The sequence below is a fragment of the Gordonia sp. UBA7599 genome, from assembly GCA_002477755.1.
GTDB lineage: Bacteria > Actinomycetota > Actinomycetes > Mycobacteriales > Mycobacteriaceae > Gordonia.
In genome coordinates this window covers 15,302-62,163 of sequence record DLKD01000121.1, presented here as the reverse complement: position 1 = coordinate 62,163, position 46,862 = coordinate 15,302, and the positions used below count along the sequence as shown (strand labels likewise).

The 46,862-nt window shown below is 67.4% G+C and carries 39 protein-coding genes, 1 tRNA gene and 1 pseudogene; 19 read left to right on the top strand and 22 right to left on the bottom strand.

Translation table 11 applies throughout. The annotated features are described in order from the left end of the window. Positions 1–441: hypothetical protein (locus B4L26_RS13890; protein WP_290719590.1), on the top strand; the 441-nt coding region annotated here is incomplete at its 5' end. A 72-nt stretch (positions 442–513) separates the two neighbouring features. Here the strand turns inward: B4L26_RS13890 and B4L26_RS13885 are convergent. Then, the gene (locus tag B4L26_RS13885) at positions 514–1,341 is read right to left on the bottom strand and encodes an MT-A70 family methyltransferase (protein WP_290719588.1); all 828 of its coding nucleotides are present in this window, start codon (positions 1,339–1,341) and stop codon (positions 514–516) included. Positions 1,342–1,468: 127 nt separating this feature from the next. Between B4L26_RS13885 and B4L26_RS13880 the strand changes: the two genes are divergently transcribed. Together B4L26_RS13880 and B4L26_RS13875 are read left to right on the top strand one after the other, a co-directional pair. Beyond that, a complete protein-coding gene (locus B4L26_RS13880) occupies positions 1,469–2,263 on the top strand; it encodes a BglII/BstYI family type II restriction endonuclease (protein ID WP_290719585.1) in 795 nt (264 codons plus the stop codon). Positions 2,264–2,458: 195 nt separating this feature from the next. Continuing rightward, positions 2,459–3,037 (top strand): recombinase family protein, encoded by a 579-nt coding sequence (locus tag B4L26_RS13875; protein WP_290719583.1) that lies wholly within the window; start codon positions 2,459–2,461, stop codon positions 3,035–3,037. Positions 3,038–3,280: 243 nt separating this feature from the next. Here B4L26_RS13875 and B4L26_RS13870 read toward each other — a convergent pair whose 3' ends face one another. From B4L26_RS13870 to B4L26_RS13840, 7 genes are all read right to left on the bottom strand, one after another. After that, entirely contained in the window at positions 3,281–4,156 is an 876-nt protein-coding gene (locus B4L26_RS13870; RefSeq protein WP_290719582.1) for a DUF2637 domain-containing protein, read from the bottom strand. Between the two features lie 111 nt (positions 4,157–4,267). Further along, positions 4,268–4,432, bottom strand: coding sequence for a hypothetical protein (locus tag B4L26_RS13865; protein ID WP_290719578.1), 165 nt, complete (start codon positions 4,430–4,432; stop codon positions 4,268–4,270). A gap of 55 nt (positions 4,433–4,487) precedes the next feature. Then, complete coding sequence (locus tag B4L26_RS13860; RefSeq protein WP_290719576.1) at positions 4,488–4,676, bottom strand: helix-turn-helix domain-containing protein; 189 nt, start codon at positions 4,674–4,676, stop codon at positions 4,488–4,490. Continuing rightward, entirely contained in the window at positions 4,673–5,164 is a 492-nt protein-coding gene (locus B4L26_RS13855) for a hypothetical protein (RefSeq protein ID WP_290719574.1), read from the bottom strand. The genes B4L26_RS13860 and B4L26_RS13855 overlap by 4 nt, the downstream gene beginning before the upstream one ends. A gap of 222 nt (positions 5,165–5,386) precedes the next feature. Continuing rightward, positions 5,387–5,803 carry a hypothetical protein gene (locus B4L26_RS13850; RefSeq protein ID WP_290719572.1) on the bottom strand — a complete coding sequence of 139 codons (417 nt, stop codon included), beginning with the start codon at positions 5,801–5,803 and terminating at the stop codon, positions 5,387–5,389. 449 nt (positions 5,804–6,252) lie between these two features. Then, positions 6,253–7,677, bottom strand: a complete 1,425-nt coding sequence (locus B4L26_RS13845; RefSeq protein WP_290719570.1) for a hypothetical protein — start codon at positions 7,675–7,677, stop codon at positions 6,253–6,255. Positions 7,678–7,923: 246 nt separating this feature from the next. Beyond that, positions 7,924–8,100, bottom strand: coding sequence for a helix-turn-helix domain-containing protein (locus tag B4L26_RS13840; protein ID WP_290719568.1), 177 nt, complete (start codon positions 8,098–8,100; stop codon positions 7,924–7,926). A 612-nt stretch (positions 8,101–8,712) separates the two neighbouring features. Between B4L26_RS13840 and B4L26_RS13835 the strand changes: the two genes are divergently transcribed. Further along, a complete protein-coding gene (locus B4L26_RS13835; protein WP_290719565.1) occupies positions 8,713–9,987 on the top strand; it encodes a site-specific integrase in 1,275 nt (424 codons plus the stop codon). A gap of 71 nt (positions 9,988–10,058) precedes the next feature. Here the strand turns inward: B4L26_RS13835 and B4L26_RS13830 are convergent. Beyond that, positions 10,059–10,143, bottom strand: a tRNA-Ser gene (locus B4L26_RS13830). Positions 10,144–10,242: 99 nt separating this feature from the next. Between B4L26_RS13830 and B4L26_RS13825 the strand changes: the two genes are divergently transcribed. Next, positions 10,243–11,217, top strand: a complete 975-nt coding sequence (locus B4L26_RS13825) for an NAD(P)H-quinone oxidoreductase (protein WP_290719563.1) — start codon at positions 10,243–10,245, stop codon at positions 11,215–11,217. Between the two features lies 1 nt (position 11,218). Here B4L26_RS13825 and B4L26_RS13820 read toward each other — a convergent pair whose 3' ends face one another. The 3 genes from B4L26_RS13820 to B4L26_RS13810 form a co-directional block, all read right to left on the bottom strand. Continuing rightward, positions 11,219–11,878 carry a hypothetical protein gene (locus B4L26_RS13820; protein ID WP_290719561.1) on the bottom strand — a complete coding sequence of 220 codons (660 nt, stop codon included), beginning with the start codon at positions 11,876–11,878 and terminating at the stop codon, positions 11,219–11,221. Positions 11,879–11,925: 47 nt separating this feature from the next. Then, positions 11,926–12,411 carry a MarR family winged helix-turn-helix transcriptional regulator gene (locus B4L26_RS13815; protein WP_290719559.1) on the bottom strand — a complete coding sequence of 162 codons (486 nt, stop codon included), beginning with the start codon at positions 12,409–12,411 and terminating at the stop codon, positions 11,926–11,928. 107 nt (positions 12,412–12,518) lie between these two features. Next, positions 12,519–13,715 (bottom strand): aminotransferase class V-fold PLP-dependent enzyme, encoded by a 1,197-nt coding sequence (locus B4L26_RS13810; protein ID WP_290719556.1) that lies wholly within the window; start codon positions 13,713–13,715, stop codon positions 12,519–12,521. A gap of 108 nt (positions 13,716–13,823) precedes the next feature. Here B4L26_RS13810 and B4L26_RS13805 point away from each other — a divergent pair, with 108 nt between their 5' ends. Genes B4L26_RS13805 through B4L26_RS13795 form a run of 3 tightly spaced genes read left to right on the top strand, consistent with a single transcriptional unit; the run spans position 13,824 to position 16,517 of the window. Continuing rightward, positions 13,824–14,681, top strand: a complete 858-nt coding sequence (locus tag B4L26_RS13805) for an ABC transporter permease (protein WP_290719553.1) — start codon at positions 13,824–13,826, stop codon at positions 14,679–14,681. Between the two features lie 7 nt (positions 14,682–14,688). Beyond that, on the top strand, positions 14,689–15,558 hold the full coding sequence (locus B4L26_RS13800) for an ABC transporter ATP-binding protein (protein WP_290719551.1): 870 nt from the start codon (positions 14,689–14,691) through the stop codon (positions 15,556–15,558). Between the two features lie 17 nt (positions 15,559–15,575). After that, positions 15,576–16,517, top strand: a complete 942-nt coding sequence (locus B4L26_RS13795) for a glycosyltransferase (protein WP_290719593.1) — start codon at positions 15,576–15,578, stop codon at positions 16,515–16,517. A gap of 43 nt (positions 16,518–16,560) precedes the next feature. On the opposite strand, the gene B4L26_RS13790 is transcribed toward B4L26_RS13795, so the two are convergent. Both B4L26_RS13790 and B4L26_RS13785 read right to left on the bottom strand, forming a co-directional pair. Continuing rightward, positions 16,561–17,469 (bottom strand): hypothetical protein, encoded by a 909-nt coding sequence (locus B4L26_RS13790; protein WP_290719549.1) that lies wholly within the window; start codon positions 17,467–17,469, stop codon positions 16,561–16,563. Between the two features lie 27 nt (positions 17,470–17,496). Beyond that, positions 17,497–17,787 (bottom strand): hypothetical protein, encoded by a 291-nt coding sequence (locus B4L26_RS13785; RefSeq protein ID WP_290719546.1) that lies wholly within the window; start codon positions 17,785–17,787, stop codon positions 17,497–17,499. Positions 17,788–18,037: 250 nt separating this feature from the next. Between B4L26_RS13785 and B4L26_RS13780 the strand changes: the two genes are divergently transcribed. Beyond that, positions 18,038–21,001: a BTAD domain-containing putative transcriptional regulator gene (locus tag B4L26_RS13780; protein WP_290719544.1), complete on the top strand. Its 2,964-nt coding sequence runs from the start codon at positions 18,038–18,040 to the stop codon at positions 20,999–21,001. On the opposite strand, the gene B4L26_RS13775 is transcribed toward B4L26_RS13780, so the two are convergent. Further along, positions 20,991–21,656, bottom strand: coding sequence for an LpqN/LpqT family lipoprotein (locus B4L26_RS13775; RefSeq protein ID WP_290719542.1), 666 nt, complete (start codon positions 21,654–21,656; stop codon positions 20,991–20,993). The genes B4L26_RS13780 and B4L26_RS13775 overlap by 11 nt on opposite strands. Before the next feature lie 193 nt (positions 21,657–21,849). Between B4L26_RS13775 and B4L26_RS13770 the strand changes: the two genes are divergently transcribed. Together B4L26_RS13770 and B4L26_RS13765 are read left to right on the top strand one after the other, a co-directional pair. Continuing rightward, on the top strand, positions 21,850–22,728 hold the full coding sequence (locus B4L26_RS13770) for a TIGR03619 family F420-dependent LLM class oxidoreductase (RefSeq protein ID WP_290719539.1): 879 nt from the start codon (positions 21,850–21,852) through the stop codon (positions 22,726–22,728). Next, complete coding sequence (locus tag B4L26_RS13765; RefSeq protein ID WP_290719538.1) at positions 22,728–23,477, top strand: glucose 1-dehydrogenase; 750 nt, start codon at positions 22,728–22,730, stop codon at positions 23,475–23,477. The genes B4L26_RS13770 and B4L26_RS13765 overlap by 1 nt, the downstream gene beginning before the upstream one ends. 26 nt (positions 23,478–23,503) lie before the next feature. Here the strand turns inward: B4L26_RS13765 and B4L26_RS13760 are convergent, their stop codons facing one another. Further along, entirely contained in the window at positions 23,504–24,040 is a 537-nt protein-coding gene (locus B4L26_RS13760; RefSeq protein ID WP_409563349.1) for a GtrA family protein, read from the bottom strand. Between B4L26_RS13760 and B4L26_RS13755 the strand changes: the two genes are divergently transcribed. The 5 genes from B4L26_RS13755 to B4L26_RS13735 all read left to right on the top strand — a co-directional run bounded on the left by B4L26_RS13755 (position 24,039) and on the right by B4L26_RS13735 (position 30,280). Then, entirely contained in the window at positions 24,039–24,728 is a 690-nt protein-coding gene (locus B4L26_RS13755; RefSeq protein WP_290719534.1) for a lysophospholipid acyltransferase family protein, read from the top strand. The two genes, B4L26_RS13760 and B4L26_RS13755, sit on opposite strands and share 2 nt — an antisense overlap. 133 nt (positions 24,729–24,861) lie before the next feature. After that, a complete protein-coding gene (locus B4L26_RS13750; protein WP_349680483.1) occupies positions 24,862–25,935 on the top strand; it encodes an alpha/beta hydrolase family protein in 1,074 nt (357 codons plus the stop codon). Positions 25,936–26,001: 66 nt separating this feature from the next. Next, complete coding sequence (locus B4L26_RS13745) at positions 26,002–27,423, top strand: FAD-binding oxidoreductase (RefSeq protein ID WP_290719531.1); 1,422 nt, start codon at positions 26,002–26,004, stop codon at positions 27,421–27,423. 30 nt (positions 27,424–27,453) lie between these two features. Continuing rightward, complete coding sequence (locus B4L26_RS13740; protein WP_290719529.1) at positions 27,454–28,215, top strand: decaprenylphospho-beta-D-erythro-pentofuranosid-2-ulose 2-reductase; 762 nt, start codon at positions 27,454–27,456, stop codon at positions 28,213–28,215. Positions 28,216–28,315: 100 nt separating this feature from the next. After that, positions 28,316–30,280 carry an arabinofuranosyltransferase gene (locus tag B4L26_RS13735; protein ID WP_290719528.1) on the top strand — a complete coding sequence of 655 codons (1,965 nt, stop codon included), beginning with the start codon at positions 28,316–28,318 and terminating at the stop codon, positions 30,278–30,280. 77 nt (positions 30,281–30,357) lie between these two features. On the opposite strand, the gene aroQ is transcribed toward B4L26_RS13735, so the two are convergent. Continuing rightward, on the bottom strand, positions 30,358–30,822 hold the full coding sequence (gene aroQ / locus B4L26_RS13730) for a type II 3-dehydroquinate dehydratase (RefSeq protein ID WP_290719527.1): 465 nt from the start codon (positions 30,820–30,822) through the stop codon (positions 30,358–30,360). An 88-nt stretch (positions 30,823–30,910) separates the two neighbouring features. Between aroQ and B4L26_RS13725 the strand changes: the two genes are divergently transcribed. From B4L26_RS13725 to B4L26_RS13715, 3 genes are all read left to right on the top strand, one after another. Continuing rightward, positions 30,911–34,303 carry an arabinosyltransferase domain-containing protein gene (locus B4L26_RS13725; protein ID WP_290719524.1) on the top strand — a complete coding sequence of 1,131 codons (3,393 nt, stop codon included), beginning with the start codon at positions 30,911–30,913 and terminating at the stop codon, positions 34,301–34,303. A 72-nt stretch (positions 34,304–34,375) separates the two neighbouring features. Then, positions 34,376–37,759 (top strand): arabinosyltransferase domain-containing protein, encoded by a 3,384-nt coding sequence (locus B4L26_RS13720; protein ID WP_409563350.1) that lies wholly within the window; start codon positions 34,376–34,378, stop codon positions 37,757–37,759. After that, a complete protein-coding gene (locus B4L26_RS13715; protein WP_409563351.1) occupies positions 37,756–41,028 on the top strand; it encodes an arabinosyltransferase domain-containing protein in 3,273 nt (1,090 codons plus the stop codon). The genes B4L26_RS13720 and B4L26_RS13715 overlap by 4 nt, the downstream gene beginning before the upstream one ends. A gap of 20 nt (positions 41,029–41,048) precedes the next feature. Here B4L26_RS13715 and B4L26_RS13710 read toward each other — a convergent pair whose 3' ends face one another. The 5 genes and pseudogenes from B4L26_RS13710 to B4L26_RS13690 all read right to left on the bottom strand — a co-directional run. After that, positions 41,049–42,368 (bottom strand): MFS transporter, encoded by a 1,320-nt coding sequence (locus B4L26_RS13710; RefSeq protein WP_290719592.1) that lies wholly within the window; start codon positions 42,366–42,368, stop codon positions 41,049–41,051. 100 nt (positions 42,369–42,468) lie between these two features. Beyond that, positions 42,469–43,302: a Mesocentin gene (locus B4L26_RS13705; protein WP_290719517.1), complete on the bottom strand. Its 834-nt coding sequence runs from the start codon at positions 43,300–43,302 to the stop codon at positions 42,469–42,471. A gap of 213 nt (positions 43,303–43,515) precedes the next feature. After that, a pseudogene (locus B4L26_RS19105) lies at positions 43,516–43,809 on the bottom strand (hypothetical protein); the annotation flags it as partial. Positions 43,810–44,056: 247 nt separating this feature from the next. After that, positions 44,057–45,607, bottom strand: a complete 1,551-nt coding sequence (locus B4L26_RS13695; protein ID WP_290719515.1) for an acyl-CoA carboxylase subunit beta — start codon at positions 45,605–45,607, stop codon at positions 44,057–44,059. A 13-nt stretch (positions 45,608–45,620) separates the two neighbouring features. After that, the coding region (locus B4L26_RS13690) for a thioesterase domain-containing protein (protein ID WP_290719513.1) at positions 45,621–46,862 on the bottom strand (1,242 nt) is incomplete at its 5' end.

The following is a 46,862-nucleotide window of genomic DNA, read 5'->3' as shown; positions in this document are numbered from 1 at the left end:
GATGAGAATGTGAGCGTCGGCTGCCTCAAACCGTTGGAGGCGCTTTACGGTGAGCACGAGTTTCGGCACGCCTACAAGGAGGGGCTTGGAGGCACAAAGGATGTGCCGTTGCTCGGGATGCTCAGCCAGCAAGGCTATGACGCGATCATCACAAAAGACCGGACCCAACTGCGAGACGACGAAGAACGCCGCGCGATCTTCGACGCGGGGTTGCATTGGATTGGATACGCCGCCAAAGGCGTCAAAGGATTGCGCGGCCTCGCCACTGAGACGGCTACGTTGACCGTCGGACTGGTCTACGTTCTAGCCGATCTGCGACCCGAGCCGCACGTCTACAAACTGAAAGGTGTCGGCATCCAGCCTGCCCAACACGTCGCGGTCAGCCCAGTGGGGCTACCTGGTTGGGGAAGGCCCCGCAGGCACGGCCTAGGACTCGCTTGAGCCGGAGCTGATCCCCAGTGACGGCGGTGACAATGTGCCGGGACGTTCTCGGCGAACTCCGGCGCGGTCAAGTCAGTGCCGACCAGCCGGACGCAGGTCGCCTGTCAGCTTCAACAGGGTTCGGACCCGCTGAATCGAATACCCGGACTGCACCGAGATTTCACGGATGCTCGACCCGCCGTCGTACTGCTCCCGCAGCATCTTCGCGACAAGCTGACGTTCTTCACCGGTAAGCCGTGCGTGTGGGGCAACACGCGGCACATCGAACGCACCGCCGCCGTACCCACGGTGCACCTGACCGCGCGGTGCCACTTCGTCGTCGGACTCGTCTCCCCAGCCGGTCCAGCCCTTGCGTGGGTGCCGGGCAAACATCTCCAAGTAGGGGCCGGGAGAGCACGACTCAATCAGGGGGTACTGCTCATCGGGCTTACGGCTGTGCTCACGCTTACGGGTTTCGAGCATGTTCACCTGGCTGCGGGCCGGGGCTAGCGTTCGCATCGAGCCGCGCACACCGAACAGGATCAGCTCTGACACGTTGCGGAAGTAGAAGCCGACGCCGCGACCGTCCGGCCCACCGTCTTTGCGCCGCTTGGCCCAGACGATATTGGACACGTAGCGGAAGCCCCACGCCTCCATCACGGCCAGCCCTTCCGGTAGTAGCGCGTTGGGAACCCAGAGGTACAGGTGTGCGTCCTTTGCTGCGGCGTCGGCCACCGGGAGCGCCTTGATCGCTTCGAGGTCCATCGTGGAGTAGCGGTCTAGTCGCCGGTGCTCCGGTGCGACCTTCCCGGTGCGGTTGGAGAAGCGCCACGGCGGGTCCGCGAGGATCGTCTTGAAACCGCCGTCGATCTCGGGCAACTCGGGCGCAGGATTCTCGGGGCGAAGCGGGGTTGTGGTCATGGCGGCAACCGTACCAAGTAGATCTGACAAGAGATCTACTTCGAGCGCGGACACGCCGACAAGTGTGATTGACGACTCGCGGCCAGTCTTGCCGCACAGCACGTCCCCTTCGTGATGGCATTAGCGGGTGCAACAACTGACTGAATCCTGGAAGACCGTGTTTCCCTCCTCCATCACGGAGCGCTACCTGGTTGCTGAGACACGCAATGCGGCGGCTGTCATGCAGATGTCGACGCCGGATGGTTTCGCCGATCTCGTCAACGTGCTTGAAAACTTCTCGCTCGACTTCGACATGCTCGTCCGACCCGGCGGCAACAAGTCGAAGGTTGCAAAAGACCTCGATGAGTCATTCCGAGTGCTCGGCTGGCGCGAGACGAAGTTTCAACAAGAGGTGACCAATCACCTCACGATCTACCCGTGGAAACTCGCCACTCCCAAGGAGAAGGTTCGCAGCGTGTCGACTGCACCGGTCATGACCGGTGGGCACAAGGTCGACAACGTAAAAGACGGTGCCGTCGTCGATGTGGAATGGAACCCCAAGGACGGCAACCTGGACCGAGACTTCGGGAACTACACCACCCTCCATGACACCGGCTTGATCGACGTAGGGGTATTCGTAACCCGCAGCCAGACGTTGCGACCCCTCGCAGTCAATCTGATCGCACAAGCCAAGGCGGTCGCCGTTCCTCCCACCTACGACGAATGGGCGAGACGAATCAGGAAAACTCCGAACGATCCGTTCAGCACTTCGACCACATCGAACTTCGAGAAGCTGCTTCCACGCATGGAACGCGGCGACGGTCGCGGGTGTCCGATCCTGGCCATCGCATTCTCCGCGAAGTGTTACGTCCCGCCGACGCTCTCTATCCCCGATGAGGTTCTTCGAGTCGCCGCACTACGCGAGAACGTGGTGAAGAGGTAACCAGGGGACGTGCCACCCGCCCCCTGGCCCATGACACTCACTCCGGAGCACCATCGAGGCCATGACCCATGTTCACATCTACAGAAGTGACACTCCGGCTGTGGCCGGGGTTCAACGCCGCGCTTTGCCTGGTCGCTTGGTGTCACTTCTTGGTGTCACCGCAGCCGTGTCAGTTCTCAGTCCCGAGGTGACACCATGAGCGGCCAGATAGCGGCCTACTGCCGCGTGTCCACTGCCGCACAGTCAACGGACCAACAGCAGGATCAGATCGCGGCGACCGGGATCAGCCCCGACCGCTGGTTCATTGAGACGGCCTCGGGGTCGGTCGGCACGGTCCGCCCCGAATGGGAGGAGTGCGTCGGCTGGCTGCGAAACGGCGACACCCTCATTGTCGCGGCACTCGACCGGCTGGGCCGAAGCGTGCGAGAAGTCTCCGCCGCCGTGTCCACGCTTCACGAGCGCGGCGTGACGATCCGGGCGCTGCGGGAGGGCGTGGACACCAGCACCTCGGCGGGGCGGATGCTCACCTCGGTCATGGCAGCGGTGGCCGAGTTGGAGCTGGAACTCGGCAAGGAGCGACGCGCGGCCAGTCGCGCCGCGCGCGTCGCACGTGGACTGCCCGCGACGCGACCTCGGCGTCTCGACGCAGCCGCCGAGTCGCGGTTGGTGCGTCTTTACGAGTCCGGTGAACCGGTCAGCGAACTCGTCGCGATGTTTGGTGTCTCGCGCTCAACCGTGATGAGAACCCTCCGCCGCCACCGCCAGGCGGCGTGATCTGCCTGTTTCTTGTCCCCCGGCTGCGGACCAGCGTGCGGACGTGCATGAGGAGGGGCAAGAGGAACCATCAGAGGGGAGGCTAGAGGGAGGGTTAGAGGATTGGGCTGGATGGAACCCGACCTCGGACACACTCTGTAAAGCCCGAGGTTAAGGGGCCATTAGGCGGATATGCCTCGGTGCCGTGGACGGGAAAAGTCAAGCACAGCCAGAGGATCACGCTGAGGGCATGTGCAGAGGGGTTCATGCGGACACCAATTGAGGCTCATCGGCCACCTCTGCCGCAGCCGTCTTGATCCTCCGAACCGCCGCTTCACTGATCCCTGTTGCTGCACCAACAGCGCGGCCAGACTCACCGCCGCTGAGCCGTGCAAGCACCTGAGCCACCACATCTGCGTCGGCGGCGGTGCGACCCGACGCGACGACCTGCTGGGCCAGACGGCGCACCGCTGCGTCGTCCACCGGGAGCGGGGTCAGGTGCGACGACGCACCGGGGGCGCGGCGCGGCGCGGGTTGGGCGCGACGTGGTTGGGGCTTCGGCTTCGGGTGCGCCGGGGGTGCCATGTCGCGGGGTGCCATGTCGCGGGTGGCTTCGGGTTCCACCGCGACCTCGGTGCTCGGTGCAGGGTCCGGCGCGACTGTTGGTGCGGTGTCGACCTCGACCTCGCCGCCGTGCGCCGAGGCGGGGTCAGGAACGGTGACTGACTGGCGCATTGCGGCCCTGTCGACCGCGACTACCGCAGCAGTCCCCACGACCACTGGCACATCGACAATGACTGGTGCCAGCCACGCCAGCGCCGGTGCCCATCCCGCCGCGAGGGCCAGCTCGCGAAGGGCAACAAACGAGACGGCACCAGCGGCCACGGCCAGCGCGGCGACGGCGGTGGTCGCCACCCGGTACAGCCGCCCGCTGAGACCAGCCTCGACCAGGTGCCCCATCCCATGAATCAGGAGGGCGAGCAGGATCGGCGGCAAGACCCCGAGCACGATCTTCACACCGACTTGCCCCGCGACGCCGGGCAGCGCGTGGACCGCATTACCGGCCACCGACAGCGCGAGGCTCATCCAGATGAGCCGGATGAAGTACCGGCGGGCCGCTGCGGATTGTGGGGTGTTCATCTTGGTTCCTTGGTTCATGGTCGGGAGGGGGACGTGCCGGGGGCCGGCTCGGGTGGTGGAGGGGTCAATGGGGAACCCCGGCCCCGTGTTGCTTGGGCCGGGGTTCGGGGGTCAGGCGGGAATAGTGCCGAGGGGCAAATCCGCCGCCAGGATCACTTGCTTCTCATCCCAGTTGAGTTGGCCGTCGATCAGCGGCACCCGCAGCTCGGCGACCAAGCGGCCCTCGGCATCCCGCACGTTGTCGCGGGCCGGGACCGGGAAACTAATCATCTTCATTTCGTTCCTTTCTTTGTGGCCGGGGCACTGTGCCCCGGGCCGAAGTTGTTGGGGGTTAGCGGCGGCTGTCGCGGTAGGCGCGGAGGTCGGCGACCTGGAATCGGCGGTGCCGCCCGACGGTGTGGCTGGGCAGCACCCCGCGCCGGGCCAACGTGCCCACCCACCGCTGGGAGAGTTGGAGATAGACCGCTGCCTGGCCCGAGGTGAGGGCGAGGTCGGCCAAGTCGTTGTCGGGTGCGCTCATCGGGGGTTGCTCGCGGTTCGGAACCGGGCGTGGGGGTCACCGACCGGGGCGGGCTTGTCGACATCACCGGCCAAATCTGCGGCAGTCAGTCGGGGGATGCTGCTGTAGCCCGCACCGCCCTTCTCGACACTGTTGCTCATGTCGAGGCCGAGGTCGACGGCTCGCACTGCTGCCGCGCCGTCCTCGTCGTGTTGCTTGATCTCAGCGGTGGCCGATTCGAGCAGGTGGGCGTCCGAGCGCAGCTTGGCTGCAATCTTCTTGAAGTGGCTGTCCAGCGCGTGCATCACATTGCTCATTGCGGCCACCGCTTCGTCATAGATCGGGCTTGGCTTCCCGTCCCGCGTGCCCTGCGATGCCTCACGGGTGAAACTGTCCAACACCGCTCGGGTGAGGTGTGGGGTCTCGCTCTCAATCTGATCCGCTTGTGCCCGCAACTTGCTGACGAACTGCGCGGTGCTGTCGTAATCCACTGAGACGTTTTCAGCCATTTCATTTCCTTCCGTCTGTTCCAGATATTTGGAACTCCTACAACAATCCTGACATCCCAACTCGCCCCCTCGCCACCACCATTTCCGCTGGTAGAAAGGCACTTTTTGTCAATCCTCCTGGGTACCCATTCGCACCTGTACTTACGTTGCGGGCGGGTGGCACGTCCCTTGGGTGGGGGCGGGAAATTGGTGTCAGGGAAGCGGTGGATAGGGATGAAGGTGCTAGTGAGAGTTGCCGACGAGCGCGTACCTGTAGCCCTGCTCCTCCGCCATTCCGATCTCAATCAGATGAGCGAGGGCCGGGGCCAGGCCGGGGCGGTCGAGGCCGTCGAGGGCGGGGTCGTCGGGCTGGCTCTGCATGAAGTCGGCAGTGCCCCACGGACGGTTCCGCCGCCGCCCGTAATCGAGGACGGAAGCCACGGCTCCCTGCCACTCTGCATAAGCGCACTTCACGGCCTCCCGCGCAGTGAGGTGGACCGACCAGGTGGACGCGCGGCGGGTGATGAACTCCCTCGCGGCGCGGCTGTCGATGCCGATCATGCTCGGCTCCTCGCGGGCCAGCCAGTCCGCTAGCCAGTCAACCTCGGCTTTGATCTCCTCAGCGGTGGGCAGTGACCACCGCTGCTCGTACTCGCACATCTCTCTTGATTCCTCTCGAAGTGGAGCGGATTTGTCCGCCGCTCCTGTTGATTCAGTTGTCGGACCCTGTGTCGGACCCTGTCGGACCCCTGTCGGACCCTTGTTTCTCACCAAAAGTGCAGGTGAGAGGTATACCGCCGCGTTGTCGGACCTGTCGGACGGGGTCCGACACGGTTCACACAAAAACCACCGCGTCGGGCCATTTCCAGAGAAGAAAAATACATAATCGAACATATGTACTATTTTCTTTATTTATGCAGGTCAGCGGTGGTGTCGAGTGTTCGGCGGCTCCTGCAAGCGTGCAACGCTGTCGGACCCCCGTCCGACACGTCCGACAACACAAACATGCAGGTCAGCCGTGGTATCCGTGCGTCCGACAAGGGTCCGACAGGTCCGACACAGGGTCCGACAACAGTGGATAGCCGGTCCCCTCAGGCCAGCAGCGGTGGTCACGACACCGCCTCCCACGCGGCGGCGTGACCGTTCGCATCCACCTGCACCACCCGCAGCCGCCCCTGCACGGTGAGGTCGGTGAGGAGGTCTCCGGCCCGAGTTGCCCGCAGTGAACCGCTGCGCCCGGCCCGGCTGGCATCGCGGCGGGTGAACGGGCCGCGACCCTGCGCCCAGTTCGCAGTGCCGTCGAGGGCCGTGGCCCACTGCCCACTGAACCGCTGATCGGCCTCGGCTTCCTCCACTTCACGCGCGACCGCACGGCGCACTCCGTCGGTGGCACCAGCGGATTCCGCCGCCGCCCGCACGGTGGCCGCAATCTGAGATTGCAGCCAAGCCCGCGTCCGGCGGTGGTGTTCCATGACGCTGCCCGCCCACCGCCACGTGTGATAGTCGACGGTGAGGGTGCCGTGCATCCATGCACCAGTGGCGGCAATTTTCAGCCGCAGGAGGTCGCCGTGAGCGTCGAGCGGATCGACAGTCAGCGCGCCGGAGGTTCGCGCGATCCGGCGCTCACGGATGATCGTCTCCACGACGGGATCAACCAGGAACTCGACCACATCGTCGCCCGGCGGCAGGTAGGGCACCGTGATTTCCAGGTCCCCGTCGACCCGAGGCTCGTTCCCGGTCGCGTGTGGATCGCGGTCGCCTGCGAACAGCAGCAACCGTTGCAAGAGACCACCAGCCTCGTCGGAAAAGAGTGCTGCCGCACGGCCAGGCTGGATCGAGATCGTGGCGACTCCTCGGTACTTGTGCGCCTCGACGTGGAGCGACGCAGTTTTCGTGACCGATCCCAGACCCTCCCCGGACCAGAACTGACGCAGTTCTGCGTCCATCGTGCTGGCTTGCCGACCCCTCACTGCCACGAGTTTGTCCACCTCGGGCCAGTCGGGCCAGGCAGTGGTCTCGTGCTGCACCATCTTGGTTTCCGGCGGACCGCCATCTGGACCGGCCACTTTCTCACTGTGCACGTACAGCGCCGAGATCGCCTCGCCCGAGCCGACTGCCTGGCGGACCGGCGGGCGTTTCCAGTTCAGGCCGAGGCCCGGCTGGCCGTCAGCCCCGAGGGGAACGAAGCGGGGACTCAGCACGGCAGCGGCGGCACCTTTGCCCGCCCCCGAAGCGCCGACAATTCCTGTGATTGAGTTGAGTGACGCCCGCCCGCCGACAATTGCCGGGAGTTGCACTCGCGGCGGAATGACCGATGCCGTTGCGGCCAGCAGCATCCCGAGTGCCGCCCAAGGCGGCACTAGCCCGCCCCGTGCCCGCGCGCGTACGTCTTGCAGAAGCGGGGTGCAAAACCCCTGCCGTTCCAGCCACGGGTGGTATGGATCGTTCGCATCGCCGACCGGCTCCGCGCGTTCATCGAGCGTCGCAAGGGCGACAGCCAGCACGCGCACGGCGCGCTCGCCGCCCTGGCCCATCACCGCCAGCCAGTGCTTCTCCTCAGCGTCGCGAGTCAAGCCGAGGTCGCACGCCGCGCGGATCTCAGGGACCAGGCCGGGGATCGCTGCGCCGTCGCCGCGCTTAACGATGGCGCGAAGCCGGGCGAGCATCGGCTCGTGATCCACCTCGTCGCCGTCATCGAGGTCTACACTGGGGACAGACATTTCGATTCCTCTCGAAGTCTTTGAAGCGCCCCGGAAGTCCGCCGGGGCGTTTCGCTTTGGTCAGTGGGCGTGGACTCGGCGCAGGCGTGCCGTGACATCGGCACGCCGCACGAGCGCCTGCCGGGTGCCCGCGTAGCGCACGGCTGGCAGGCGTCCGTCGGCGATCATCTGACGCACGCCGCGCGGGGTGAGGCGCATGGCCTCGGCCACTTCGCGCACAGTCATCAAGTCGTTCATCTCATCTCCGTTCTTCGGTGATCTGAACGCCACTATTGCCGCAGTTGCCGCCTCTGTCCACCAGGCAAAACATGCCTTTCACCTGCACAGATGTCCGGTGAACGGCTTACTCGTGAGGGTTCACTAGTTACTCGTGAACGGTTCCGCCTGAGTCGTTCAACATGGCGGCTTAGGGGCACAGAATCGGCCTCAAATCGGTAAGTGTTATCTCAGTCACAATCGGGTCACAGCGAGCCTGCGGACGGACTCTCCCCGCGTGCCACACGCTCGGCGGCGGCAGGATCATCGCGCCGGAGGCGGGCCATGACCTGTGCGGTGTGGTCAGCGTGATGCGGTGAAAGGTGCCCGACGGGCACCTTTTGCTCCACCTGCTCATTTCCCTGTTCCTGTGCCGATTTATCGGCACTTGTGGGTCGGAGTCGTCGTGTGCGGAAACCCTCGCACTGCGAGGGTTTTGCTTCACCTGCTCATTTCCCTGTTCCTGTGCCGGTTTCCCGGCAGACGACGGTCGTCCACCGGCCCGCAACCACCCCCTCCCCACCGCGCCGTTGAGGCCGATCCGTCACGTCCCCCGGATACGATTCGGGGAGGACCAAGAGAGAGGGGGCGGGCATGGCGCGTGTGAAGGGCGAACCAACCCGCTACCCCGGCATCGTGAAGATCACCACCTCCCGCTTCGAGCGCGGCTATGGGTACAGAGCCAGAGCCGACGCCCGAGAGGTTGGCGGCGGTCAACCGGAAAAGATGTTCGAGACCATCGGCGAGGCACGCGACTGGCAGGCCGGGGTCGAATCGAAGGTCTCGGACGGCACGTACATCGGGAAGTCACGGCTGACAGTTAGAGCTGCGATTGACGATTGGTGCGCCGGTCAACGCGGAGCCGCGAACACGCAGACAGCTCGCAAACACGCATTGGCTCCCATCGTCGCGGCCCTCGGAGACAGGCAGGTCCAGTCGATCACCAAAGCCGACGTGGAACGCACCCTCGCCGCGCTTGCGGCAGGTGAAATTGAAGGGACCCCCGCACGTTCGATCCGGTACAGCAATGTGACGAGAGCGAAGTGGTCAAGCTGCTGGGCCGATCTAGTTGCACAGGGCACCATTCCCCGAAATGTGGTGGCCCTCGTGAAGCCCCTCGACGCCCCCGCGTCGCCCGACGAAGAGTCCAGCGGCGACTCCGCACTCGACCCTCAGCGACGCCTCAGCGACACTGAGGTGGCGGCTCTCCTGACGGCGCATGACCCCACCGCCGCCCCGCCGTCGGACTGTCGCGGCGCTGCACTGCGGTCACACAGGAGCGCTGCCCGGCGGCGCGTGTTTCTCGAATTGGGGTTGCTGGGCCTCCGCCGAGGCGAACTGGCCGGGCTGCGCTGGTCAGCTATCCACGGCCTCGATACCTCCTCCCCCACTCTCTCCGTGAAGCGCACCCGGGTCGCCACCTCCGACGGCGTGGTGGAGCAGAGTCGCGGCAAGACCCGCAGTGCCGCCCGGACCCTCCCGCTACCTCCGGCCACCGTTGCTGCGCTCAGGCAGCACCAGGACCTCCAAGCCGCCGACAGGGTGCGTGCTGGCCGTGGCTGGAAGGGCGAGGACGACTTGCACGTCCTGACTGTCGACTCCGGCGCTCCGGTGGCACCGCGATCCCTCGATGACTGGTGGAAGCGCAGCCTGGCAGCAGCGAAGATCGCCGCCCCTTACCGACTTCACGACCTGCGCCACACCGCGACATCACGCCTGTTCAGCGCCTCGATTCCACTCATCGACGTTGCTAGCTGGCTCGGCCACGCGGACGGCGGAACCCTCGCGATCAAGGTCTACGGCCACTCGAATCCCGCCGACCTTGCCCACGCCGCTGAGGCCCTGACCTGGGCACTTCCCGAGACCTAATGTGGGGATTTGTGGGGATTGAAGCAACAGAGCGGGTTCCCGATTCACTCGAGAACCCGCTCTGAACTGCGCGGAAGCGGAGGGATTTGAACCCCCGGTGGTTTTACCCACGCTCGCTTTCAAGGCGAGTGCATTCGGCCGCTCTGCCACGCTTCCCTAGCAGTTCAGGCTAGCGGACGCCCCAGGCCGACCGGCACCGAGTTTCCCATGCGGACAACCGCCACGTCGCCGTGCGATCCGTGCCAGCATCGATTCATGCGAGCCATTGCCTGCGATAACGGTGAACTCACCGTCGCCGATGTCCCGACCCCGATCCCTGCCGACGACGAGATCCTCATCCGGGTCGCCGCGGCCGGGGTGAACCGCGCTGACCTCCTGCAGCGCCGAGGGCTGTACCCGCCACCGCCCGGGGCCAGCGACATCCTCGGGCTGGAAGTCTCGGGCACCATCGCGCAAGTGGGCGCCGCTGTCACCGGTTTCGACGTGGGTGACGAGGTTTGCGCACTGCTCGCCGGCGGCGGCTATGCGGAATTCGTCGCCGTTCCCGCCGTGCAAGTGCTCCCCGTACCCGTCGGAATCGACCTGACCGAAGCCGCCGCAATCCCCGAAGTCGCGTGCACGGTCGTCTCCAACCTCGTACTAACCGCCCACCTCGCGCCCGGCGAGACGCTGCTCGTCCACGGCGGCAGCAGCGGCATCGGCACCCACGCGATCCAACTCGCCAAGCACCTCGGCGCAACGGTCGCCGTCACCGCGCGCACCCAGGAGAAGCTCGACGTCTGCCGCGCCCTCGGAGCCGACATCGGAGTCAACTACGACGACGAGGACTTCGTCGGCGTCCTCAAGGCCGCCGGCGGGGCCGACGTCATCCTCGACATCATCGGCGGGCGCTACCTCGAGGGGAACGTCGCTGCACTGAAGACCGGCGGACGCCTGGTCATCATCGGCATGCAGGGCGGCGCGAAAGGCACCCTGAACATCGGTGCGCTGCTGGCCAAACGGGCCAGCGTCACTGGCACGACCCTGCGCTCGCGGCCCACCGACGGGCCCGGTGGCAAGGTCGAGGTCGTTGCCGCCACCGCCAACCTGGTGCTGCCGCTGCTGGCAGACGGGACGGTCAAGCCCGTCGTCGACTCGACTTTCCCCCTCGCCGATGCCGCGGCCGCCCACGCCCGCCTCGACAGCGGCGACGCGATCGGAAAGGTCCTGCTCATCGTCGACGAGGAATGAGTCAGGGCATCCCGCACGCCGAGGGGCCGTTGGCATACCCCATGGTCAGCTGGCGGTCGCGCGCCTCGGGACTGCCGTGGCCCGACCCGGCCTGACCGCCCGAGCGAAACAGCGCGCGGGCCCGCGGCAGCGCCTGCGGGCCGAAATGACCCCGACGCACCGCCCATGCCAGCGCCGCGCCCGCCCAGCAGTCCGCCTGCTGTTCCAGTGGCAGCATCGCCGGCACATCGTTGGTCAGGGTGGCCGCCACCGGGTCCTTGCCGCGGCGCTCCTGCACCCCGTGCGCGGACTCGTGGGCGAGGACGGTGAAGGCGAGGTCACGCGCTTCGATGAGGCGGCGGTCGAGGCGGAAGTTCACAAACGTCGTCCGGTCGCAGTGGTGCATCCCCAGCAGCACGGGCGTGAATCCACAGACTCCGCCCGTCGTCGACGATCGCCACGCCCCGAACGCTCCCGGGGCCACGGCGACGGTCTGTGCGACCACACCGCGCGACCTGCGCAACGACAACCACTGATTGACCAGCCAGATACCGCAGGCGACGTTACCCGCCGGACCGGCCTGGGGGCCGTCACAGGCGCGCTCCGAACCGGCCAGCGCCGTCGTTCCAATCGGGGCGACCGGCGCAGCGGCGGCCGTCGAAACCCCAAACCCTGCGGGCATGGTCAGCACGGCAAACGCCACCCCGACCGCCCGCCGTCGAAACCGGCTCATTGGCCGGTGTTCTGGGCCAATTTCTTGAACAGTCGGCCGAGTTCGAGGAAATCCTCTTCGCCGAGGACGTCGACGACGTTCTCGCGCACCAACGAGTCGCGCAGTTCGACGAGTTCACGCAGATACGCAGACCCCGCCGCTGTTGGACGGACCCATCGATGCCGTGCGTCGTCACCCTGGACGTCGTCGACGCGTTCGACCAAGCCTTGGTCGAGGAGTCGGCTGATCTGCCGCGACACGGTGCTCATCTGGATGTGCGTGGCGGCGGCGATATCGGAGATCCGCATCCGCGAGACGCGTCCGAGCGCCTCCAGCACACGAAGATCCGGCGTAGAGGAGAACCCCGCATCGACGAGACCCTGGTTCACCCTCGCCATCAACTGCCACCCGCCGTAGACGACCGACTCCCAGGCGGTGCGCTCATTCATGTTCAGCAGGGCCGCGCCGTATTGGTCTTGATCAAAAGGGGGCAGAGCCGTCATCTCGCAATTCTCATCTCCAGTGGATTAACGGGATTCTATCGCTGCAAATCCGTTTCCACCCGGGTACTCGGGTCAGTTGACCAACTTCGCGCAACCTAAGTCCCGATTCAGGCCAGTGAACCAAGGGTTCGGACGAGGTGATCGACCTCGTAGGGCGTCGAATACGGGCCCAGCCCGACGGTCACCGCACCACCCGCGTCGTCAACGCCGAGCCGCTCGAACGCCGGACTGGGAAGGTTCGACAGCGCCCGCACGCCGTTGTCGGCGAGGCGGCGCACGACGTGCTCGGCGTCGACCCCATCGACCATGAAACTGGTGATCGGCACGCGGTGTTCCGACTGGCCGAGGACGCGGACTGCCGCCAGGCTCTCCAGCGACGTCACCAAGTAATAGTCCAGGCGCTGGAGGTATTCGTAGAGGCCGTCCATCGATGCCGCAAGCCGACGCCGACGTTTGCCGACCGCAGCCTCGTCGAGGTCGGCAAGATGCTCGATCGAGGCACCGAGCCCCGCGAGCAATCCGCCGCCCGGCGACACCAGTTCGAGGCGGGCCGGACCGGTCGCCGCGGAGTCGACCGCGATGGACTCGAATCCGTCGATGCGCGCCGGATCGGCGAAGACCATTGCGGCCATCCGCGGACCGCCCCAGCGATGGGCAGACACGACCAGAACGTCCGCGCCGGTCTCCGCGATGTCCAACGGCAGGTACGGCGCCCCCGCGCTCGCGTCGACGACGAGCAGCGCCTTGACCTCACGCGCCTTAGCCGCGATCTCGGAGACATCGGTGATCGCGCCCGTTACCGACGAGGCGAGCGGCAGGGCGACGACCCTCGTCACGGGACCGATCGCTGACAGGTAGTGCACAGTGGGGATGGTGGCCGTCTCGATATCGGTCTCGACCCATCGGATCCGCGCACCCAACGCGTTGGCCCGCCGTTCCCACGGCACGATGTTGGCGGGGTCGCTGTCACGCGAGAGCAGCATCTCGGTCCCCCACCACGCCTGCGACCCGAAGGCATCGGCGAGGCCGCCGATCAGCTGGGCTGCTGAGTGGCCGAGAACGACCCCGGCCGGGTCTCCCTTCACCAGATCGGCGATCGCACGCCGCGCCGAGCTCAGGGCGCCGGCCGCGGTCCGGGCCGCCGGGTTCGCCGTTCCGGGGTCCGAGGCGAGTTGTCGGAAACCCGACGAGACTGCGGTCGCCACCGACGCGGGAATCGTCATCCCGGCCTGCGGGTCGAGGCGGATCCAACCGTCGCCGAGCGCGGGGAACAGGCCCCTGGCGTGGGCGACGTCGAACGACATGGGTTCACGATAGCGGTCCCGCCCTGTAGGCCTCCCGCCTGCCACAATGGTGAGCATGCACCCGCCGGGCCCCGGCCAGCACCTGCAGCGCTTGTATGCTGGTGACCCGTGTCGGTAGCAGCTAGCGGGCGGGTGATCCCACCCCCACCGGAGACGTCGGATTCGCGAACGTTCCGACGGGCGTTTGCCGACCTCGTCGACGGCCTGTACAACTCCGAACTCTGGCTGCACCTGGGCTGGACCGACATCAAGCAGCGCTACCGACGTTCGGTGCTCGGGCCGCTGTGGATCACCGTCGCGACCGGTGTCACCGCCGTCGCCATGGGCATCCTCTACGGCACCCTGTTCGGCTTCGACATCAAAGACTTCCTGCCCTACGTCATCCTCGGGCTCATCTTCTGGAACTTCATCCAGAACTCCATCCTCGACGGCGCGGTCGTCTTCTCCACCAACGAAGGGCTGATCAAACAGCTGCCAGCGCCGATCAGCGTGCACGTGTACCGCGTCGTGTGGCGCCAGCTCATCATCTTTGCCCACAACGTGGTCATCTTCTTGGTCGTGGTCGCGGTGTTCCGGCCGCCGATCACCTGGTCGGCACTGCTGTTCTTTCCAGCGATGGCGCTGTTCGTGCTCAACGCGATCTGGGTGACGATCGTTTTCGGCATCCTCTCGACGCGCTTCCGCGACATCTCACAGCTGACGACGACGATCGTGCAGCTGGCCTTCTTCATGACACCGATCATCTGGAAGCTCGGGCCGGCGATGGGGAACAAGGTCGGTAGCCGTGCGCGCCTGGTCGAACTGAATCCGCTGTTCCACTACATCGAGATCACCCGCGGACCACTGCTGGGCGAGCACGTGCAGTTCTACCACTGGGCGGTCGTGCTGGGCTGTACCGCCGTCGGGTGCGCCGCCGCGCTGGTCGTCATGCGCAACTACCGGGCCCGCGTGGCGTACTGGGTTTAGGAGCGACATGACCGACAGCAAGCAGGCCCACGACAATTCGCAGGGCCACGGCGCCCGAAGCAAGAACCGCATCGTCGCCGCGTCGGATGTGCGCGTCGACACCTGGGGGGCCGGCGTCGATTTCCCGATCTTCGACGCCAAGACGCGCTCGTTCAAGAAGTCCGTGCTGGGGCGTGCGGGCGGCGTCATCGGCGCGTCGGACTCGGGCGTGCCGATGGTCGAGGCGCTACGCGACATCGACCTGCACCTCGAGCACGGCGACCGTATCGGGCTCGTCGGGCACAACGGCGCGGGCAAGTCGACGCTGCTGCGCCTGCTTTCGGGAATCTACGAGCCCACGCGGGGTGCCTGCCGGGTGCGCGGGCGCGTCGCACCCGTCTTCGACCTCGGCGTCGGCATGGACCCGGAGATCTCCGGCTTCGAGAACATCGTCATCCGCGGCATGTTCCTCGGGATGTCGCGCAAGGAGATGCTCGCGAAGACCGATGACATCGCCGAGTTCACCGAACTGGGCCAGCACCTGGAGATGCCGCTGCGCACGTACTCCACCGGAATGCGCGTGCGCCTGGCGCTGGGCGTTGTGACGAGCATCGACCCGGAGATCCTGATCCTCGACGAGGGGATCGGCGCGGTCGACGCGGACTTCATGCGCAAGGCCCGCAAGCGACTGCAGGCGCTGGTCGAACGGTCGGGCATCCTCGTCTTCGCCAGTCACTCCAACGAGTTCCTGGCCCAGCTCTGCGACCGGGCGCTATGGATCGACAAGGGCCAGATCAAGATGGAGGGCGGTATCGAGGAGGTCGTCGGCGCCTACGAGGGCCCCGACGCCGCCGCGCAGGTGCGCAAGGTGCTGGCCCGCATGGAGGCCGGCGAGTGACCGGGACGCCGGGAGCGCTGGCGGCGAGTGGGCCCGATCCCAGTGGTGATCCGGATGCATCGAAGGTAGTCGCCGTCATCGTGACTCACCGTCGCGCCGAGCTCCTCAAGGCGTCGACAGCGGTCATCGCGAACCAGTCGCGACCCGTCGACCACCTCGTCGTCGTCGACAACGCCGACGAGCAGATCGTTGCCGACCATGTCGCGTCGCTACCGATCCCGACCACCTACATCGGCTCGCAGCACAACCTCGGCGGGGCTGGCGGATTCGCACTCGGCATGCTGCACGCGCTGGCGTTGGGTGCCGATTGGGTCTGGTGCGCCGACGACGACGGCCGACCCGAAGGCCCCGAGGTGTTGGCGACGCTGCTGCGCTGCGCACAGCGACACGGTCTGGGCGAGGTATCGCCGGTCGTGGTGAACATCGACGACCCCGACGCGCTGGCCTTCCCACTTCGACGCGGGCTGGTGTGGCGGCGCAAGCGGTCGGAACTGTTCGCCGACGGCGAGGATTCGTCGGACGACCTGCTGCCCGGCATCGCGTCGTTGATGAACGGGGCCCTGTTCTCCGCCGACACCATCGACAAGGTCGGGGTCCCCGACCTGCGTCTGTTCGTCCGTGGCGACGAGGTGGAGATGCACCGGCGTCTGGCACGCTCGGGCATCGCCTTCGGGACGTGCCTGACCACGGCCTACCTCCATCCCGACGGCAGCGACGAGTTCCGCCCGATCCTGGGCGGCCGGATGCACACGCAGTACCCCGACAACGAGACCAAGCGCTTCTTCACCTACCGCAACCGGGGCTATCTGATGGCCCAACCCGGCATGCGCAAGCTGTTGCCGCAGGAATACGCCCGGTTCGGCTGGTACTTCCTGATTCAGCAGCGCGACCCCGCGGGCTTCCGTGAATGGCTGCGCCTGCGCAAGCTCGGTCGGTCCGAGCGCTTCGACCGTCCGTAGCCGCCCCCCTTCGACGACCTGGGGATTCTCAAGCAGTAGCGCGTCAGGGGTCGTTGACGACGACGATCGGGTGAACCACCCGCTCGGTGAGTGGACCGGTAAACCCGGCGTAGAACATCCGCGCCTGGACGAACCACCGCATCGAGGAGTGGACCGCTCGGGCGGTCGGCGCCGCGTCGACGGGCAGGGGTAGCTCGAAAGGCAGGGCAACTCCTACCCCCGCGCGCAGCGGAACGGGCTTGGCAACCGTGAGGATCGGGCCATCGACGCTCCCTCCGCGGCTGGGCCTGCGCGTCAGCGGGTGGGAGTCGCGGCAGCGTTGCCAACACACGGCGACATCCCCGTCGGGCAGGTTCACGGTGGGCATCACCCGCACCTGGCCCCGGATCGGCTCGCCGGCGACGCAGACCGTGGTCGCGAGGTCGATCTCGAGGACGGTCTGCGCGTCGCCCGCGATCCGCTCGACACCGCCGTCAGGCGGAGCACTCTCGGTGCGCCGGACCCGAACGCTGAAGTCGCCGTGGACGTCGACGTCGCGACCGGCCCGCTCAAGGATGACGCGGCACGACCAGCGGACAAGTTCGGGGGACGATGCGGGTGCCCACGACGGCACCCGGAACCTCGCCGAACCGCCGGCGAAGACCCCGTCGACGACGGGGAGCTGCTCTTCCACCACCTTGACCCATTCGTCGGCATCCCGGTCACCGGTGTTGCCGGCATAGACCTGATCGACCAACCAGAGCGAATCGTTGGTCGGCGCCATCGCCGAGTCGGTCCGACCCGCCCAGTGGTAGCGGTAGAAGTTCGTATAGCCCCACTCGACGTGGGCGGCGCTCACCCGGTCGACGGGCCGTCGCGCCACGATCTGCGCATCGACAAACTCACCTGGGGCAGCGGCCGGAGGACTGACGTCGACGAGCAACGGCGGCCGTCGACCGAACATGTCCTTCATCGGTGTCGGCTTCTCATCGGTGAGTTCTCATTTACGCTGACTCGCCTCGTACTCCTCGGGCCGGTTCTTCTTCATCCACGCGCGGACCGGCCAGAACACCACCCACAGCACCGCGTAGACGGCGGCATAGAGAAGCCCGCCGAACACGAGCCCGAACAGCCAAGCCGGATAGATGAGCACGAAACAGAACTGGATGAACTGCTTCAGCACGGGCGGATAGCCCTCTGCCATCGACATCAGGTACCGCGGGTGCGCGGCAGCCAGTGCGCGGCGGAAGGAGTTGGGCTGTGCTTCGGCGGCGGCCTGCGCCTCGCTCACGTCGCGAGGTCGTTCCTGCCGTGTCAGTCCCCTGGTAGGTTCGGGCGCCTCGTCGGGGTAGGGCGCTTGCGGCGGTTCGGCAGGGTATGGCGGTTCGGCAGGGTATGGCGCTTGCTCTGCGGACATGGGCGGCGTGCTCCTACACTCTCGAAACGACGGTTTGCGGTGCTAAATCGCAGTGTCTGACACACTACGCAGGCCGAGTTGGAACTCGGTTGGATCGCAGGCTCAGACCGAAAGGGGAATGCGCGTGGATTACGTGACGCTGGGTCCCCTCGCCGCCATCGACCACGACGGCCCGCGGCCCCTCGGTGGACTGCGCCAACGCACGGTGCTGGCAGTTCTGCTGGTCTCCGCTGAGCGCACGGTCAGCGTCGACGAGCTCATCGACCACGTGTGGGACGGTCAGCCACCACCCAAGCCCCTGGTGTCACTGCGCGCCTACGTCGCGAACCTTCGCCGCATCCTCGGCCGCGACGGACGCACGGACCGCCTGGTCACCGACCCGCACGGATACCGACTCCACCTTCTTGGCGACCGAGTGGATGCCCGTCTGTTCGAGGATGGGCTGGCCCGCGGCAAGCACCTCCTCGAAGCCGGTGACGCCGCGGCGGCCACGCGAGAACTGACCACGGCCCTCGACCGCTGGCAGGGCCCGCCCCTGGTCGAATTCCGCGACCGAGCGTTCACCCATCACGAGATCCATCGACTCGAGGCGTGCCGCGCCGACGCCGTCGAAGCGCGGTACGAGGCAGAACTGATGCTCGGCCGAGGCGCCGAATTGGTCACCGGACTGGAGGCGGAGATCGCCGCCAATCCCCTGCGGGAACAGCTGTGGATCCATCTGATGCTCGCGCTGAACCGAGCCGGCCGCCGTACTGATGCCTTGTCCGCGCACCGGCGACTCGTCGATCTACTCGACGATGAGTTGGGCATCCGACCCGGACCCGAGGTGGAGCTCATCGCGGCCGATATCCGTCGCGGAACACCACCGCGACCATCGCCGGTACCGCCGCCACCGAGCCCCGCGGCCGACGCGCTCTTCGGGCGGACCTCCGAACTGCACCGCCTGCGCGCCGCGCTCACCGGGGCGATCGGCGGTCGAGGCCGGCTCGCCGTCCTCACCGGGGAGAGCGGCGTCGGTAAGACGTCTCTTGCGGCCGCGCTCGCCCAGACCGCCGACGAACTCGGCGTCGTCCACGTGTGGGTCGGGCACCCCGCGGGAGTGCGCACCCCGCCGTCGTGGGCGTGGACTCAGGTGGTGCGCGCACTGGCCGAACAGACCAGGACTTCGCCGGACATCTTCGACGGCAGTCGACACAAAGAGCGGAAGGGCTTCGCCTGCCTGGAGATGCTCGCATCCTCCCTCGCCGAGAAGGCCGGGCAACGACCGACGCTCATCGTGATCGACGACCTCCATCGCGCCGACCGGACGGCCTACGACGTCTTGAAACTGCTGTTGGGACGGTTGTCGCGGCTACCGGTCCTCATCGTCGGCACCTGGCAGGAAGGCGGGCGGGGCCGCCCGCGACGCGAGCACGAGTTCGACCGGTTGATGAGTCGTCCCGAGACGACACTGATCCGCCTGCAGGGCATCGACGCCGCCGCTACCGGACAGCTCATTGAAGCCGCCTTCGGCGTGACACCCGCGGCAGGCATGGTCGAGGCGATCAGTGACCGCACCGGCGGCAACCCCTTCTACATCGCCGAACTCGCCGGGCTCCTCCACGACGACGGGCGTCTGGGCCTGGCAGCCGCCACGCTGGGCAGCGGCGATGTGCCCGACGCCGTCGCCGCGGTGATCCGCCGTCGGATGGCCGACCTACCGGCATCGACCCGGGACGCACTGACCGTCGCCGCACTGCTCGGCGGGGAATTCGCCCCGTCGGTCGCGGCCGCCGCCCTCGACCGGCCCGCCGAGGAGACGTCGCACGATCTCATCCCTGCGGTGCGCACCGGTTTCGTCGTGGACGCCGGCCCGGACCTGATGCGATTCCGCCACGGCCTGGTCCGCGACGCGATCACGGTCCAAGTGACGGGCACCGAACTCGCCTCGCTGCACGCACAGATCGCGCGCGCCTTCGTCGCGCTGGACCGTCCGGCCGTCACCGATTCCACCGCCGCCGCCGACCACGCCTGGCGCGCCGGCGCAGAACTCGACGTCGACGCCGCCCTGACCCTGTTCGACCGCGCTCTTCCGACCGCCTGGGAGCGCGCCGGATACCACGACGTCGCCGAACTGTGCCGTCATGCGCTCGACGTCTGCTCCCGCCTGGACGAGGAGCGACGACAGTCGCACGAAGTGCGGTACTGGCTGCAGCTGGTGTCGGCACAGACGGTCACCGAAGGGCAGAGCTCGGCCGCAGTCCGCGACACCCTGAACCAAATCGCACGGCTGGGCCCGCACGGCGGAGGATTCACGCTCGGGACCACCCTGCGGGGACTGGAAGCCGCGTGCTCGGGTCGCTACCTGGAGGCGTCGATATTGGCCGACGAGCTACTAGTCGCGTCCGACACCGACGATCCGATCGCCCGGCCGGCTGGCCTCTACCTGCGTGGCCTGGTCGATTTCCTGCAGGGCGCGACTGCCGAATCGTCGATGGCGATCAAGGAGCTGCTCAACCTCCCGCCGGTGGTCGACTGGCGGCGCCACCGGCACCTCGTCGCGTTCGGCGTCCGCGGATACGGAGTCGCGGCGTGGATCGCTGCCGTGCTCGGCGACGCGACGGCGGCCGATGCCGCTCTGGCGCACGCGAAGGTGCTGGCCGATTCATACAGCGACCCGTTTGAACGCGGCACAGTCGGGATCTCCGAACTGCAGGCACGGGCGATCATGGGCCGGGTAGGCGGCACCGCCGAATTGGCGGCGGGTCTGCATGCCGCGTTGACGACGGCGAAACTCGACCAAATGGCCGCGTCTGCGAAGGTGATCGAGTGCTGGGCCCTAGCGCTGGGTCCGGAAGCGACCGATACCGCCGACGAAATGCGGGCCGCGCTTGCGGTGCACACCCACGACGGCACTCGGATCTACCTGCCGCTGTACTACCAGCTGCTGGCCGACGTCGAGTGGGTCCGCGGCCGCGTGGATGCTGCACGGGAGGCACTGCGCCTGGCCGAGTCCACCGCGGGGGCGACGGGCGAATCGGTGTGGGACCGGCAACTAGCGGACCGCCTATCGGTGATGCGGTCCGCCAGTGCCCGGCTCACATCTTGATGGTGGTCTTCTTGTCGACCTCGTCGGTCGCCTCGATGAGGATGGTCTTCTCCGCCTCCGGCGCGTAAGCGTTGAGCTGCAGGATGTAGTACGAACCGTCCTTGGCGGGGATCACGACGGTCTTCTGCGCGATCACCATCTCGGTGCCGCCCTTGTTGTAGGAGCCGCCGATCTGGACCGCGTCGTAACCACCGAGCTTGCTCTTCGTCCCTTTCTCCGGACCGTCCCAGCCTGGGGTCTGCTGCAACTCGCCCGGGGCCAGTTCGAGGATCTTCTGGGGGTCGACGTCGCCAGTCAGCTTGGACAGGATCGCCAAGATCCGCGGTGGGTTGGTCGGAATTGCGGGCTTGGTGTACACGATGGCGCCATATGGTGCCGCCTTGACGTCGTTCTTGATCTCCCAACCCGCGGGAACGGGTAGGTCGATCTCGGGACCGGGTTCGCCTCGGCGGATCACCGTCTCCTTGATGCCGTTGGAGTCGATGTACTCCCGGATGTTGGTCGGGCCGGAAGCCTGCGTCGTCGTGCTCTGTTCGGTTGATGTGGTCGACGTGTCCGTGGCCTTGGTATCGGTGGCACTGCTGCATCCGGCCAGTACGACACCGGCCGCGACAGCGACGGCGACGGTTCGCGCGATGGTTGTCAAACTCTTCACGGGTTCTCCTTTCGGGCGGCTTATCCGCTCGGAACCCCGACGGTAGTGACGCTGTTTGGAACCTGATTGGACCCGTACTCCCGCCGACCGAGCCCAAATTCCCGCCCACCGAGCCCGGATTCTCACCGACCGAGCCCTAGAACTAGAACATGTTCTAGTCTTGGGTGATAGCCCCCTCTCCCCAAGGAGCACCATGCGGTTCACGTTCGCCGAGGCGATGACCGATCCCAGCTACTACGCGCCCCTCGCGCAAGCCGCCGAGGCGGCCGGGTTCGCAAGCATGACGATTCCCGACTCCATCGCCTATCCCGAGGAGTCCGACGCGAAGTACCCCTACACCCCCGACGGGAACCGCGAGTTCCTCGAGGGCAAGGAGTTCATCGAGACGTTCATCCAAGCCGCGGCACTGGGCGCGGTCACGACGACCCTGCGCTTCACCCCGTTCGTCGTGAAGCTCCCGATCCGGCCGCCAGCGCTCGTCGCCAAGCAGGCGATGTCGGTGGCGGTGCTGACCAACAACCGTCTCGCACTGGGCGTGGGCACCAGCCCGTGGCCCGAGGACTACGACATCATGGGCGTCGACTTCGCCCGCCGCGGCAAGCGGATGGACGAGTGCATGGACATCATCCGTGGCCTGGAGACCGGCGAATACTTCGAGTTCCACGGCGAGTTCTACGACATCCCCAAGATCAAGATGAGCCCCGCACCCACCGAGCACATCCCGCTGCTCGTCGGCGGTCATGCCGACCTCGCCCTGCGGCGCGCGGTCATCCGCGGCGACGGTTGGATGCACGGTGGCGGCACGCCCGAGGAACTCGACGCACTGCTGGACAAGCTCGCGGCGATCCGCAAGGCCGAAGGCAAGGAGAACGACACCTTCGAGATCCACGTCATCTCGATGGACGCCTACACCGTCGACGGCTGCAAACGTCTCGAGGACAAAGGCATCACCGACGTCATCGTCGGGTTCCGCATGCCCTACATCATGGGCCCCGACACCGAACCGTTGCAGAAGAAGATCGACCACCTCAACTGGTACGGCGAGAACCTGATCGCCCAGGTGAACCGCTGATGGGGCGACTCGACGGAAAGGTCGCCCTCATCAGTGGCGGCTCCCGGGGCCTCGGCGAATCGCATGCGCGTCGATTCGTCGCCGAAGGGGCGCGGGTCGTGATCGGCGACGTCCTCGTCGACGAGGGACGCGCGCTGGCCGACGACCTCGGCGACGCCGCACTCTTCGTCGAACTCGACGTCACCGATGCGCAATCGTGGGCCGACGCGGTACAGGCGACAATCGATGCCTTCGGCACCCCGACGGTCCTCGTCAACAATGCCGGGATCCAGAACGGTGGGTTGATCGGTTCCTTCCCACTTCAGGAGTGGGATCGGATCGTCGCGATCAACCTCACCGGCACCTTCCTCGGGTGCCGGGCAGTCGCCGATCCGATGATCGCCAACCGCAAGGGCGGGTCGATCATCAACACCTCGTCCATCTCGGGCATCCTCGGATCGTTCGGTACCCACGGGTATTCGGCGACCAAATTCGCCGTTCGAGGACTCACCAAGTCAGTCGCCGTCGAATTGGCCCCCCACAACATCCGGTGCAACTCCATCCACCCCGCCCAGGTGCGAACACCGATGGCAGAGGGGATCCCGGAGAACTTCCTGCAGACCCCGCTGGGCCGAGCCGCCGACGCCACCGAAGTCACCAACCTTGTGCTGTTCCTCGCCTCCGACGAGAGCTCGTACTGCACCGGCGGCGAGTACCTCGTCGACGGTGGTCTCACCTCGACGGTCCCGTACAACCTGCCGAGTAGCTAACCGACCGCAGGCGAGGGCTGGGACACCTACTTCAGCTTGAAGATGACCGCGCGCTGCACGACGAAGTTGATCACCGTCGCCGTGCCCTGCGCGATCACGAACGACGCCGCCGAAATGAGCCAGGTGTCCGAGGACCAGAGGTGCTCGAGCGCCGCATAGATCCCCACCTGGACGGCGAAGGTGACCAGGTAGAGCACCATCACCGCGACGAAGCGTGCGGCGCTCGGCTCCGCCTTGAACGTCCACCGCCGGTTGATCAGGTACGCGGTTGTAGTCCCGAGGATGAACCCGAGGGCCTTCGCGAACGCCGGATCCCACCCGAATCCGTACTGCAGCAGCATGGTCAGACCGAAGTCCAGAACCGCGGATCCGGCGCCGGTGATGATGAACCGGATGATCGCCGTTTTCAGGTCGACGTCGTCGGCCATTTCCTCGGCGCCCTCGAACGGCAACTCCACCGGCGCGGGGATGTGCGGGTCGTGGCCGCTGCGGCTGGGGAACACCTCGTCGGGATTCACAGATTCGGGCACGCAGAACAGCTTAAGTGGTAGACCTCTGTACATGTCGATCCAGGAGCTTCGTGAACAATTCCGGTACCGGGTCGCCCGCTTCTTGCTGATCGGCCCCTTCCTCTTCATCTGGGGCCGCCCCAAGACGACCGGGCGGCACAACATCCCCCGCCACGGCGCGGTCATCCTCACCGCCAACCATCTGGCGATCACCGACTCCTTCTACGTCGTGCAGTGCGCGCGTCGACGCGTCTTCTTCCTGGCGAAATCGGACTACTTCACCCAGCCGGGCTTGAAGGGGAAGTTCAAGAAGACCTTCTTCAGCGGCATGGGCCAGATCCCCGTCGACCGCAGCGGCGGCGATGCCTCGTCACCGGCCATCGTGGCCGCAACGAAGATCGTCGAGGCCGGCGAGGCCTGGGGCATCCATCCCGAGGGGACGCGTTCGCCCGACGGCCGGATGTACAAGGGCAAGACCGGCGCCATCCGGGTCGCCGTCGCCACCGGGTCACCTGTCGTCCCCATCGCCCTGCGCAACACCGCCGACCGCAACTGGCGCAACTTCTGGCGCAGCCGCGTCTATATCGACATCCTTCCGGCGATGGACCTGAGCGGTATCGGACCCGACGACCACGACAAGATCCGCGCCGCCACCGACGACATGATGGCCGCGATCCGCGCGAAGACCGGGCAGGAATACGTCAACGTCTACGCGAAGCCGGGCAGCGCCGGGGCGAAGTAGCCACTTGTTCGCACGACACCGTCTCGCCGTCGTGGCGGCAGCCGTTGCTGCCACCGTGACGATCTCGGCCGGAGCATTCTCGACCGCATCGGCCGAGGAGATTCCGCCCACTGGGCCGCCGGAATGGTCTGGCATGGATGTGCGCAACGCCCCGTCACCCGCCCACGTCCAGTCCGGCATGCTCCTGGGCCAGACCCCGATGGCGACGCGGCTGAGCGTTCCCGGCGCCGCGCGGGCGATCCGCATCCACTACGCGACACCGGACCAGCACGGCCGCCCCGCGTCGAGCACCGGCGCCGTCTTCGTGCCGCGCGGGGCGCCGCCCCAGGGCGGGTGGCCGGTGATCGCATGGGCGCACGGCACTGTGGGTCTCGGCGACAACTGCACCCCCTCGGCGCAGCCCCGCAGTGCGCTCGACTCCTTCTACATCTCGCATTGGCTCAACCAGGGATACGCGGTGGTCGGGACCGACTACGTCGGTCTCGGCACCCCCGGGTTGATGAGCTATCTCAACGCCTCCTCCGAGGCACAGTCGATCGTCGACTCGGTGAAGGCGGCCCACCAGATGGGCCTGCCGCTCGCCGACAAGTGGGCCATCGTCGGACAGTCGCAAGGCGCCGGAGCAGCGATGGCCGGCGCACACGACGCGGCGCGCCTGTCCGGCGGAACCGCGCTGGACTACCGCGGCGTCGTTGCCACGGGTGCGCCGGCGAACATCGAGCACATCGTCGCGCTGCTCGGTCCGTACGAGACGGTCCCGCTGCCCGTCGGCCTCGCGACGTACATGTCCTACATCATGGCCGGGTTCAGCGAGGCGCGGCCCGATCTGCACATCGAGCGCGTGCTGAGCCCACTCGGGAGGCAGGTCGTCGCGCAGGCCCGAGTGCGCTGCTATCCGGAAATGGCGGAATGGGTGCCGCGTGCCACCGGCAGCTGGTTCTCCGCGCCGCTGAACTCCATCCCCGGGGTGCTGGGCGCCCTCACCGCCTACATGGGGACCCCCGTCACCGGCTACACCCGGCCGATCTTCCTGCGGCAGGGCACGCAGGACATCGACGTACCCGCCGCCTCAGCCCTGGTGCTGTACACGCAACTGAAGGTCAATAACCAGCCGGTGCAGCTGCACGTGTACGACACCGACCACTCCGGCACCGTCTACGCCTCGATCCGCGATTCCACCCCGTTCCTGGCCGCGATCATGCGGTAGGGGCTTGGTCACAACCTTGACCGACCACAGACCTCTCTCAGGTGTACGCGAGTACCCTTTCCAGCGATGTCTACCAGTGAACTTCCCATTGAGACCCGGCGCCTCGTCGGCTGGTCGCGCACCACGCCGGTCACCGGCCACGTGCTGTCCACCCCCGACGTCGAGGTGATCGCCAAGGCCGTCGCGCAGGTTGCCGACGCCGATGCCGACAAGCCGTCGTACCTCCGGCGCGGCGTCATCGCACGCGGTCTGGGCCGCTCCTACAACGAGTCGGCGCAGAACACCGGCGGTCTGACCGTCGACATGACGCCGCTGCACCGCATCCACGACATCGACGTCGACACTGCAGTCGTCGACGTCGACGGTGGGGTGAGCCTCGATGAGCTGATGCAGGCCGCACTGCCGTTCGGCCTGTGGGTCCCGGTGCTGCCGGGCACCCGTCAGGTCACCATCGGCGGCGCCATCGCCCACGACATCCACGGCAAGAACCACCACAGCCAGGGCAGCTTCGGCAACCACGTCCTCGAGATGGACCTCCTCGTCGCCGACGGCCGCATCCTCACCCTACGACCGGACGGCTCCCCCGACGACGAGGACGGTTCGCTGTTCTGGGCGACGGTCGCCGGCATCGGCCTGACCGGCATCATCCTGCGCGCGAAGATCCAGATGAAGCGCACCGAGAGCGCGTACTTCATCGCCGACACCGCGCAAACCCACAACCTGCAGGAGACCATTGACCTGCACCTGGCCGACGGTTTCGAAGACGGCTACGAGTACGCGTCGGGCTGGTTCGACACGATCAGCGCGCCGCCGAAGCTCGGCCGCGGCACGTTCAGCCGCGGCAACCTGGCCAAGCTCGACGAACTGCCGGAGAAGTACCGCAAGGATCCGCTGAGCTTCAACAACAAGCCGCTGATCACCTTCCCCGACGTCTTCCCGCGCGGGTTGGCCAACAAGCTCAGCTTCTCCGCGGTGGGCGAGGCGTACTACCGGATCGGGCCGCCCAGCGAGGGCAAGGTCAAGAATTTGGCGCAGTTCTACCACATGCTCGACGTGTTCGGGGATTGGAACAACGCGTACGGCCGCGGCGGCGGATTCGCCCAGTACCAGTTCATCGTCCCGACCGGGAACGAGCCGGAGTTCATCCGCCTCATCGAGCACATCCAGGCCTCCGGGCACGTCAGCTTCCTCAACGTCATCAAACTGTTCGGCGACGGCAACCGCGCGCCGCTGAGCTTCCCGTTCAAGGGCTGGAACGTCTGCCTGGACTTCCCTGTCAAGCGCGGCCTCGCCGAGTTCCTCAACGACCTCGACCGCCGCGTGATGGCCATGGGCGGGCGGCTCTACACCGCCAAGGACTCGCGCACCTCCGCGCAGAGCTTCCACGCCATGTACCCGCGGATCGACGAATGGCGCGCCACCCGTCGGGCCATCGACCCGACCGGCGTCTTCATGTCCGACATGGGCCGCCGCCTCGATCTCGCCTGACACCTGCTCGCACGTACTGAAGGAACCACCATGATCAACGCCGTCGGCGCCCCGCAGTCCATCCTGGTTCTCGGGGGCAGCTCCGAGATCGGCCTGGCCATCACCGCCGAGTACCTCAAGCTGGGCCCGGCGCGCGTCGTGCTCGCCTGCGTCCCCGGTGACGACGCTGCCGACGCCGCTGTCGCCTCCATGAAGGACGCCGGTGCCACCGACGTCACCGTCATCGACTTCGACGCGTTGGCCACCGACACCCACCCCGGCGTCATCGACACCGCTTTCGCCGACGGCGACATCGACGTCGCGATCGTCGCCTTCGGCATTCAGGGCGACGACGAGCAGGCCTGGCAGGACCAGCGCCTGGCCGTGCTGGAGGCACAGATCAACTACGTCGCGGCCGTCTCCGTCGGCGTCCTGCTCGGCGAGAAAATGCGCGCCCAGGGCCACGGCCAGATCATCGCGATGAGTTCGGTCGCCGGCGAGCGTGTACGCCGCTCCAACTTCGTGTACGGCTCCACGAAGGCCGGCCTCGACGGCTTCTACCTCGGCCTGGGCGAGGCCCTGCGCGAGTTCGGCCCCCGGGTGCTGGTCATCCGACCCGGCCAGGTCCGCACTCGACTCTCGGCACATGTGAAGGAAGCCCCGCTCACCGTCGACAAGGAAGACGTCGCCGCGCTGGCCGTCGCCGCGGCAGGCAAGGGCAAAGAGATCGTCTGGGCGCCCGGTCCGTTCCGCGTCATCATGATGGTGCTGCGCCACATCCCTCGCCCGGTGTTCCGCAAGCTGCCGATCTGACCCGCACCATCGGCTACCGATCCCCACAACCCCTACGGAAGCAACCGTAGGGGTTGTTGGTTCCGGTAGCCGTTGTGCTGATCGGATAGATTCGGCAACCGTGAGTACTTCAATCCGCGCCGCGCTGCGCCTCGTTGCGGCGACGGCTATCGGCGCGATCGTGGCCTGGATCGGTCTGACCGCGATCGCGACGGTGGACTGGCCGGCCTACAACGCGTCCAACGTCTTGCGCGCGGTGACGACGGTGGGGCAGGTCGGTGCCATCGCGGTCCTGCTCGTCGCGGTGCTGCTCTACCGCTGGCGGCCCACGGGCGCCGGGAGCGCTAGCGAGCGGGCCCAATCAAAGCTGTCGAGCCGCCTTCTCGTCGACGCGATCTCCGCCGTCGGGATGGCCGGTCTCGTGACGGTGACCCTGGGGGTGCCGTTGGCGGCGACAAAGCTGTATCTGTTCGGCCTCTCGGTCGACCAGCAGTTCCGCGTCGAGTACCTGACCCGCCTGACGTCGTCGCCGCGGCTGGCCGACATGACCTACTTCGACCTGCCGCCGTTCTACCCCGCGGGCTGGTTCTGGTTGGGCGGGCGCTACGCCAACCTCGTCGGCCTGGCCGGCTGGGAGGCCTACAAGCCGTGGTCGGTCATCTCGATCGCGGCGGCCGCCGCCCTGGCGACCGTGCTCTGGAACCGGATGATCGGCGCCGACCGCGGCGTCGCCGTCTCGCTCGCGGTGACGCTGACGGTCCTCGCCTACGCCTCGCCCGAGCCCTACGCCGCCGTGCTGATCCTGCTGGGCGTCGCCCTGCTCCCGACGATCCTGCATGCGCTGCGCGGGCCGAAGACTCCCGTCGACGAGGTCGGACTGCGGTCGACGCCGTGGCCGGCGGTCGTAGTGGCCGGCGTGTTCCTGGGTGCCTGCGCCACCTTCTACACCCTCTACGCCGGGGTGTTCGCCGGCATCGCCTGCCTGCTGGCGCTGTGGCTGCTTGTCAGCGCGTGGCTGCAGACGGGGAACAAGACCGTCCCGACGGCGCGTACCCGCCGCCTGCGACTACGACTACTCGGCGTCTACGCCGCACGCCTGGGTGTCATGGGCGTGATCGCCGGCGCGGTCGCACTGATCACCTGGGGGCCCTACCTGCATGCCCGCGCGCAGAACCGGCCGGCCAGCGGCGGCACCTACGAGCACTACCTACCTGAAGCCGGCTCCCAACTGCCGTTCCCGATGCTGCGCGCGACGATCTTCGGCCTACTCGCCGCGATCGGCTTCATCTGGATCCTGTGGCGGTTCCGTGAGCGCAGTATCGCGCTCGCCCTGGGTACCGCCGTCGTGGCGGTCTACCTGGTGTCACTGCTCTCGATGGCCATGACCGCGACCGGGTCGACACTGCTGGCCTTTCGTCTCGAGCCGATGCTCGCGGCAGTCCTGAGTGCCGCCGGCGTCCTCGGCGTCGCAGCCGCCGCGTCGTGGGTGGTCGGCAAGCTCGGTGACGTGCGATTCGTCATCGGCGCCGTCGCGACGATTCTCGCCGTCGCCACCGCGCAGCACGTCCCGTCGATGCTGGCCGGTGACATCAACATCGCCTACGCCGACACCGACGGCAACGGGCAGCGCGCCGACAAGCGCCCGGCCGGCGCCCAGGCCTACTACCCCAAGATCGCGGCGGCGATCGCCGAGCAGACCGGTAAGCCGGCCACCGACGTGGTCCTCCTGACGGCAGACTTCGACTTCCTCTCGATCTACCCGTACTGGGGCTTCCAGGGCCTGACGTCGCACTACGCCAACCCGCTGGCCGAGTTCGACAAGCGGGCCGCGGCCATCGAGAAGTGGTCGAAGGCGACGACGCCCGCGGAGATGGTCGCGAACCTGGACGCGTCGCCGTGGCGGGCGCCCGACGTATTCCTGTTCCGCTACAGCCCCGACGGCTACACCTTGAAACTGGCGCGCGACGTCTACCCGAACGACCCGAACGTCAGTCGCTACACCGTCACCTTCCCGGCATCGGCCTTCGCAGGTCCGCAATTCAAGGTCACCGAGATCGGGCCGTTCGTCCTCGTCGTGCGCAACTGACCGCCAGCCCCATGCCGTTTCGTCTACCCATCACCGACTGAGGGAGGATTGGCGAAACGGCGCAGGAATGACCCGTGTCAGTCCTCGGTCGACGGGGAGAGGTGGTCGGCGAGGAAGCGCACCGCGTACTCGTAGCCGTTGACGCCGAGCCCGACGATGACGCCGACGGCGAGCGGCGAGATGTAGGAGTGGTGCCGGAACTCTTCGCGCTGGTGGACGTTGCTGATGTGGACCTCGATGACCGGCACCTCGGGGATCCGCAACGCGTCGGCCAGGGCGATCGACGTGTGCGTCCAGGCGCCGGCGTTGATGATGATGCCGCTGACCTGGCCACGGGCCTCGTGCAGCCAGTCGATCATCTCGCCCTCGCTGTTGGTCTGCGCCGCGCGCAGGCCGAAACCGAGTTCGGCGGCGAGGCGCTCGCAGTCGCGGACGACCTCGGCGAGGGTCGTCGAGCCGTAGATCTCCGGCTCGCGCAACCCCAAGGTGTTCAGGTTGGGGCCATTGAGCAACAACAGCGGCAACGGTTCGTTCTCGGCCATGACCCCAGCCTAATCACCACCACCGCATGCAGGCCGTTGATGCGACACATGGCCGGGGCGGCCCGACCACCGACTAGCATTGCCCTTTGTGCCAGTGCAGACCCTCCGACGAGCCCGCATCGCGGCCATCGTCACCGGCCTTCTGGGCTTTCTGCTGGCGCTAGCCGCGCCGTTGATGCCGGTCAACCAGGCGACCGCCGAGATCTCCTGGCCGCAGCAGGGCACGCTCCGCAGCGTCAACTCCCCGCTCATCGCCTACGTGCCGATCGACCTCACCATGTCGATCCCCTGTTCGGCGGTGACCCATCTGCCCGACGACGGTTCGGTCCTGCTCTCGACCGTGCCGAAGCAGGCGCCGCCCGCGCCCGAGCGCGGCTTGTTCGTCCAGCGAAGCGCCGACAAGACGAGCGTCCAGGTCACCGTTCGCAACATCCCGGTTGCTTCCGCGCCCCTGTCTGACGTCACCGGTCCGCACTGCCGCTCCATCGACGTCACCGCGACCGCCGAGGCGGTCACCGCCACTTTCACCGGCCTGCGCGACGGCGCTGGCGCGCCGGTCACCGGCACCACCGCCGGTCGCGACGACGAGCACCTGGGTGCCGACCAGCGCCCACAGCTCACCGGCTTCTTCACCGATCTGTCCGGGCCCGCATCGACGGTGCGGGGCCTGAGCGCCCACGCCACCCCCGACACCCGGTACAGCACACCGCCGACGCTACTCAAGCGCGCCGTGCTGATCGTCGGGATCCTCGCCACCCTCGCGTCGCTCATCGCACTGGCGATCCTCGACGGCAGCGACGGGCGCGGCCACCGCCGCATCCTCCCGGCTCGCTGGTGGCACCTCAAGGTGCGCGACTACATCGTGCTGGGCATGTTGGTGGTCTGGCACTTCGTCGGTCCGAACACCTCCGACGACGGCTATCTCCTCACCATGGCGCGGGTCGGACAGGCCGGCGAGTACACCGCCAACTACTTCCGCTGGTTCGGGGCGCCGGAGGCCCCATTCGGCTGGTATTACTCCGTCTTCGGCTGGTTGGCGCAGGTCAACCTGTCCAGCCCGTGGTTACGACTCCCCGCGCTGCTGTGCGGCATCGCGGTGTGGCTGATCCTGAGCCACGAGGTTCTCCCCCGCCTCGGTCGCGCCGCGGCCCGTCCCATCGTCGGGGCCACCGCGGCGGCGGCATTCCTCGCGATGTGGTTCCCCTTCGACAACGGGTTGCGCCCTGAGCCGATCATCTGTCTGGGCGCACTGCTCACCTGGTGCTCGGTGGAGCGCGCGATTGCCACCGGGCGCATCCTGCCCGCCGCGATCGCCTGCATGATCGGCGCACTGAGCCTGGCGGCCGGGCCGACCGGCCTGCTCGCCGTCGCCGCACTCATCGCCGGGGCCCGGCCGATGATCCTCGCCATCATCAAGCGCGCCAAAGACATCGACAGCCAGCTCAACATCGACGACGGGCGAGGGACCGCCTCCAGTTCCAGCAGCCGGTGGGGCAGCGTGGCCACCTACGTCGCCCTCTTGGCCCCCGTCGTCGCGGCCGGCACGTTCGTCGTCTTCATCGTCTTCTCCAACCTCACACTGCGCGCCTTCATGGACGCCAGCACGATGAAGACCGCGCTGGGTCCGTCGCTGCACTGGTACAACGAGATCGACCGCTACTCGTCGCTGTTCGAGTTCTCCGCCAACGGCTCCATCTCCCGACGCTTCGCAGTGCTCATCCTGCTGCTGTCGCTGGCGGTCTCCGCCGCCATGCTGCTGCGCAAGGGGCGAATCCCCGGGACGGCGAGCGGCCCCACGGCCCGCATCGTCGGCATCGTGTTCGGCTCGCTGCTGTTCCTGATGTTCACGCCCACCAAGTGGACCCACCACTTCGGCGTGTTCGCCGGCCTGGGGGCCGCGCTGGCGGCGATCACCGCCATCGCCGTCGGTCACCAGTCGATGCACTCGCGGCGCAACCGGACGATCTTCGCCGCCCTGACCCTCTTCATCGCCGGAATGGCGTTCACGGCACCCAACTCGTACTTCTACTCCTCGGCATGGGGCATGCCGTGGGGCACCGAACAGGTCACCTTCGGCTTCCGGATCGCGTCGGTCCTCCTGGCCGCCGCACTCGCGCTGCTGGCCCTGGCCCTGTATTTCCACCTGCGCGAGCCCTTCACCGGCACCGACCCCCATGCCGACGAATTCGTCGACGACTCCTCGGACGATTCCGTGCCCGCCAATCGAGCGCGCCGGTTGGGATCGGCCCTGGTATCCGAGCCGCTCGTGTTCATCGTTGCCGCGGTCGTGCTGTTCCAGGTGGCGACAGCGATCATGGCCGGCGTCCGCCAGTCGAACTCGTACTCGGTGCCGCGCTCCAACCTCGAGGCGCTCGCCGGCATCGAGTGCGGGATGGCGGAGAAGATCTGGACCGAGACAGACCCGTCACGATTCCAACTGTCCCCGGTGGACCGTTCCCTTAGCCCCGGCCAGGCCCTCGCCGGACCGCCCGCGCCGCCTCGAACCGACCCGGCTGCGGCGCCGACGGACGGCTTCACCCCCAACGGCGTACCGACGGGGATGGTCACCAATGCCGCCCAGGGATCGCTGGGCGTCCTCGCCGACACCGCCAACGCCGACCCCGGCGTCCTGGCGGCCAACAGTGGCGGCACCTCCGGCGGCTACCGCGCAGTACCGGGGATCAACGGCAGCCACGCTCGGCTCCCGTTCTTCCTCGACCCGGCGCGCACGCCGGTCCTGGGCAGCTATTCCGAGGACGCGCAGACTCCGGCACGGCTGCGCTCGGCGTGGTACGCGCTGCCCGCCGGATTCCGTCAGAACCCGCTCATCACGTTCTCCGCGGCCGGATGGTTCGAGCGTCCCGACCTCGTCCTCGAGTATTCGACGACCCGCGTCGACGCCCAGACGCGCGACGGCGCACTCGGCGTCGCCGGGTCCATCCCCCTCATCGATCCCGGTCCGCGACCCTCGTGGCGCAATGTGCGGCTCAATACCGACGCGCTGCCCGCAGACACCACCGCGATCCGGATCGTCGCGCGCGACGACAACCTGGCCGCCGACCGCTACATCGTCGTCACACCGCCGCGGTTGCCGCAGTTGCAGACCCTGCAGCAGGTGGTCGGCAAGTCCGACCCCGTGCAGGTCGATTGGACCTCGGGGCTGGTGTTCCCGTGTCAGCGTCCGTTCGGCCACCGCTACGGCGTCGCGGAGATCCCGGATTGGCGCATCCGGCCCGGTGCGGACCTCGCTGCCGCGGTGTCGACGTGGCAGAGCGCCAGCGGCGGCGGTCCCCTCGGCTGGCTCGAGGTGTCCCAGGAGCCGGAGACGGTCGCGACGTATCTGAAGGGCGATATCGGACGGGACTGGGGTGCGCTCGAGCGGTACCACCCATTCGCGCCGAACAGTATCGCGCCCGCAGAGCTCATCACCGGCACCCGCGTCCGTAGCGGACTGTGGCGGCCCACCCCGATCTGGCACTGACCCCGCACCCCTCGGGTTGGGTGGCGATGGGTTTTTCCTCAGGCGCGTCGCCTAACATGAGAATTCGTGTCTGTGTCTTCCACGCAATCGGGGGCGATCGCGCCCGAGCCCGCCGATGCCCGCGCTGATCAGCGCAATCAGGTGAAGCGGTTGCGGCTTCTCGCCATCGTCGCCGGCCTTGTCGGAATCGTGGCGTGCGCATTGACGCCACTGCTGCCGGTGAAGGCCGTGCAGGCATCGTTCACCTGGCCGCAGGGCCAGACCCTGACGACCTCCTCGTCGGTGACCGCGCCCCTCATCGCACAGACCGCCCGATCACTGCACATCACCATCCCGTGCGCCGTGCTCGCCGGACTGCCGTCGGAGACCTCGACAGTCCTGACGACGGTTCCGGGGGGCGGGAACCGCGGGCTGACGGTGAAGGCCGGCGACACCGTCACCGTGTTGAGCCGCAACAGCCTGTTGGCCAGCGCGCCGCGAGCCGGTCTGGCTGGCTGCTCGGTGCTGCGCATCCACTCCGGATCGGCCGGTCCGAGCGCCCAATTCGTGGGACTCGGCCCCGCGGTCCAGGCGGCGCCGGAAGCCCAGCCGCAGATCGACGGCATCTTCTCGTCGCTGCCCCCGGCCGCCATCGAGCAGGCTGGCCACCAGGGCCTCACGGCGCGCATCGACATCGACAACCGCTACCAATCGTCTCCGACGCTGATCAAGCGACTGGTCAGCATCGTGGGCCTGCTCGCGATCATCGCAGCCCTCGGCGCATTGGCACTCTTGGACCGCCGCTCGGCCACCGTGCGCGCCGCACACGAGGAAGCCGTCACCGACGGCGAGTTGCACCACCGCACCGGTTTCCTCGCCTCGCTGCGGCCCCGACTGTCCGACCTGGCCGTCACCGCCGCACTGCTGGTCTGGGCGCTGCTCGGCGCGGGCGGGCCCGACGACGGCTACATCCTCAGCATGGGCCGTGTCGCGGGCGAGGCCGGCTACCTGCCGAACTACTACCGCTTCTTCGGCATCGCCGAGGCGCCGTTCAGCTGGTACTACGAATTCCTCGCGCACTGGTCGTCGGTCTCCACGTCGATGCTGTGGATGCACCTGCCCAGCCTCGCCTGCGGTCTGCTGTCCTGGTACATCCTGAGCCGGGTCCTGCTCCCGCGGCTTGGCACCGCCGTGTCCCACGGGTGGCCGGTATGGGCGGCCGCATCGGTGTTCACCGCCTTCTGGATGCCGTTCGGCAGCGGCCTGCGCAGTGAGTCGGTCATAGTCCTCGGTTCGCTGCTGACGTGGTGGGCGATCGAGTCCGCGATCACCTCCAAGCGCCTTCTGCCCGTCGGACTGGCCGTCGTCGCCGCCGGATTCACCTTCGCCGCCGCGCCCCACGGTGTCATCGGGATCGCCATCCTCCTCGTCGGCGCCCGCGCGGTGTTGGCCATCGGGGTGGCCCGCAGCCGCGAGATCGGCACGGCGGCCATCCTCGCGCCGTTGGGGGCCGCCGCGCTGGCCGTGCTGCTCGTCGTCTTCGCCGACCAAACGCTCGCGACCGTCGCCGAGGCGATGAAGATCCGCTACCAGGTCGGGCCCAATCTGCCGTGGTTCCAGGAGTACCTGCGCTACTACTTCCTCACCGTCACCACCCCCGACGCCTCGCTGGCGCGCCGCGTCCCGGTGCTGCTGCTCTTTGCGGCCGCGTTCATCACCGTCGCCGTCCTGCTGCGCCGCGGCCACATCGATGGCGTCCGCAACGGTCCGGCGTGGCGCGCGGTCGGCGCCATCGGCGTGACGATGGTGCTGATGGTCTTCACCCCGACCAAGTGGACCATCCAGTTCGGCATCTACAGCGGGCTCGCGGCGGCGGTCGCCGCGACCGCCACACTCGCGGTCGCCCAGTCGGCCGCGCGGTCCACCCGCAACCTGACCGTCTTCGTGTCCGGGCTGATGTTCGCGCTGGCCGCCGCGACGGCGGGAAAGAACGCCTGGCCGTACTTCTACGACGTCGGGATCGCATGGTTCGACCGTGCGCCGGTCCTCATGGGCATTCCGATGTCGACGATCTTCCTGATCCTCGCCGTCGTCACCGGCGTCCTCGCGGCGTGGCAGCACCTGCGTCTGGACTACGTCCACAACAAGGGTCTCGAGCACCATGATGCCGATGCCGCCGGGACCGGGACGGTCGCGGCCGAGGCGAAGCGTCACGAGGAGTTCGCGAATCGGATGCGTCTGACGATCGCCGGGTCCCCGATCGCGATCATCGCCGGCGGGATCGTCATCCTCGAACTGGCCCTGTTCGCCAAAGCAGCGGTGACGCGCTACCCGGTGGCCACGGCATTGTCGACCAACGTGGGCACCCTGCGCGGACAGCCGTGCGCCCTGGCCGACAAGGTCCTGGTCGAACCCGACGCCAACGCCGGGATGCTAGTGCCCGCATCGGGCCGCACCGCGTCGGAGGCACTGGCCGGCGAGGACCCGGTCGGCTTCACCCCCGAAGGCATTACGACCAACCTCTCCGCGGAGATGGGCAGTTCGCGGCCCGGCCAGGCCCACGTGGCCGGCTCCTCGTCGAAACCGTTCGCCGTCATGGGCACGTGGGAATCCGGCACCACCGGCGGCCGAGGTCCCCGCACGGTGAACGGGTCCACCGCCGCGCTGCCCTACGGTTTGAAGCCGGCCACGACGCCGGTGCTGGGCAGCTTCGGGTTCAACGGTGAGGCACGACTGACGACCGATTGGTACCGACTGCCGGCGCGCAACTCCTCGCCGCTGCTGGTGGTGACCGCAGCCGGTGCGATCTCCACGACCGACGCCTTCGGTGCGACGGTGTTCGGCCAGTCGCTGCGGTTCCAGTTCGGCAAGCGGGGGCCAGCTGGCCAATTCGAACCGATGGGTCCCGGTGCCATCCCGATCGATCCGGGCCCGGTCATCCCGAACCGGCCGTGGCGCAACTTGCGCCTCCCGATGTCGGCGGCACCCCCCGGGGCCGACGTGGTCCGGTTGATCGCGCTGGACAACAACCTCGGCGCGGCGCAGTTCATCATGCTGACACCGCCGCGCGCGCCGCAGGTCGTCAGCCTGCAGCACCTCGTCGGGTCGACCGCGCCCACGTTGATCGACTTCATGGTCGCCGCGCACTTCCCGTGCCAGCGGCCGATGGGGGTCCGCTACGGCGTCGCCGAGATCCCGCAATGGCGGATCCTGCCCGACTACGCCATGGCATTGAGCCAATCACGCACCTGGATGAACACCGCTGGCGGCGGCCTCCTGGCCATCAGCGACGCGATGACGACGTCGACGGCGGTCCCCAGCTACCTCGACGGCGATTGGCACCGCGGCTGGGGCGCACTCGAGCGCCTCGACCCGCGTGAACCGCAGGCGCGCCCGGCAGTGGTGACGACGGATATTCGTAGGCAGTGGGGCTGGTCGCGAACCGGGTCCATCCGGTTGGAGCCGAGCAAGGAATGAGTGGCGCAAGAATGACCGTCCTGACGGCGAACAACTACCGCGGCGCCAAGATCCTCGCGGCCGTGGCGGGCCTGCTGGGCACGCTGCTGGCGATCGCGATGCCGATCCTGCCGGTCGAGCGGTCGACCGCGAAGATCGTATGGCCGGAGAACAACACGCTCTCCTCCGTGGTGGCGCCATTGGTGTCCTACGTGGCCACCGACATGTCGGTGGCCGTGCCGTGTTCGACAGCGGCGCAGCTGCCCGAGTCGGGTGGCGTACTGCTGTCCACGCTGCCCGCCGAGGGAGTGGCCGCGACCGCACGCGGCCTGTTCGTCAACGTCACTAACGACGCCCTGCAGGTCATCGACCGCAACGTCGTGATCCTCAGCGCCCCGCGCGCCGCCGCGCAGGCCGCCCCGGCCTGCCGCGTCGTCTTCACCGGCAACGCCGACGGTGTGCGCGCGGCCATCGAAGGACTCGACGGACACCAGCTCAAGGGTGCCTTGCTGCAGTACCACACCGACGACCACGAGATGCGCCCGCAGATCGTCGGCGTGTACTCGGACCTGCGCGGTCCGGCACCTGCCGGAATGTCGTTCACCGCCGACATCGACACCCGCTACGTCACCAGCCCCACCCGGTTGAAGACGCTGCTGATGATCGTCGGCATGGTGATGACGCTGCTGTCGCTGCTCGCCCTGGGGATCCTGGACTCGCGCGACGGTATGCGCCACCGCCGGTTCCTTCCCGCGGGCTGGTGGAAGCTGACGTGGCTCGACGGCGCGGTCACCGCCATCCTGCTGCTCTGGTGGTTCGGCGGCGCCAACACCTCCGACGACGGCTACAACATGACCGTTGGGCGCGTCGCCAGCGGCGCCGGGTACGCCGACAACTACTTCCGCTACTTCGGTGTGCCCCAGGATCCGTTCGGCTGGCACTTCCAGGTCATCTCGTGGATGACGCAGGTCAGCGTTGCGGCGTGGTGGATGCGCCTGCCCGCGCTGCTGCTCGGACTGCTGGGCTGGTGGCTCATCAGCCGCGAGGTGATCCCGCGCCTGGGCCGTGCAGTCCGCACCAGCACACCCGCGATGTGGGCCGGTGCTTTCGTGTTCCTGGCCATCTGGCTGCCCTATAACAACGGCATCCGGCCGGAACCGGCCGAGGCCGTCGGCGCCCTGCTGACGTGGTGCTGCGTCGAGCGTGCGATCGCCACCCGCCGCCTGCTGCCGTACGCCGTCGCCGCCGTCACCGCCGCGATGACGCTGGCCCTGGCACCCGGCGGACTGATGGCCGCGGCTGCGCTCCTGGCCGGCCTGCGTCCCATTGTGAAGACCCTCGTGACCCGGCACAAGCGCGACGGCTGGCTGCCGCTGCTGGCCCCCATCCTCGCCGCGGGTACGTCGGTGCTGTTCATGATCTTCGCCGACCAGTCGGTGATGCCGCTGGTCACCGGCAACAAGGTGGCCTCCGACGTCGGCCCGACCCTCGAATGGTGGCAGGAGCCGATCCGCTACTACTACCTGATCCTGCAGACCGGCGACGGCACCCTCTCGCGCCGCATCGGGATCCTGCTGATGCTGCTGTCACTGTTCTACGTGATGTTCCGCCTGCTGCGCGGCCGCCACCCCAACGGTGTCGCGCGCGCGCCGATCTGGCGCCTGATCGCGGTCATGCTCGGCACGATGTTCTTCATCGCGTTCACCCCGACGAAGTGGACCCACCACTTCGGCGTCTACGCGGGCATCGCCGGCGGCCTAGCCGCTGCCGCGGGCGCAATGATGGCCCCCGCGCTGCTGGCGTCGCGCCGCAACCGCGCATTCGCCGCGTCGGCCGTCTTCTTCGTAACCGCCATGGCCTTCGCTGGCATCAACATGTGGTGGTTCGTCGGCAACTACGGCGTCCCGTGGCGCGACCGCCCGGTGGCGATCGCCGGGATCAACCTCAGTTGGATCATTCTGGCGCTGGCCGTGGCCACTGCTCTCCTCGGGCTCTTCTACCACTTCCGCGACGACTACGTCGACGAGAAGACGCGCACCGGGCCCGTGCTGGGCGGACCGTTCCGGTTCGCCCCACTGCCGACGGTCGCGGCGCTGGTGGTGCTGTTCATGGTCGCGAGCCTGGCCAAGGGCGCCTGGGTACAGCGCGACAGTTGGTCGTGGACCAAGTCGAACTATCGGGCCATGACCGGCAACGAGTGCGCACTGGCCAACGATGTGCTGGTCGCCGCGGACCCGACGAAGGGCATTCTCCTGCCCGCCGCGGTCGGAGGACGGCCCGCGGCTCCCGTCGCCGACGGACTGGGCGCCGGACCGGGCTTCTCGCCCAACGGCGTACCGGAGAACATCATGTCGTCGTCGAAGACCACCGACGGCGGGGAACTGCCCTCGCAGGAGAACCCAGGTGCATCGGCGAATGAGTCGGCGGCCGGCGGCACGTGGGGCGGGCGCGGCCCGCGCGGAGTCAACGGATCGACGCAGCTGCTGCCGTTCGGCCTGAACCCCGCGCACACGCCGGTGCTCGGCTCCTACGGGGCCACCGGTCCGGCCGCATTGACGACCGGGTGGTATCAACTGCCGTTCAACACGTCGCAGCCCGACACCGACCGTCCGCTGGTCACCGTCGCAGTAGCCGGATCGGTCCAGGCCGTCGACATCGACAACGCCGAGAAGAAGGGCCAGTCCGTCCTCCTCGAGTTCGGCCGCCGCCGTGCCGACGGCTCGGTCGTCGCCGTCGGTCGGATGTTCCCGCTCGACGCGGGCGAGGCTCCCGCATGGCGCGACCTGCGCTTCCCGCTGGACAAGGCGCCGCGCGATGCGGACTTCGTGCGCATCGTCGTTGACGACAAGTCGGACGCAACGAAGGAGTGGGTGGCCCTCACTCCGCCGCGCGTGGACCGGTTGCGCACCCTCAACGACGTCGTCGGGCAGACCGACCCGGTGTTTATCGACTGGTTGCCCGGCTTCGTGTTCCCGTGCCAGCGGCCCATCGCGGTGCGCAACGGTGTGCTCGAGGTACCGATGTGGCGCATCATGCCCGAGGCCGACGCGACGCGGCGCAACAGCCAGACGTGGATGGCCGGCAAGGCCGGCGGACCCCTGGGCATCACCGAGGCGCTACTACGGCCGACGCTGATGCCGACGTACCTGCGGAACAACTGGGGTCGCGACTGGGGCGGGCTGCAGCGCTTCACCGAGATCGAGCCGGCACCACCGGCCACCCTGGTGCCGGGCACGACCCGCGAGTCCGGGCTCTGGGACCTGGCGCCGATGCGCTCGACCGGCTACTGAGTCGCCTGTCGGCTGAGGCACTAGTCGGCGTCGAGGACCTCGACGGCCGCGTCGTCCGCATCGTCGTCCTCGTCGCGCAGCGGGTGCTCGATCTCGTCGCGCCACAGCCGCGCGGCGAGGTAGAACACCACCGCGATCGGGACCGGAATCAGACCCGCGACGATGAACGTCGTCTTCAGCCCCAAAGCGCCAGCCACCGGAGCGGCGATAGCCATCGACACCGGTAGCAGCGCAACGGAGACGAAGAAGTCGAGACTGGCGACCCGGCCAAGCAGCGCGGCCGGTACGCGCCGCTGCAACAGCGTGCCCCACAAGACCATCGGGCCGTCGAACAGCACGCCCATGATGAAACCCGCGACAACCACGACCCACACGGCGTTCGCCACACCCATCAGGACCAGCGGGAGACTCGACACGCCCCAGATGGCGAACATGATCGTCAGGTAGCGGCGGGGCATGGGGATCGACGCGAAGGCCAACGAGGTGATCGCCGCCCCGACTCCGTAGGCGGCGAGGACGAGCGCGTGATCGGCGGCGTCACCGCCGACGCGTTCGCGCAACACGAACGGGATCAGCACCTCGATCGGGCCGAGTGTGGCCAACACGAGCACCGTCGAGTACAGCAGCGTCGCCCATAGCCACGGCGTCTTCACCAGGTAGGCGACCCCTTCGCTGATATCGGTGACTATGCCGCGAATCGCGTTGCCCTCCAACGAGTCCCGTTCACGGCGCAGCGGTACCGGATCCATGGCGACGTAGCAGAGGCCGGCAGCGATCGACGCCACTGCGGCGATGACGACCGCATATCCGGGGGCTGTGGCAGCAATGACCCAACCGGCGATCAACGGTCCGACGGCCTGAAACGCGACCGGCCGGAAGAAGCCTTCGATACCGTTGGCGGCCTGCAGGTCCGACTCCGGCAGGATGGCGGGAAGCATCGCAGAGTACGCGGGGTAGTACATGCCGGTCGTGACGCCGGTCAGTACTGCGGCCGCGACGACCTGCCACAACTGGAGGGCGCCGCTCAGCGAAGCGACGGCGACCGCCGCGAAGACCACGGCTTTGGCCGCCTCGAGGGCGATGACGATGCGCCGCTGTGACACCCGGTCCGCAAGGACTCCGCCGCCCAGCGTCGAGACCACCATCCCGACGCCAGCTGCGGCGGTGGCCATCGAGACCTGCGCCTCCGCGCCGCCGATGCCGATGACCTGCCAGACCAGCGTGATGGCCCACACCCCGTCGGCGAACAGGGACAGGATCAGGCCGACGGCGAGCCAGCGGTACTGCCGGAACGCGAACGGCGTCAGGGCGCGCGGCAGCTGCACGGGCTGCTGCGGCATCGTTGTACTCACGGATCGAGCATGCCCCAGGACGGGACGTCCGGCCAACGGATTTCGCCGCCGGACGCCCGGTGACACCCAGCGTGGTCAGCGCAGGGTGTCAGTTCCCGTCGCCATCCCCGTCGTCGGGACCCTGCATGTCGGTCTGTCCCGGCTCCGGCGGGCCCTGGTCCTGCGGACCCCGGAATTCCGTCTGCCCAGGCTCGGGCGGGGCGTCCCGAGGAGAAGGGGTCGGGGGCGCGACGTAACTGCCCAGCGGGCAACGGGCATCCAGCGTGGCCATGCAGTACTGCCGGGTCAGGTTGTTGCCGATGGAACCGTCGGCGCCCCGCGGGCCACCGGCGATCGGGTTACCGTTCACGTCCCACACCCCGATGACGCTGGAATCGCCTCCGTTGGTCCCAGGATCGGTGCCGGCGCCGTGATTAGGGTTCGTGCACACGGTGCCCTGACACTGGACGTAATGCGGGCCGCCCTTCGGGTCCTTCTGCGCATTGGGCCCGACGTAGCTGCCCTTCGGACACGCCGGATCCTGGTTGCGGGCGCAGTACTCCTGCGTCAGGTTGGCGTTCGTCGCGCCATTCGCGCCCACGGGCCCGCCGTTCACCGGGTTGCCGTTAGCGTCCCAGCCGCCGTGCTTGTCGTGGTAGCTCGTGTGATAGCCCACGTAGCTGCCCTTCGGGCACTTCGGGCTCTGGTTGTGCGCGCAGTAGTCACGGCTCAGGTTGTTGCCCGTCGAACCGTCGGCGCCGGCGGGCCCACCATGGACCGGTTTGCCAGCAGCATCCCAGCCGGACGTGCGCTGGTCGCCCTTGGCAGCAATGCTCGACGTCGACGACGAGGAGACCGTCGGCGCTGTCTCCGTCGACGTGCATCCGCCGACGACCAACACGACGCCGAAGAGCGCCGCCGCGAGTCCATAGAGTCTTCTCACCGATACTCCAATCAACGACAAATCAGACGATTCGCCCGACTGGTGTATCAGGCTGTCATATTTACTGTGGCAAAGAATGTCGATTGAGGTAATCCGCCGAAGCGGGCCAGCCTTGATCCCGGTCAACGCCACCAGCGTCGAAGGCAAACCGTGATCGCCTGCTTCACCCTACCGGTCAGTTGACCGATAGAGTACTGGGTCGAGGACTTGTCGTCAGTTGTCGTCGGAGTTGTCGCCCGGACCCTGAAAGTTGTTCTGCCCGGGCTCCGGCGGGCCCTGCTGGTCACTATCACCCTGGTCGCCCTGGTCGTTTTTTTGCGGGTCGGGGTCACCGGCCCCGTGGTTGGGGTTGGTACAGATCGAGCCCTCGCACGGCACATACCCGGGCCCGCCCTTGGGATCCGGGATGGCGTTGGGCCCGACGTAGCTGCCCTTCGGGCAGCCCGGATCCTGGTTGCGCGCACAGTATTCCGCACCCAAGCGGTTGCCCGTCGAGCCGTCTGCACCCGGCGTAGGACTCGCCGATGGCGCCGGCGACACCACCGATGACACAGTCGACGACGCCGGAGCCTTGTCTCCGTCGGAAGAACAACCGAGAACCAGCAGTCCGCTCGCCGCGAGGGCGGCAAGCAACCCGATAGAACGCTTCATCAGACTCCTCCAGTCAGGTTTGGGCGCACCACAACGGGTGGCGAGCCCTCAGACTATCGGTCAGTTGACCGAGAGACTGCCGACTTTGAGGAACTGCCGAAACCTAGACGGGCATCAGGTAGTGCCTGCGGGGAACGTCCTCGATCCGCTTGTCACGCAGCTGCGCTAGTGCCTTGCGCAATTCCAGGCGTGTCGTGGACGGCTCGATCACGGCATCGATGTACCCGCGCTCGGCCGCCAAGTAGGGCGTGGCCATGTTCTCGTTGTAGAAATTGATGAAGTCACGCCGGATCTTATCGGCCGCGGCCGGACCGACCCCCTCGGTCTGCTTGCGGGTCAGCACTGCGGCAGCCGAGTCGGCACCCATGACGGCGATCTTGGCGCTCGGCCAAGCAAAGTTCAGATCAGCACCAAGCTGTTTGCAGCCCATCACCGCGTAAGCACCGCCGTAGGCCTTGCGCAGCACGACGGTGACCTTCGGCACCGTGGCCTCGGTGTAGGCGTACAGAAACTTGCCCGAGCGCCGGATCGTGCCTTTAGCCTCCTCGACGGCACCGGGAAGGATTCCGGGAGTGTCGACCAGGAAGATCAGCGGGATGTTGAAGGCGTTGCAGATGCGGACGAACCGGGTCGCCTTCTCCGATGCATCGGTGTCCAGCGTGCCGGCCATGACGTTGGGCTGGTTCGCGACGATCCCGACGCTGTTGCCGTCGACACGGGCGAAGCCGGTGAGCAGGTTCGGCGCGAAGAGCTCGGCGATCTCGAGGAATGCGCCGTCGTCGAACACTTTCGAAATGACGTCACGCATGTCGTAACCGGCGTTGTCGCTGTCAGGCATGAAGGTGTCCAGCGACAGGTCGGTATCAGTGATCTCAGGCTCCAACCCCGGGTTGACGACCGGGGGCTTCTCGTGAGCAGTCGACGGCATGTAGTCCAGGTACTCGCGCACCCAGTCGAACGCGGCCTTCTCGTCGGGCGCGATGTGGTGAATGTTGCCCCATCGTGCCTGGTTGTGCGCGCTGCCGAGATCCTCCGCAGAAATCTCCTCGCCGGTCGTCGCCTTGATGACGTCGGGCCCGGTGACGAACATGTAACTCTGGTCCTCCACACCCACGAGGATGTCGGTGTTCGCCGGGCCGTAGACCGCGCCTCCGGCACACTTGCCCAAGATGACCGACACCTGCGGTACCAGTCCGGAGACGAGGCGACCCCGCTCGCCCATCTCGGCATACCAGGCCAACGAGACGATCGCGTCCTGGATGCGCGCACCGGCGGAGTCATTGATGCCGACTAGAGGCGCGCCCATCTTGCCGCTCCACTCCATCAGTGCAGCGACCTTACGGCCGAACATCTCGCCGACGGTGCCGCCCATCACCGACTGGTCGTGGCTGAATGCCGCAACCGGACGGCCGTTGACCCGTCCGTGACCGGTGACGACACCGTCCCCGTAACCGGTATCGGTGGCACCGGGCATCTTCGCCAAGGCGCCAATCTCGACGAACGTCCCGGGATCGAAAAGCAGGTTCAGGCGTTCGCGCGGCGAGAGAATGCCCTTGGCCGCCCGCTTGGCGAGCGCTTTCTCACCGGCCGGCTCCTTGGAGGCCTCCAGCTTCTCCCGGAGGTCGGCGAGTTTCTCCGCCGTCGTCTGACTCATTCGAGAAGTCCCTTCACTCGCCGAGGTTAGACATGCGCTTGGTGAGATCCGCGCCGATCTTGCTGATGAAAGGCTCATCGACGATCGACAAGTGATCACCGCCGATGTGGATGATCTCCAGATCGTCGACGACCTCGCTCCATCGACCGTCCTCGTCGATCTCGGCCCACTTGGGCTCCAGTTCGATCGCACCGTCATGCATCCGGTCGGCGCGGTAGAGGACCACCTTGCCGTCGTAGTGCACGGGCTCGATCTGATCGAGGATCCGGTTCTCGATGAACGAGGTTCGCTGATGCTCGATGATGCCACCGGGGATCTTGGTGTTGCTCATCGCCATCATCTCCATGATGATCTGGAACTGTCCCTCGTCGTCCGCCTCCACCAGGCGGTCCATCGGGATCGGCACATCGGCGTCGAGGTCGTAATTGCGGATGGCGAAGTCCTTCCACCGCTCCAGCCGCTCGCGCTTGGACTCCGGCGTCTCGACGAGGTCCTCCTTGGGCCGCACCACGTCGATGAGGCCGATGAACGCGACCTCCTCGCCCGCCTCACGCAGCAGCTGCGCGACGCCATAGGCCAGCGCACCGCCGAACGACCAGCCGACGAGGACGTAAGGTCCGTGCGGTTGCACTTCGCGCAACTTCGGCAGGTACTCGCGGACGCGCTCGTCGATCGGGCCCTCGACGCCGCGGTCGAACCCGATGACGGGCTGATCGTCGGGCAGTCGCTTCAGCAGGGCCTCATAAGCGCTCGTGTTGCCGCCGGCCGGATGGAACATCAGCACAGGGACCGGATCGCCCGCGCTCGTGTCGTAGGACTTCTTGCCGTCCGGGACCAGGCGCAGGTACCGCAGGAAGCCGTCGGTCGCCGCGCCGGCGTCGAGATAGCTGCGGACGTAGTCGGCCATCTCCTCGATGGTCTCCGAATCCAGCACGTCCTCGACATCGACGTCGCCGCCGGTCCGCTCGTTGAGCTTGTCGGTGAGCTTCTGCGCGGTTTCCTCGCTCAGTACCGGCAGCTTGTTGAAGATACCCCCGGCGGATTTGCCGGTGATCGTCGCGTAAACGGCGAAGGTGAGGCGCTCGGCGGCGTCGCGCGGCGGCACATCGGAACCGGCGGCCTCGGCCACCGCGGCCTGACTGGTCAGGTCGAGGGACTTGTCCTGCGCCGGCGCCTTCTTGGTGGGCTCAGTCGACGCGGGATCGGGCTCGCTCGGTGCCGATGTGGGCTCGCTCGGTGTCGCGGCGGGCTCGGT

Bases quoted from the DNA above. Each gene is read 5' to 3' on its own strand.
- B4L26_RS13695 (WP_290719515.1), bottom strand. From the start codon at position 45,607: ATGAGTCAGACGACGGCGGAGAAACTCGCCGACCTCCGGGAGAAGCTG.
- B4L26_RS13815 (WP_290719559.1), bottom strand. From the start codon at position 12,411: ATGACGGCTCTGCCCCCTTTTGATCAAGACCAATACGGCGCGGCCCTG.
- B4L26_RS13800 (WP_290719551.1), top strand. From the start codon at position 14,689: ATGACCGACAGCAAGCAGGCCCACGACAATTCGCAGGGCCACGGCGCC.
- B4L26_RS13755 (WP_290719534.1), top strand. From the start codon at position 24,039: ATGTCGATCCAGGAGCTTCGTGAACAATTCCGGTACCGGGTCGCCCGC.
- B4L26_RS13710 (WP_290719592.1), bottom strand. From the start codon at position 42,368: ATGCCGCAGCAGCCCGTGCAGCTGCCGCGCGCCCTGACGCCGTTCGCG.
- B4L26_RS13745 (WP_290719531.1), top strand. From the start codon at position 26,002: ATGTCTACCAGTGAACTTCCCATTGAGACCCGGCGCCTCGTCGGCTGG.
- B4L26_RS13790 (WP_290719549.1), bottom strand. From the start codon at position 17,469: ATGAAGGACATGTTCGGTCGACGGCCGCCGTTGCTCGTCGACGTCAGT.
- B4L26_RS13810 (WP_290719556.1), bottom strand. From the start codon at position 13,715: ATGTCGTTCGACGTCGCCCACGCCAGGGGCCTGTTCCCCGCGCTCGGC.
- B4L26_RS13885 (WP_290719588.1), bottom strand. From the start codon at position 1,341: ATGACCACAACCCCGCTTCGCCCCGAGAATCCTGCGCCCGAGTTGCCC.
- B4L26_RS13715 (WP_409563351.1), top strand. From the start codon at position 37,756: ATGAGTGGCGCAAGAATGACCGTCCTGACGGCGAACAACTACCGCGGC.
- B4L26_RS13825 (WP_290719563.1), top strand. From the start codon at position 10,243: ATGCGAGCCATTGCCTGCGATAACGGTGAACTCACCGTCGCCGATGTC.
- B4L26_RS13875 (WP_290719583.1), top strand. From the start codon at position 2,459: ATGAGCGGCCAGATAGCGGCCTACTGCCGCGTGTCCACTGCCGCACAG.
- B4L26_RS13840 (WP_290719568.1), bottom strand. From the start codon at position 8,100: ATGAACGACTTGATGACTGTGCGCGAAGTGGCCGAGGCCATGCGCCTC.
- B4L26_RS13850 (WP_290719572.1), bottom strand. From the start codon at position 5,803: ATGTGCGAGTACGAGCAGCGGTGGTCACTGCCCACCGCTGAGGAGATC.
- aroQ (WP_290719527.1), bottom strand. From the start codon at position 30,822: ATGGCCGAGAACGAACCGTTGCCGCTGTTGTTGCTCAATGGCCCCAAC.
- B4L26_RS13760 (WP_409563349.1), bottom strand. From the start codon at position 24,040: ATGTACAGAGGTCTACCACTTAAGCTGTTCTGCGTGCCCGAATCTGTG.
- B4L26_RS13835 (WP_290719565.1), top strand. From the start codon at position 8,713: ATGGCGCGTGTGAAGGGCGAACCAACCCGCTACCCCGGCATCGTGAAG.
- B4L26_RS13770 (WP_290719539.1), top strand. From the start codon at position 21,850: ATGCGGTTCACGTTCGCCGAGGCGATGACCGATCCCAGCTACTACGCG.
- B4L26_RS13870 (WP_290719582.1), bottom strand. From the start codon at position 4,156: ATGAACACCCCACAATCCGCAGCGGCCCGCCGGTACTTCATCCGGCTC.
- B4L26_RS13855 (WP_290719574.1), bottom strand. From the start codon at position 5,164: ATGGCTGAAAACGTCTCAGTGGATTACGACAGCACCGCGCAGTTCGTC.
- B4L26_RS13765 (WP_290719538.1), top strand. From the start codon at position 22,728: ATGGGGCGACTCGACGGAAAGGTCGCCCTCATCAGTGGCGGCTCCCGG.
- B4L26_RS13750 (WP_349680483.1), top strand. From the start codon at position 24,862: ATGGATGTGCGCAACGCCCCGTCACCCGCCCACGTCCAGTCCGGCATG.
- B4L26_RS13740 (WP_290719529.1), top strand. From the start codon at position 27,454: ATGATCAACGCCGTCGGCGCCCCGCAGTCCATCCTGGTTCTCGGGGGC.
- B4L26_RS13845 (WP_290719570.1), bottom strand. From the start codon at position 7,677: ATGGGCCAGGGCGGCGAGCGCGCCGTGCGCGTGCTGGCTGTCGCCCTT.
- B4L26_RS13820 (WP_290719561.1), bottom strand. From the start codon at position 11,878: ATGCCCGCAGGGTTTGGGGTTTCGACGGCCGCCGCTGCGCCGGTCGCC.
- B4L26_RS13865 (WP_290719578.1), bottom strand. From the start codon at position 4,432: ATGAAGATGATTAGTTTCCCGGTCCCGGCCCGCGACAACGTGCGGGAT.
- B4L26_RS13860 (WP_290719576.1), bottom strand. From the start codon at position 4,676: ATGAGCGCACCCGACAACGACTTGGCCGACCTCGCCCTCACCTCGGGC.